The organism is Paracoccus sp. (in: a-proteobacteria), assembly GCF_035556475.1.
Lineage (GTDB): Bacteria > Pseudomonadota > Alphaproteobacteria > Rhodobacterales > Rhodobacteraceae > Paracoccus.
This window is the reverse complement of record NZ_DATMFA010000147.1, coordinates 1-54,660: the sequence shown is the minus strand read 5'-3', so window position 1 is coordinate 54,660 and position 54,660 is coordinate 1. Positions and strand designations below refer to the sequence as shown.

At 67.6% G+C, this 54,660-nt stretch carries 56 protein-coding genes (1 of these 56 only partly in view); 31 read left to right on the top strand and 25 right to left on the bottom strand.

The window, feature by feature from the left end; translation table 11 throughout:
* Window positions 1-1,098 carry the 5' portion of a MalY/PatB family protein gene (locus VNQ78_RS21465; protein ID WP_325694160.1) on the bottom strand. It extends 87 nt beyond the left edge of the window, so 1,098 of the gene's 1,185 nt are visible here — the first part of the coding sequence; the start codon lies at window positions 1,096-1,098; its stop codon lies beyond the left edge, outside the window.
* 78 nt (window positions 1,099-1,176) lie between these two features.
* On the opposite strand from VNQ78_RS21465, the gene def (VNQ78_RS21460) reads away from it, so the two are divergent.
* The 6 genes from def (VNQ78_RS21460) to VNQ78_RS21435 all read left to right on the top strand — a co-directional run bounded on the left by def (VNQ78_RS21460) (window position 1,177) and on the right by VNQ78_RS21435 (window position 6,410).
* Complete coding sequence (gene def, locus VNQ78_RS21460) at window positions 1,177-1,698, top strand: peptide deformylase (RefSeq protein ID WP_325694158.1); 522 nt, start codon at window positions 1,177-1,179, stop codon at window positions 1,696-1,698.
* Window positions 1,699-1,718: 20 nt separating this feature from the next.
* Window positions 1,719-2,219 carry a peptide deformylase gene (def, locus tag VNQ78_RS21455; protein ID WP_325694156.1) on the top strand — a complete coding sequence of 167 codons (501 nt, stop codon included), beginning with the start codon at window positions 1,719-1,721 and terminating at the stop codon, window positions 2,217-2,219.
* A 96-nt stretch (window positions 2,220-2,315) separates the two neighbouring features.
* Entirely contained in the window at window positions 2,316-3,953 is a 1,638-nt protein-coding gene (locus tag VNQ78_RS21450) for an alpha/beta hydrolase (RefSeq protein ID WP_325694152.1), read from the top strand.
* On the top strand, window positions 3,938-4,819 hold the full coding sequence (locus VNQ78_RS21445) for a dienelactone hydrolase family protein (RefSeq protein ID WP_325694149.1): 882 nt from the start codon (window positions 3,938-3,940) through the stop codon (window positions 4,817-4,819). Before VNQ78_RS21450 ends, VNQ78_RS21445 begins: the two co-directional genes overlap by 16 nt.
* Before the next feature lie 28 nt (window positions 4,820-4,847).
* Window positions 4,848-5,741, top strand: coding sequence for a methionyl-tRNA formyltransferase (gene fmt / locus VNQ78_RS21440; RefSeq protein WP_325694146.1), 894 nt, complete (start codon window positions 4,848-4,850; stop codon window positions 5,739-5,741).
* 117 nt (window positions 5,742-5,858) lie between these two features.
* Window positions 5,859-6,410, top strand: a complete 552-nt coding sequence (locus tag VNQ78_RS21435) for an HdeD family acid-resistance protein (protein WP_325694143.1) — start codon at window positions 5,859-5,861, stop codon at window positions 6,408-6,410.
* On the opposite strand, the gene hrpB is transcribed toward VNQ78_RS21435, so the two are convergent.
* Entirely contained in the window at window positions 6,407-8,815 is a 2,409-nt protein-coding gene (gene hrpB / locus VNQ78_RS21430) for an ATP-dependent helicase HrpB (RefSeq protein WP_325694141.1), read from the bottom strand. The genes VNQ78_RS21435 and hrpB overlap by 4 nt on opposite strands.
* A gap of 210 nt (window positions 8,816-9,025) precedes the next feature.
* Between hrpB and VNQ78_RS21425 the strand changes: the two genes are divergently transcribed.
* The 8 genes from VNQ78_RS21425 to VNQ78_RS21390 all read left to right on the top strand — a co-directional run bounded on the left by VNQ78_RS21425 (window position 9,026) and on the right by VNQ78_RS21390 (window position 18,939).
* Window positions 9,026-10,393, top strand: coding sequence for a YcjX family protein (locus tag VNQ78_RS21425; RefSeq protein ID WP_325694138.1), 1,368 nt, complete (start codon window positions 9,026-9,028; stop codon window positions 10,391-10,393).
* Window positions 10,394-10,405: 12 nt separating this feature from the next.
* On the top strand, window positions 10,406-11,557 hold the full coding sequence (locus tag VNQ78_RS21420) for a TIGR01620 family protein (RefSeq protein ID WP_325694136.1): 1,152 nt from the start codon (window positions 10,406-10,408) through the stop codon (window positions 11,555-11,557).
* Between the two features lie 89 nt (window positions 11,558-11,646).
* A complete protein-coding gene (gene pbpC, locus VNQ78_RS21415) occupies window positions 11,647-13,719 on the top strand; it encodes a penicillin-binding protein 1C (RefSeq protein ID WP_325694133.1) in 2,073 nt (690 codons plus the stop codon).
* Window positions 13,720-13,766: 47 nt separating this feature from the next.
* Window positions 13,767-14,198 carry an alternative ribosome rescue aminoacyl-tRNA hydrolase ArfB gene (gene arfB, locus VNQ78_RS21410; RefSeq protein ID WP_325694130.1) on the top strand — a complete coding sequence of 144 codons (432 nt, stop codon included), beginning with the start codon at window positions 13,767-13,769 and terminating at the stop codon, window positions 14,196-14,198.
* Complete coding sequence (locus tag VNQ78_RS21405) at window positions 14,195-14,659, top strand: NUDIX hydrolase (protein ID WP_325694127.1); 465 nt, start codon at window positions 14,195-14,197, stop codon at window positions 14,657-14,659. Before arfB ends, VNQ78_RS21405 begins: the two co-directional genes overlap by 4 nt.
* Before the next feature lies 1 nt (window position 14,660).
* Window positions 14,661-16,085, top strand: coding sequence for an inorganic phosphate transporter (locus tag VNQ78_RS21400; protein WP_325694124.1), 1,425 nt, complete (start codon window positions 14,661-14,663; stop codon window positions 16,083-16,085).
* A 75-nt stretch (window positions 16,086-16,160) separates the two neighbouring features.
* Complete coding sequence (pheT, locus tag VNQ78_RS21395; RefSeq protein ID WP_325694121.1) at window positions 16,161-18,548, top strand: phenylalanine--tRNA ligase subunit beta; 2,388 nt, start codon at window positions 16,161-16,163, stop codon at window positions 18,546-18,548.
* Window positions 18,549-18,636: 88 nt separating this feature from the next.
* Window positions 18,637-18,939: a hypothetical protein gene (locus VNQ78_RS21390; RefSeq protein WP_325694119.1), complete on the top strand. Its 303-nt coding sequence runs from the start codon at window positions 18,637-18,639 to the stop codon at window positions 18,937-18,939.
* Here VNQ78_RS21390 and VNQ78_RS21385 read toward each other — a convergent pair.
* Together VNQ78_RS21385 and VNQ78_RS21380 are read right to left on the bottom strand one after the other, a co-directional pair.
* Window positions 18,911-19,363 carry a hypothetical protein gene (locus tag VNQ78_RS21385; RefSeq protein WP_325694116.1) on the bottom strand — a complete coding sequence of 151 codons (453 nt, stop codon included), beginning with the start codon at window positions 19,361-19,363 and terminating at the stop codon, window positions 18,911-18,913. The genes VNQ78_RS21390 and VNQ78_RS21385 overlap by 29 nt on opposite strands.
* 107 nt (window positions 19,364-19,470) lie before the next feature.
* Window positions 19,471-20,172, bottom strand: a complete 702-nt coding sequence (locus VNQ78_RS21380; protein WP_325694114.1) for a glutathione S-transferase C-terminal domain-containing protein — start codon at window positions 20,170-20,172, stop codon at window positions 19,471-19,473.
* Between the two features lie 94 nt (window positions 20,173-20,266).
* On the opposite strand from VNQ78_RS21380, the gene mscL reads away from it, so the two are divergent.
* On the top strand, window positions 20,267-20,701 hold the full coding sequence (gene mscL, locus VNQ78_RS21375) for a large conductance mechanosensitive channel protein MscL (protein ID WP_325694112.1): 435 nt from the start codon (window positions 20,267-20,269) through the stop codon (window positions 20,699-20,701).
* A gap of 121 nt (window positions 20,702-20,822) precedes the next feature.
* Window positions 20,823-21,284 carry an Lrp/AsnC family transcriptional regulator gene (locus VNQ78_RS21370; RefSeq protein ID WP_325694109.1) on the top strand — a complete coding sequence of 154 codons (462 nt, stop codon included), beginning with the start codon at window positions 20,823-20,825 and terminating at the stop codon, window positions 21,282-21,284.
* 62 nt (window positions 21,285-21,346) lie between these two features.
* Here the strand turns inward: VNQ78_RS21370 and rpsU are convergent, their stop codons facing one another.
* Window positions 21,347-21,553, bottom strand: a complete 207-nt coding sequence (rpsU, locus tag VNQ78_RS21365) for a 30S ribosomal protein S21 (protein ID WP_011748553.1) — start codon at window positions 21,551-21,553, stop codon at window positions 21,347-21,349.
* Window positions 21,554-21,668: 115 nt separating this feature from the next.
* Between rpsU and VNQ78_RS21360 the strand changes: the two genes are divergently transcribed.
* Together VNQ78_RS21360 and VNQ78_RS21355 are read left to right on the top strand one after the other, a co-directional pair.
* Window positions 21,669-22,355: a COQ9 family protein gene (locus tag VNQ78_RS21360; RefSeq protein WP_325694106.1), complete on the top strand. Its 687-nt coding sequence runs from the start codon at window positions 21,669-21,671 to the stop codon at window positions 22,353-22,355.
* Window positions 22,352-23,344 carry an NAD(P)H-quinone oxidoreductase gene (locus VNQ78_RS21355; protein WP_325694103.1) on the top strand — a complete coding sequence of 331 codons (993 nt, stop codon included), beginning with the start codon at window positions 22,352-22,354 and terminating at the stop codon, window positions 23,342-23,344. Before VNQ78_RS21360 ends, VNQ78_RS21355 begins: the two co-directional genes overlap by 4 nt.
* 57 nt (window positions 23,345-23,401) lie before the next feature.
* Here VNQ78_RS21355 and VNQ78_RS21350 read toward each other — a convergent pair whose 3' ends face one another.
* A complete protein-coding gene (locus VNQ78_RS21350) occupies window positions 23,402-24,046 on the bottom strand; it encodes a ribonuclease T2 (RefSeq protein ID WP_325694100.1) in 645 nt (214 codons plus the stop codon).
* Between the two features lie 160 nt (window positions 24,047-24,206).
* On the opposite strand from VNQ78_RS21350, the gene VNQ78_RS21345 reads away from it, so the two are divergent.
* Window positions 24,207-24,962 (top strand): DUF1013 domain-containing protein, encoded by a 756-nt coding sequence (locus VNQ78_RS21345; RefSeq protein WP_325694097.1) that lies wholly within the window; start codon window positions 24,207-24,209, stop codon window positions 24,960-24,962.
* A 55-nt stretch (window positions 24,963-25,017) separates the two neighbouring features.
* Here the strand turns inward: VNQ78_RS21345 and VNQ78_RS21340 are convergent, their stop codons facing one another.
* Together VNQ78_RS21340 and VNQ78_RS21335 are read right to left on the bottom strand one after the other, a co-directional pair.
* Window positions 25,018-26,490, bottom strand: a complete 1,473-nt coding sequence (locus tag VNQ78_RS21340) for an NAD-dependent succinate-semialdehyde dehydrogenase (RefSeq protein WP_325694095.1) — start codon at window positions 26,488-26,490, stop codon at window positions 25,018-25,020.
* Window positions 26,491-26,689: 199 nt separating this feature from the next.
* Window positions 26,690-27,673 (bottom strand): P1 family peptidase, encoded by a 984-nt coding sequence (locus VNQ78_RS21335; protein ID WP_325694092.1) that lies wholly within the window; start codon window positions 27,671-27,673, stop codon window positions 26,690-26,692.
* A gap of 115 nt (window positions 27,674-27,788) precedes the next feature.
* On the opposite strand from VNQ78_RS21335, the gene msrA reads away from it, so the two are divergent.
* Both msrA and VNQ78_RS21325 read left to right on the top strand, forming a co-directional pair.
* On the top strand, window positions 27,789-28,373 hold the full coding sequence (gene msrA / locus VNQ78_RS21330) for a peptide-methionine (S)-S-oxide reductase MsrA (protein WP_325694089.1): 585 nt from the start codon (window positions 27,789-27,791) through the stop codon (window positions 28,371-28,373).
* Window positions 28,373-29,242 (top strand): 50S ribosomal protein L11 methyltransferase, encoded by an 870-nt coding sequence (locus VNQ78_RS21325; protein ID WP_325694086.1) that lies wholly within the window; start codon window positions 28,373-28,375, stop codon window positions 29,240-29,242. The genes msrA and VNQ78_RS21325 overlap by 1 nt, the downstream gene beginning before the upstream one ends.
* A 111-nt stretch (window positions 29,243-29,353) precedes the next feature.
* On the opposite strand, the gene VNQ78_RS21320 is transcribed toward VNQ78_RS21325, so the two are convergent.
* Entirely contained in the window at window positions 29,354-29,551 is a 198-nt protein-coding gene (locus VNQ78_RS21320; RefSeq protein WP_325694083.1) for a DUF1127 domain-containing protein, read from the bottom strand.
* Between the two features lie 237 nt (window positions 29,552-29,788).
* Complete coding sequence (locus VNQ78_RS21315) at window positions 29,789-30,508, bottom strand: 16S rRNA (uracil(1498)-N(3))-methyltransferase (protein WP_325694080.1); 720 nt, start codon at window positions 30,506-30,508, stop codon at window positions 29,789-29,791.
* Window positions 30,509-30,524: 16 nt separating this feature from the next.
* Between VNQ78_RS21315 and ubiA the strand changes: the two genes are divergently transcribed.
* From ubiA to VNQ78_RS21300, 3 genes are all read left to right on the top strand, one after another.
* Window positions 30,525-31,481 (top strand): 4-hydroxybenzoate octaprenyltransferase, encoded by a 957-nt coding sequence (gene ubiA, locus VNQ78_RS21310; protein WP_325694077.1) that lies wholly within the window; start codon window positions 30,525-30,527, stop codon window positions 31,479-31,481.
* A 62-nt stretch (window positions 31,482-31,543) separates the two neighbouring features.
* Window positions 31,544-33,805, top strand: coding sequence for an OmpA family protein (locus VNQ78_RS21305; RefSeq protein WP_325694074.1), 2,262 nt, complete (start codon window positions 31,544-31,546; stop codon window positions 33,803-33,805).
* 49 nt (window positions 33,806-33,854) lie between these two features.
* Window positions 33,855-34,187: a hypothetical protein gene (locus VNQ78_RS21300; protein WP_325694071.1), complete on the top strand. Its 333-nt coding sequence runs from the start codon at window positions 33,855-33,857 to the stop codon at window positions 34,185-34,187.
* A 58-nt stretch (window positions 34,188-34,245) separates the two neighbouring features.
* Here VNQ78_RS21300 and VNQ78_RS21295 read toward each other — a convergent pair whose 3' ends face one another.
* From VNQ78_RS21295 to VNQ78_RS21280, 4 genes are all read right to left on the bottom strand, one after another.
* Window positions 34,246-35,430, bottom strand: a complete 1,185-nt coding sequence (locus VNQ78_RS21295) for an amino acid aminotransferase (RefSeq protein ID WP_325694069.1) — start codon at window positions 35,428-35,430, stop codon at window positions 34,246-34,248.
* A complete protein-coding gene (sseA, locus tag VNQ78_RS21290; RefSeq protein WP_325694066.1) occupies window positions 35,430-36,290 on the bottom strand; it encodes a 3-mercaptopyruvate sulfurtransferase in 861 nt (286 codons plus the stop codon). Before sseA ends, VNQ78_RS21295 begins: the two co-directional genes overlap by 1 nt.
* A 102-nt stretch (window positions 36,291-36,392) precedes the next feature.
* A complete protein-coding gene (smpB, locus tag VNQ78_RS21285) occupies window positions 36,393-36,863 on the bottom strand; it encodes an SsrA-binding protein SmpB (RefSeq protein WP_325694063.1) in 471 nt (156 codons plus the stop codon).
* The gene (locus VNQ78_RS21280; protein WP_325694060.1) at window positions 36,847-37,380 is read right to left on the bottom strand and encodes a low molecular weight protein-tyrosine-phosphatase; all 534 of its coding nucleotides are present in this window, start codon (window positions 37,378-37,380) and stop codon (window positions 36,847-36,849) included. Before VNQ78_RS21280 ends, smpB begins: the two co-directional genes overlap by 17 nt.
* Window positions 37,381-37,463: 83 nt before the next feature.
* Between VNQ78_RS21280 and VNQ78_RS21275 the strand changes: the two genes are divergently transcribed.
* Entirely contained in the window at window positions 37,464-39,125 is a 1,662-nt protein-coding gene (locus VNQ78_RS21275) for a thiamine pyrophosphate-binding protein (RefSeq protein WP_325694057.1), read from the top strand.
* A gap of 621 nt (window positions 39,126-39,746) precedes the next feature.
* Window positions 39,747-40,259 carry an AmiS/UreI family transporter gene (locus tag VNQ78_RS21270; RefSeq protein WP_325694055.1) on the top strand — a complete coding sequence of 171 codons (513 nt, stop codon included), beginning with the start codon at window positions 39,747-39,749 and terminating at the stop codon, window positions 40,257-40,259.
* A 4-nt stretch (window positions 40,260-40,263) separates the two neighbouring features.
* On the opposite strand, the gene pheS is transcribed toward VNQ78_RS21270, so the two are convergent.
* The 8 genes from pheS to pyk form a co-directional block, all read right to left on the bottom strand.
* Entirely contained in the window at window positions 40,264-41,346 is a 1,083-nt protein-coding gene (gene pheS, locus VNQ78_RS21265) for a phenylalanine--tRNA ligase subunit alpha (protein ID WP_325694052.1), read from the bottom strand.
* 61 nt (window positions 41,347-41,407) lie between these two features.
* On the bottom strand, window positions 41,408-41,749 hold the full coding sequence (locus VNQ78_RS21260; protein WP_325694049.1) for an arsenate reductase family protein: 342 nt from the start codon (window positions 41,747-41,749) through the stop codon (window positions 41,408-41,410).
* A 3-nt stretch (window positions 41,750-41,752) separates the two neighbouring features.
* On the bottom strand, window positions 41,753-43,162 hold the full coding sequence (locus VNQ78_RS21255; protein ID WP_325694047.1) for an alanine/glycine:cation symporter family protein: 1,410 nt from the start codon (window positions 43,160-43,162) through the stop codon (window positions 41,753-41,755).
* A gap of 56 nt (window positions 43,163-43,218) precedes the next feature.
* Window positions 43,219-44,595, bottom strand: a complete 1,377-nt coding sequence (locus VNQ78_RS21250) for a cytochrome P450 (protein ID WP_325694193.1) — start codon at window positions 44,593-44,595, stop codon at window positions 43,219-43,221.
* A 65-nt stretch (window positions 44,596-44,660) separates the two neighbouring features.
* A complete protein-coding gene (gene rplT / locus VNQ78_RS21245; protein ID WP_325694045.1) occupies window positions 44,661-45,020 on the bottom strand; it encodes a 50S ribosomal protein L20 in 360 nt (119 codons plus the stop codon).
* Between the two features lie 12 nt (window positions 45,021-45,032).
* Window positions 45,033-45,233, bottom strand: coding sequence for a 50S ribosomal protein L35 (rpmI, locus tag VNQ78_RS21240; protein WP_024843601.1), 201 nt, complete (start codon window positions 45,231-45,233; stop codon window positions 45,033-45,035).
* A 108-nt stretch (window positions 45,234-45,341) separates the two neighbouring features.
* Complete coding sequence (locus VNQ78_RS21235; protein WP_325694039.1) at window positions 45,342-45,662, bottom strand: hypothetical protein; 321 nt, start codon at window positions 45,660-45,662, stop codon at window positions 45,342-45,344.
* A 43-nt stretch (window positions 45,663-45,705) separates the two neighbouring features.
* Window positions 45,706-47,151 carry a pyruvate kinase gene (gene pyk / locus VNQ78_RS21230; RefSeq protein ID WP_325694036.1) on the bottom strand — a complete coding sequence of 482 codons (1,446 nt, stop codon included), beginning with the start codon at window positions 47,149-47,151 and terminating at the stop codon, window positions 45,706-45,708.
* A gap of 120 nt (window positions 47,152-47,271) precedes the next feature.
* Here pyk and VNQ78_RS21225 point away from each other — a divergent pair, with 120 nt between their 5' ends.
* Window positions 47,272-48,012, top strand: a complete 741-nt coding sequence (locus VNQ78_RS21225; protein ID WP_325694033.1) for an N-formylglutamate amidohydrolase — start codon at window positions 47,272-47,274, stop codon at window positions 48,010-48,012.
* A gap of 5 nt (window positions 48,013-48,017) precedes the next feature.
* Here the strand turns inward: VNQ78_RS21225 and VNQ78_RS21220 are convergent, their stop codons facing one another.
* On the bottom strand, window positions 48,018-48,446 hold the full coding sequence (locus VNQ78_RS21220; RefSeq protein ID WP_325694030.1) for a DUF1801 domain-containing protein: 429 nt from the start codon (window positions 48,444-48,446) through the stop codon (window positions 48,018-48,020).
* A gap of 87 nt (window positions 48,447-48,533) precedes the next feature.
* Complete coding sequence (locus VNQ78_RS21215; protein ID WP_325694027.1) at window positions 48,534-50,735, bottom strand: primosomal protein N'; 2,202 nt, start codon at window positions 50,733-50,735, stop codon at window positions 48,534-48,536.
* Window positions 50,736-50,896: 161 nt separating this feature from the next.
* On the opposite strand from VNQ78_RS21215, the gene fsa reads away from it, so the two are divergent.
* From fsa to VNQ78_RS21195, 4 genes are all read left to right on the top strand, one after another.
* Window positions 50,897-51,550 (top strand): fructose-6-phosphate aldolase, encoded by a 654-nt coding sequence (fsa, locus tag VNQ78_RS21210; RefSeq protein ID WP_325694024.1) that lies wholly within the window; start codon window positions 50,897-50,899, stop codon window positions 51,548-51,550.
* Window positions 51,550-52,260, top strand: coding sequence for a DUF484 family protein (locus tag VNQ78_RS21205; protein ID WP_325694021.1), 711 nt, complete (start codon window positions 51,550-51,552; stop codon window positions 52,258-52,260). Before fsa ends, VNQ78_RS21205 begins: the two co-directional genes overlap by 1 nt.
* Window positions 52,257-53,198, top strand: a complete 942-nt coding sequence (locus VNQ78_RS21200) for a tyrosine recombinase XerC (RefSeq protein ID WP_325694018.1) — start codon at window positions 52,257-52,259, stop codon at window positions 53,196-53,198. The genes VNQ78_RS21205 and VNQ78_RS21200 overlap by 4 nt, the downstream gene beginning before the upstream one ends.
* Window positions 53,199-53,306: 108 nt before the next feature.
* Window positions 53,307-54,065, top strand: coding sequence for a TSUP family transporter (locus VNQ78_RS21195; protein WP_325694015.1), 759 nt, complete (start codon window positions 53,307-53,309; stop codon window positions 54,063-54,065).
* Window positions 54,066-54,072: 7 nt separating this feature from the next.
* On the opposite strand, the gene VNQ78_RS21190 is transcribed toward VNQ78_RS21195, so the two are convergent.
* The coding region (locus VNQ78_RS21190; RefSeq protein ID WP_325694012.1) for a calcium-binding protein at window positions 54,073-54,660 on the bottom strand (588 nt) is incomplete at its 5' end.

Sequence of the window (54,660 nt, the reverse complement as noted above, 5' to 3'; positions counted from 1 at the left end):
AGGCTCGCCCCCGGTGCCGAAAGTGCCGCCGTGGTTCACCGCGATCCGGGCGCCCCTCTCGACCCGGCGGGTGAACTCCTCGACCGTCATGCCGGTGCCCGAGAAATCGACCCATGCAAGATAGGTCGCCTCCAGCGGCATCGAGCGCAGGCCTGGAATGGCGTTCACCCCATCGTCGAAGATGCGCCGGTTGCCGTCGAGATAGGCGATCAGCTGGTCGACCCATTCCGCCCCTTCGGGGGAATAGGCGGCGGCGACCATCTCCGGCCCGAACATGCCGGGCGAGAGGCCGAGCGCCATCAGCTTCTGCTGCAGCGCCTTGCGCAGGCCCTCGTCGGCCACGATCATGTTGCCCAGATGCACGCCCGCAATGTTGAAGGTCTTGGTCGCCGCCGTCAGCATGATGAGCCGCGGCGCGATCTCGGGGACCGCATTCGCCATCACCACATGGCGCGGCGCGCCGGGCATCACCAGATCGTGGTGCACCTCGTCCGAGATCAGGATCAGGTCATGCGCCTCGCAGAAGGCGGCGACCTCGCGCAGTTCCTGCCGGGACCAGACGCGGCCGCCGGGATTGTGGGGCGAGCAGAGGATCATCAGCCTCTCGCGGCCGGTCATCCGCGCGCCCCAGCTCTCCCAGTCCATCCGGTACTGGCCGTCCTCGACGGCAAGGGGAAACTCGACCACCTCGCGGCCCGAGGCGCGGATGACGCGGGCAAAGCCGTGATAAACCGGCGTCATCAGAATCACCCCATCCCCCGGCTGGGTGAAGGTGTCGACGCAAACGCTGGTCGCATTGACGAGGCCATGCGCGTTCAGGATCCATTCCGGCTGGACCTCCCAATCGTGCCGGGTGCGCATCCACCAGCAGATCGCGTCGAGATAGGGACGGTTCATGCCCGGATAGCCGTAGATGCCATGCGCCGCCATCCGCTCGACCGCGCGTTGGACCGGGGCGGGCGGGCGGAAATCCATGTCCGCGACCCACATCGCGATCCCGTCCTCGGCGGAAATCCCGTAAACCGCCTGCATGTCGTCCCATTTCGAGCAGGTGGTGCCGGTGCGGTCGATGATCTCGTCGAAATCGGGTCTGGTCATGGTTTCACTCGCTATCTATTCGCCGGGCCACAATAGCGCCTTGTTGCGGAACGCCAAGCCATCCCCTAGATCACGCTCATGACATTGCGCAGCATCCTCATCCACCCCGATCCGCGGCTGAAAAAGCCTTGCGAACCCGTGGCCCGCATCACCCCCGAGATCGAGACTCTGGCCGCCGACATGCTGGCCACCATGTATGACGCGCCCGGCGTCGGCCTTGCCGCGCCGCAGGTGGGCGTGCTGTCGCGCCTCTACGTCATGGACTGCAACAAGGATCCCGAAGCCGAGCCGCAGCCCATGGTCATGGTCAATCCCGAGATCACCTGGACCTCGGAGGGGCTGAACACCTATGAGGAAGGCTGCCTCTCGATCCCCGACCAATATGCCGAGGTGACCCGCCCGGCCGAGGTCCGGGTCCAATGGCTCGGCCTCGACGGCAAGACCCATGAGCGCGAGTTCGACGGGCTCTGGGCGACCTGCGCCCAGCACGAGATCGACCACCTCGACGGCCGGCTGTTCATCGACTACCTGAGCCCGATGAAGCGCCAGATGATCACCCGCAAGATGGTCAAGCTGAAGCGCGACCGCGCCCGCGCCTGACCGATCCCGAAGGCGCCCCAATGACCGTCCGACCCTTCCTACCCTATACCGACCGCCGGTTGCACATGCCGGCCGAACCCGTGTCCGAGATCACCGAGACCGTCAGGATGATCTGGGACGACATGGTCGAGACGATGGACGCGATGCCCGGCGTCGGGCTGGCCGCGCCGCAAATCGGGATCATGCAGCGCCTTGCCGTGGTCGATGCCTCGGACAAGCGCGGTCAGGCCGTGCGCATGGCCAATCCCGAGATCCTGCACGCCTCGGTCCAGCTTCGCGCCCATGACGAGGCAAGCCCGAACCTGCCCGGCGTCTTTGCCCGGATCGAGCGACCGCGCGCCGTCACCATCCGCTTCCTCAATGAAAGCGGCGAGATCGAGGACCGGGACTTCGTCGGCCTCTGGGCCACCTCGGTCCAGCACCAGATCGACCATCTGAACGGCCGGATGTATGTCGACCACCTCTCGCCCCTGAGGCGCAAGATGATGGTCGCAAAGTCCGCGAAGTTGCAACGCGGCTGATCTCGCCGGACTTTCCTTTGTGATGGACGGGGGTTAACCTTCGCGGACGAACCGCCTCACGCGGGTCCGATCCTGAACGAAGGGGCCCAGTTCCGCATGGTTGCCGTATTTCCCCTGCTGGTGGGACTGCTGCTTGCAGCCGCCTCGCTTACCCCTTCGCTGATACCGCGCGACTGGATCCTGCAAGGGCTGCTTGCCGGGGTCTGCGCGGCTGCCGGCTATGTCATCACGGTGTTCCTGCTGGCGATCTGGCGCAGCCTGCAGATCCCCATGCTGCCGCGCCGCTGGGCGACGATCTGCCACGCCATCCTCAGCCTGCCGGTCCTTGCGCTGCTGGTCCGCTGCGTCGCCCTCTCGGACGACTGGCAGAACAGCATTCGCGAGCGGATGGAGATGGCGCCGCTGGAAGCGGCCAACACCATCAAGATGATGTTGCTCGCCTCGCTCATCTTCTTCGTGTTCTATGCGCTCGGCTGGGCGTTTCAGGGATTGTTCAACGTCCTGCGCGGCAGGCTTGCGCGCTATATCCCGGTGGCCAGTGCGAATGTGCTGGGTCTGATCATCGCCGCGCTGATCGTCTTCATCGTCACGCGCGACGGCGTGGTGAACTGGGCGCTGCGGGTCGCCGACCAATCCTATGCCGCGGCCCAGCACCTGACCGATCCCTCGATCCCGCCGCCGACCGAAAGCTGGCGCTCGGGCGGGCCGAACTCGCTCTCGGACTGGGATCTGATGGGCAAACCCGGCCGCGATTTCGTGCTGGGCGGCCCCCGCGCCGCCGCAATCGAGGCCTTCACCGGACGCCCCGCGCGCGAGCCGCTGCGGATCTATGTCGGCCTCGCGCAGGACCGCAGCGCCGAGACCCGCGCCCGGATCGCTTTGGACGAGATGCTGCGCACCGGCGCCTTCGATCGCAAGGTGCTGATCGTCAGCAGCCCGACCGGCACCGGCTGGATGGATCCGGCAAGCTATGATGCGCTCGAATACATGCATGACGGCGATGTCGCGACGGTGGCGGTGCAATATTCCTATCTGCAAAGCCCGCTCGCCCTGATCTTCGAGACAGATGCCGGGCTTGAGCAGGCGACCGCGACCATGCGCGCGGTCTATGACCATTGGCGCCACCTGCCGGCGGACAAGCGGCCCCGGCTTTACCTGCACGGCATTTCGCTCGGCGCATGGTCGTCCATGTATTCGCTGAACCTCTTCCAGATGATGAACGAGCCGGTCTCGGGCGCGTTCTGGGCCGGACCGCCCTTCCCCTCCGAATTGTGGCGGCAGGCCAATAACGCGCGCCGTCCCGGCAGTCCCTTCATCCTGCCCGAGGTGGATGACGGAGAGGTAATCCGCTATGCCAGCCAGTTCGACCCGCCCGACCGTTCCGGCCAGCCCTGGGGACGCATGCGCATCCTGTTCCTCCAGCATGCAAGCGACGCGATCGTCTTCTACAATCCCGCCTCGCTCTGGCGGGCGCCGGAATGGATGCGCGAGCCGACGGCGCCGGATGTCTCGCCCCTCCTCAGCTTCACCCCCATCGTGACCCAGTTCCAGCTTGCCGTGGACATGCTGGTCTCGACCACGACCCCGCCGGGCTTCGGCCATATCTACGATGCCGAGGAATATATCGACGGCTGGGTCTCGGTCAGCGCGCCCGAGGGCTGGACGGCCGAGGACACCGCCCGCCTCAAGGCGAAATGCGGCAAGGATGGCCTCCTCGGATGCGACAACCGCTGATCCTGCTGGCCCTTGCGGTATTCGTGGTGGCGGGGCTGCTGGCAGCCAATACCGCGCGGAACGCCGTCGGCTGGCAGCCGATCCTGCATAGCCCCATCGAGAGGGAGCGGATGCTGGCCGGAAGCTGGCGGGTGCTGCGCCCCTCGACCCCCGGTCCGCATCGGGCGGCGATCCTGCTTTCGGGCTGCGACGGGGTCCATGACAACATGGAATACTGGGCGCAGGTCATGCGCGCGCAAGGCCGCGCCGCGATCATCGTCGACAGCCACGCCCCGCGCCGGCTGAGCCGGGCGCAGGCATGGCGCGCGGTCTGCGCCGGCCAGATCCTGCCCGGAGCCGAACGGGCGGGCGATCTTGCCGTCGCGCTCTGGGCGCTGCGATACATGCCGGGCATCGACCCGAGCGAGGTCGTGGTGCTGGGCGCGTCCCATGGCGGCTGGTCCGCGATGGAGCTGATGGCGCGGCTGCCGAACGACGCGCCGCCGCCGGGACTGACCGAATGGCCCGCCCCGCCCGAGACGCTGGCCGCGCAGATCGGGCCGGTGATCCTGCTTTATCCCTATTGCGGCCTGATCAGCGGCGCGGGCGCGGGTCCATGGCCCAAGGGACCGCGCGGGCTGATGATCCTGGCCGAGCATGACCGCATCATCGACACCCCCGCCTGCCGCGACATGGCGGAGAGCCTGCGCGGGATGGGCGTGCCGCTGAAAACGGTCGTGCTCCCGGGCACCGATCACGGCTTCGACCAGCGCCAGCGCTCGGCGCTCTCGCCGCTGGAGTTCAACCTGCGCGCCCGCAACCGCGCGACCATGCTGGTCGAGGATTTCCTGCAAGATTTTGCATCTCCCCGTCCGGCCGGGATATGAAGCCCGCGTAACAGCAAGGATCAGGCCGATGCGCGTCGTCTTCATGGGAACCCCGGAATTTTCAGTCCCCGCGCTTCGCGCCATCGCCGCCCGGCATGAGGTGGCCGCGGTCTATTCCCAGCCGCCGCGCGCCGCCGGGCGCGGGCAGAAGCCCCGCCCCTCGCCCGTCCAGCGCGCCGCCGAGGAGCTGGGCCTGCCCGTCCTGACGCCCGCCCGGCTGAAATCGCCCGAGGATCAGGCCGGGTTCGCGGCGCTTGGCGCGGATGTCGCGGTGGTCGTGGCCTATGGCCTGATCCTGCCGCAGCCGATCCTCGATGCGCCGCGGCTGGGTTGCCTCAATATCCATGCCTCGCTGCTGCCACGCTGGCGCGGGGCCGCGCCGATCCATCGCGCGATCATGGCGGGGGATGCCGAAACCGGCGTCGCCATCATGCAGATGGAGGCGGGGCTGGATACCGGCCCGGTCGTCGCCGAGACGCGCATCGCGATCGGGCCCGAGGACACCACCGCCGACCTGCATGACCGCCTGTCGGCGCTGGGGGCAGAGCTGATCGTGGAGACTCTCGACCGCCTGCCCTTGCCCGCGGTTCCCCAACCGGCCGAGGGCGTGACCTATGCCCAGAAGATCGACAAGGCCGAGGCCCGCATCGATTGGACCCGCCCGGCAGCTGAGGTCGACCGCCAGATCCGCGGCCTCTCGCCCTTTCCGGGCGCATGGTGCCTGATTGGCGAGGAACGGGTGAAGCTCCTGCGCTCGCGGCTGGTCCAAGGATCGGGCGCGCCGGGCCGGGTGCTTTCATCCTTCACCATCGCCTGCGGCACGGGCGCCGTCGAGGTGCTGGAGGCGCAGCGCGAAGGCAAGCGCCCGATGCCCGCGGCCGAGATCCTGCGCGGCCTGACCCTGCCCGAGATCATCGGCTAACCCGTCAGGATTGCAGCATTTTCGTCACAACGCCCTGACAATCGCACAACCCCTGCGCGGAGGGTGGCCCAAGCCGTGATAGCTTGACGCGACTGCAATCGCCAAGGAGGTTTCCTGATGGACGAGTTGGTGCGCGTCATGTCCGCGAACTGGTGGGTGCTTCTGCTGCGCGGGATAGCGGCAATCCTGTTCGGGATCGTCGCCCTGTTGTTGCCGGGCCTCACGGTCTTTGTCCTGCTGTGGGTTTTCGGTGTCTATGCAATCTTTGACGGCCTGATGGCGGTGATCACCGCCGTCCAGCGCCGGAAATCCGATGATCGCTGGTGGGCCTGGGCGCTCGACGGCGTGCTTTCGATCGCGATCGGCCTGATGGCGCTGTTCTGGACCGGGGCGACGGCGCTCGCCTTCATCATCTGGATGGCGATCTGGGGCGTCATTGCCGGCATCTTCCGCATCGTCGCCGCAATCCGCCTGCGCAACGAGTTCAAGGGCGAATGGGAGCTGATCCTCAGCGGCGTCCTGCTGGTCGTCTGGGGCGTCTTGATGGCGATGCTGCCGGCGGCGGGGCTGCTCAGCATCGCCTGGCTGCTCGGGGTCTTCGCGATCCTGATCGGGATCACGCTGATCGCGCTGTCGCTGCGGCTGCGCAAGATGAAGCCGGCGATCTAGGTTCCGCGCGGCTTCGCCCGCATCGTCGGATCCGCCTCCAGCGGGTTTTCCGGCCAGGGATGGCGCGGATAACGGCCGCGCATGTCCTTGCGCACATCGGCATAGCCCCCGGCCCAGAAACCCGGCAGGTCGGTCGTCACCGCGATCGGCTTGCCCCCGGGCGAGAGCATCTGGATGCGCAGCGCCCGCCCGCCGATGACGGGATGGCGGGCAAGGCCGAAAAGCTCCTGCAGCTTCAGCTCGACCGAGGGCGTCTCGTGGTCATAGTCGATCGGCACCTTGCGGCCGAGCGGGGTGACGAAATGCGCGGGTGTGGCCTCGTCCAGCTGCCGCTGCCCGTCCCAGCCAAGCCGGGCGCGCAGCGGCTCCAGCAGGTCGAGGTTGCGCAGGTCCGATGCGGTCCGCGCCTTTCCCAGCCAGGGCAGCAGCCAGTCGGGATCGGCCAGCAGGCTCTCGTCATCGACCGGACCCAGTTCGGGAACCAGCGCGATGCGGGCGCGCAGCCGTGCGGCAGCCGGGCTCCAGTTCAGGCCGATGCCCCGCAACCCCTCCAGCGCGGCGGCGGCCAGCGCCTGCGGGTCGGGATCGTCCAGCGCCCGGTCGCCCAGCACCAGCGCGCCCAGCCGCTCCTGCCGCCTGGCGATGACGCGGCCCTCGCGGCGCGACCATTCGACGGATGCGACCGTCTCGATCCGATCGGCATAGAGCGCGCGAATGTCCTCCTCGTCGACGCTGACGGCCATGCGGATGCGGGCCTCGCGCGCATTGCCGTCCAGATCGGTCGCGACGATGAAGCGTGACGCCCCCAGCGCGTCCCCATCTGGCAGCACCGCCCCCTTGCCGCCCGACAGCACATAGCGCGGCTGATCGCCCTTGCGGCGCTGCCCGATCCGGTCGGGATAGGCCAGCGCCGCCATCGCGCCGGGGCTTGCCCCACGACCCTCGGGGGCAAGGCGGCGCAAGCGCGCGGCCTCGTCGCGGATGCGGTGCAGGCTGGCATGGTTCAGCGGCCAGGGGTGGCGGGACTCATAGGCGCGCGCGTCGCGGATCGCCTCCAGCCGCAGGCTCAGGTCGACGGGCGCGCCCTTCAGCGGGTCGCGATCGGCCATCAGCGCGGCCAACGGCGCAGCCCCCTTCCCCGACTGGACCAGCATATGCGCAAGCCGAGGATGCAGCGGCAGGGCCGCCAGCGCGCGGCCATGCGGAGTGATCCGCCCCGCCGCGTCGAGCGCGCCAAGATCGCGCAGCAAGGCCCGCGCCTCAGCCAAAGCCGCCTCGGGCGGCGGCGTCAGGAACGCCAATCCCTGCCCGTCCGATCCCCAATTCGCCAGCTCCAGCGCCAGCCCGGTCAGGTCAGCGACCGCGATCTCGGGCGGGGCGAAGGCGGGCAGCCCGCCCTCCTCGGCCCGCGACCACATCCGATAGCAGATGCCCGGAGCCACGCGACCGGCGCGACCACGCCGCTGCTCGACCTCGGCGCGGCTCACGCGCTCGGTCACGAGGCGGGACATGCCCGAGCCGGGATCGAAACGCGCCCGGCGCGCCCGCCCGGCATCGACCACCACCCGCACATCGGGAATGGTCAGCGAGGTCTCGGCGATCGAGGTCGCAAGAACGATCCGCCGCCGCCCCTGCCCCGGCTGCATCGCCGCGCGCTGCGCCTTGAAATCCATGGCGCCGAACAGCGGCACCACCTCGGGACGGGGGCCGATCAGCGCGGCGACCCGGCGGATCTCACCCTCGCCGGGCAGAAAGGCCAGGATGGTCCCGCCGGTGTCCCGCGTCGCCGCCTCGGCCTCGGCCACCAGTCGCGCGGCCTCGGCGACAAGGGGGATGCCCGCGGGCAGCGGACGTTCCAGCCAGCGGGTCTCGACCGGAAAGGCGCGACCTTCAGAGGTGATCACCGGCGCATCGTCCAGCAGCGCCGCGACCGGCCGGGCATCCAGCGTCGCGGACATCACCAGCAGCGCCAGATCGGGCCGCAGCGCCTGCCGCGCCTCCCACGCCAGAGCAAGGCCCAGATCGGCGTTCAGGCTGCGCTCGTGAAACTCGTCGAAGATGACGCAACCCACGCCCGAGAGTTCGGGATCGGACTGGAGCATCCGGGTCAGGATGCCTTCGGTCACGACCTCGATCCGGCGACCGGGCACGGCCTCGCCCCGGATGCGATAGCCGACGGTCTGGCCCAGCGCCTCGCCCAGCGTCTCGGCCATGCGCTCGGCCGCGGCGCGCGCGGCAAGGCGGCGCGGTTCCAGCATGACGATGCGGCCCGCGACCACGGGCAGCAGGGCCAGCGGCACGCGGGTCGTCTTGCCGGCGCCAGGCGGCGCCACCAGCACGGCGCGGCCATGCGCGGCAATCGCGGCGGTCAGTTCGGGAAGGGCGGCGTCGATCGGCAGGTCCATCCCCGCCTTATGGCAAAGCCCGCCCGCCGCGAAAAGGCCGGGGAAGCCAGCACCGGCAGGCCGCGACCGACTCGCCCAAGGGAAACGGGCATTATCGGAGCGGTCTGGCACTGAAGCCCGGTCACCCCTTCCACAGCTGACAGGCTTCCCCCTACAAATACATGACGGGTCTGCATATCTTGGGACACGCGGAACAGCACCGGGGACAGAATGGGTATCGGCGACGATCTGATGCAGGGGCTGGGGATCTCGGACCCGGTCATCCGTTTGGGCGTGACGGGATTGTCGCGGGCGGGCAAGACGGTGTTCATCACCTCGCTGGTCGCGAACCTTCTGGATCGCGGACGGATGACGGCGCTGCGGGCTGCGGCGGACGGGTCGCTGAAATCGGCATGGCTGCAACCCCAGCCCGACGATACCGTCCCTCGCTTCGACTATGAGCGCCACCTTGCCGCCATGACCGGCCCCGACCCGCATTGGCCCGAGGGGACGCGCCATGTCAGCCAGTTGCGCCTGTCCCTGCGCATCCAGCCGCGCGGGCTGCTTTCCGGCTGGCGTGGCCAGCAGGTGCTGCATCTGGATATCGTCGACTATCCGGGCGAATGGCTGCTGGACCTGCGGCTGATGGACAAGGATTTCGCCGAATGGTCGGCCGAGGTGCTGGACCGCATGCAGGGCCGTCCGGGCCGGGCCGAGTTTCAGGCCGCGCTGGACGGCTTCGACCGCACGCGGTTCGACGAGGCGGCGGCGCAATCCCTCGCCTCGGCCTATACGGCGCATCTGCACCTTGCCCGCGACGCCGGCTGGTCCGACTGCACGCCCGGCCGCTTCCTGATGCCGGGAGAACTTGAGGGCTCGCCCGCGCTGACCTTTGCCCCCCTGCCGGAGGAGTTCCGCGACAGCCCCGTCTGGCGCGAATTCGCGCGCCGCTTCGGGGCCTACAAGTCGCGCGTGGTGAAGCCATTTTTCCGCGAGCATTTCGCCCGGATCGACCGGCAGGTCGTCCTGATGGACGTCCTTGGCGCGATCCATGCCGGGCCGCAGGCGGTCGAGGACATGCGCCGCGCCATGGCCGATATCCTGACCGCCTTCCGCCCCGGCCGCGCGGGATGGCTGGCGCAGCTGCTGGGTTCGCGCCGGGTCGGGCGCATCCTTTTCGCCGCGACCAAGGCCGATCATCTGCACCACCTCCAGCATCCGCGCCTGACCGCGATCACCGGCGCCATGCTGCGCGAGGCCCGCGACCGCGCGGATTTCTCGGGCGCGCGGACCGAGGCCATGTCCATCGCCTCGCTCAGGACCACGACCGAGGAGATGATCCATCAGGATGGCGAGGATCTGCCTGCGGTGCGCGGCACGCTGATGGACGGGCGGCAGGCGGCCTTCTATCCGGGCGAGTTGCCCGCGAACCCGACCGAGCTGCTGGTCCATGCCCGGCAAGGAGCCGAGCGCTGGCTGGACGGCGATTACGCGATCATGGATTTCGCCCCCGCCCCCGGAACCTTGCGGCCGGGTGACGGCCCGCCGCATATCCGGCTGGACCGGGCGGCCGAGTTCCTGATCGGCGACCAGATCTGAGGATGAGGCGCAATGTCCGAACCACCTAAAAGACGCGGCCCGGTCCTGATCGAAATGGGCGACAGCCCCCGGCCTTCCGAGGGTGAAGCGCCGGCAGCGGCACCCAGCGGCCCGGATCCCGTGACGCGGCTTCAACCCGCGCCCGCCGCGGCGGACAGGCGCAGCCGCCGCGCCCCCCGCAGCGAGCCGCGCGAGGGCGAGGCTGCCCCCTCGCCCGCCGACGCCCCGATGATCGACGACGTGCCGCTGACCCTGCCGCAGCCGCGCACCATGCAGCTTGTCGCCCGGCTGGCTGGCGCGGGGCCGTCGAAGCTGACGCGGTTCTTCCTGAATACCGGGGTGGCGCTGTTCACCTTCCTGCTGTCGGTCGCGGCGCTGCGCTATCTGAGCGACCTGCTGAAAACCTATCCGCTGCTTGGCTGGATCGGTCTGGTCCTGATGGTGCTGTTCTGCCTTGCGGCGCTGGCGATGGCGTGGCGGGAATACCGGGCCTGGTCGCGCTTTGCCGCGATCGACGGCATCAACCGCGCCGCCGGGGCCGCGATGGCCTCGGGCGATGTGAAGGCAGCGCAGGAGGTGGTCGGCAGGCTCGAGCATCTCTATCGCGGACGGCCGGAGCTTGACTGGGGAAGGAAGCGGCTGGCCGAGCGCAAGGGCGAGGCCTATGAGGCGGCGACCCTGATCGCCATGGCCGAGACCGAGCTTCTGGCGCCGCTGGACCAGCAGGCGCGGCGCGAGATCGAGGCCGCCGCGCGCACCGTCGCCGCCGCGACGGCGCTGATCCCGCTGGCGCTGGCCGATGTCATCGCAGCACTCGCCGCCAATCTGCGCATGATCCGCCGCATGGCCGAGATCTATGGCGGGCGCGCCGGCGCTGTCGGCGGCTGGCGGCTGGCCCGCACAGTGATGACCCATCTGGTCGCCACCGGCGCCGTCGCCGCGGGCGACGACCTGATCCACACCGTCGCCGGGGGCGGGATCCTCGCCCGCGTCTCGAAGCGCTTTGGCGAGGGGGTGGTGAATGGCGCCCTGACGGCCCGCGTCGGCATCGCCGCGATGGAGGTCTGCCGCCCCCTGCCCTTCATCCAGCAGCCGCGTCCGAAGGTCGGAAACCTGATCGCGCGAGGCCTGAAGGGGCTTTTCGGGGAAGACGAGGCGAAGTGAGCGCCCGGTCGGGGCGTCGCATGAGTATTTGGGGAACAGAGAAGCGCGGGACGGTTCATTCGTCCACGTCCTTGCGGTAACCTCGGGCCATGACATCGCGCCGCCCTGATCTGATCCTTTTCGTGCTGGTCCTTGGCCTCGGGCTGCTGGCCTGGGGGCGGGACCGGCTGGACGACTGGGTTGCGGCGACCGAGATGCCGGCGCTGAATGTTCCGGTGGGCGTCGAGGTGCTGGCGCGGGATGGCAGCCTGCTTCGCGCCTTTCAGGTCGCGGATGGCCGCTGGCGGCTGGATGCGGGCAATGTCGATCCGCTGTTCCTCGACATGCTGGTGCTGTGGGAGGACCGGCGCTTTCAACGCCATCACGGCGTCGATCCGATTGCGGGGCTGCGGGCGGGCGGGCAGGCGATCCGGCATGGGCGCGTCGTCTCGGGCGGGTCGACCCTGACCATGCAGGTCGCGCGGCTGGTCGAGGAGGGTCCGACCGGCGAATGGGCCGGCAAGCTGCGGCAGGTCCGGCTGGCGCTGGCGCTGGAGCGGCGGCTGTCGAAGCGCGAGATCCTGGACCTCTACCTGCGGCTTGCGCCCTATGGCGCGAATGTCGAAGGCATCCGCGCCGCGAGCCTGCAATGGTTCGGCAAGGAGCCGCGTCGCCTGAGCCCGGCCGAGGCCGCCTTGCTGGTCGCCCTGCCGCAATCGCCCGAGACGCGCCGGCCGGATCGTTTCCCGCAGGCCGCGCTGGCGGCGCGGAACCGGGTGCTGGAGCGCGCGGGCCGGGCGGGCCTGCTGTCGGCGCGCGATACCCAGGCGGCGATGGCCGAGCCGGTGCCGCGGGCGCGGCGTGCCTTTCCCGCCCGCGCGCCGCTGCTTTCGGCGCGGCTTTTGCGCGAGAATCCGGGCGCCGGGCGGATCGAGACCACGATCGACCCGGCCTTGCAGCGCCGGGCCGAGGATCTGGCGCGTCGCGCCGTTCGCGGCAGTGGCCACGGTCTTTCCGCCGCGATCCTGCTGGCCGACCACCGGAGCGGCGAGATCCTTGCCGATGTGGGCGCCGCCGAATGGTCCGACACCGGCTCGGCGGGTTACGTCGACATGACCCGCGCCTGGCGCTCGCCCGGATCGACGCTGAAGCCCTTCGTCTATGGCCTTGCCTTTGACGAGGGGCTGGCCCATCCCGAGACGCTGATCGAGGACCGGCCCACCGCCTTCGGCCGCTGGCAGCCGCAGAATTTCGACCATCTGTTCCGCGGCACCGTGAGCCTGCGGCAAGCCCTGATCTGGTCCCTGAACATTCCCGTGGTGAAACTGGCCGAGGCGCTGGGACCGAACCGGATCGCCCAGAGCCTGCGACGGGGCGGGGTCGCGCTCAGCCTGCCGGGCGAGGCGCCGGGTCTTGCCTTGGTGCTGGGCGGGGGCGGCGTCACGCTGGAGGGGCTGGCCACCGGCTATGCGGCGCTGGCGCGGGGCGGGCGCGGCATCGGGCTTTCGACGCTGCCGGGCGGGGCGGGGGAGCTGCCCTCGGCCATGTTCGGGCCGGTCGCGGCCTGGCAGGTCGGCAATGTCCTGGCGGCGAACCCGGCGCCGCATGGCGCGCGGCTGCGGCCGATGGCCTACAAGACCGGCACCTCCTATGGTCATCGGGATGCGCTGGCCGTGGGGTTCGACGGCGCGCATGTCGGCGCGGTCTGGCTGGGGCGGCCCGACGGCACCCCGGTTCCCGGCGCCTTCGGCGGCGATCTTGCCGCGCCGGTGCTGTTCGACCTTTTCGACGCCTTGCCGGGGGTGCCGCTGCCACCCCCGCCGCCACAGGCGCTGACCGTTCCGAACAGCGCCCTGCCCCTGCCGCTGCGCCGCTTCGCCCCGGCGGGCGAGGCGAGCCGGCGGGCCACCGATCCTGCCGGTCCCGATGCCCTCGCCCTGGTCTTTCCCCCGGACGGCGCGACGATCGAGGCCGGGAACAGCCTGCCCGTCCGGGCACGGGGCGGGCGTGGCCCCTGGACCTTCCTGCTGAACGGCGCCCCGGCGGGGCTTGCGCTGCCACGACCCGAGGGCCTGCTGCCCTCGCCCGGTCCGGGCTTTGTTCAATTGTCGGTCATCGACGCCGCCGGCGCCTCGGCGAATGCAACCATCTGGCTGCATTCGCCGGATTTGACACCGCGCTGAGGCGTGCTGCCCTTTTTCCCGACGCCGGCTTGCGACATATCTGCTTCATGCTACGCGTAGATGATCATGTAACGATTCAGGAATGGGAACTGTCCGAGCAGTTCAGCCGTTCTCAGGGGCCTGGCGGACAGAACGTGAACAAGGTCGAAACCGCGGTCGAGCTGCGTTTCGAGGCCGAGCGTTCCCCGAATCTGTCCCCGGCGGTCAAATCCCGCCTGCGCAAGCTTGCGGGGCGGCGCTGGACGCAGGATGGCGCTATCCTGATCCGGGCCGAGGAGACCCGGAGCCAGCTTCGCAACCGGGAAATCGCCCGCGAGCGGCTGGTCGAACTGGTGCGCCAGGCCCTGGTCGCGCCGCGCAAGCGGATCGCGACCAAGCCGACGCTTGGCAGCCAGAAACGGCGTCTTGCGGCAAAAACACAAAGAGGGACGGTCAAGTCCCTGCGCGGAAGGCTTCGTGGGGCTGAGGAGGACGAGTGAAGGGGAGTTTCCGAGACAGGCTGGAACGGCTTCTGGGGCGCAAGCCGCCGGACATGCAGGTCGCGGCGCTGTGCCGCGACAGCCGGACGGGCAAGGTCCTGCTGGTGACCAGCCGTGGCACCGGCCGCTGGATCGTGCCCAAGGGCTGGCCGATGCCCGGCCGCAGCCTCGCCGATGCCGCCATGCAGGAGGCATGGGAGGAAGCCGGCGTGCAAGGCGAGGTCGATCAGGTCGCGATCGGCAGCTATCACTATGACAAGCTGCAGGACCGGGGCTTCGCGGTTCCGGTCGACGTGCATGTCTTTGCCGTGAACGTGCACTCCCTCGCCGACGACTTCCCCGAGGCGGCCGAGCGCACGCGCGGCTGGTATGATCCCGCCCGCGCGGCCGAGCTTGTCGCCGAGGCCGGGTTGAAGAAGCTGCTGGCCGCCCTGCCCGCCCCGTCCGGTCAGCAGGGCTGACATGGACCGGGACGAGCGCGAATACCGCATCCTCGACAAGGATCTGAGCCGGATGACCAATGCCGAGCGCGCCGCCATGGCCGCCGCGCGCCCGCGGGTCCGGTTCGGAATCGCGGTGGTCTTCGTCGCCGCCATGGCCGAGCTGGTCGCGGCGGCGGTAGCGGGCCAGCCTGCCTTGGGGATCATGGCCGCCGCCGTCGCGATCGCGATCTATCTGGCGCTGTCGATCGGGGCCAATGACGTCGCGAACGCGCTTGGTCCCGCCGTCGGCGCGGGCGCTATCGGGCTGGCCAAGGGCCTGATCCTCGTCGCGCTGATGGATGTGCTGGGCGCCGTTCTGGCCGGAGAGGCCGTCACCCTTACCCTGACCGAGGGGCTGGTCGGCGAAACCATCGGACAGGGCCAGCCGACGGCGATGATGATGCTGGCCGCGCTGATCGGCGCGGCAAGCTGGATCAGCCTCGCGACATGGATGAACGCGCCGGTCAGCACCACCCATTCAGTCGTCGGCGCGATCGCCGGCGCGGGTATCGCGGCCTTTGGTCCCGGCGCGGTCAACTGGGAGGCGATGGCGGTGATCGCGCTTGGCTGGGTCATCTCTCCGATCATATCGGGGCTTCTGGCTGCGCTGATCCTGTCGAGCCTTTACAGCCACGTTCTGGAAAAGGCCGACCCGATCCCCTCGGGGCGGAACTGGCTGACGATGCTGGTCGCGGTGACGATCGGACTGCTGATCGCGCTGGCCGCGACCTCGTTCCAGTCGCTGTCCTGGGTCGCCGTGCTGCTGCTCTCGCTCGTCGGGGCGGGATTGGGGGCGGCTTATGCCCATATCACGCTTGGCAGGCAGATCGCGGCGCATGCCGGGCAGAAACTGGCGTTGAAGAACCTGCTTGGCCTGCCGCTGGTCGCGACGGCGCTGGTCATGGGCTTTGCCCATGGCGCCAACGACACCTCGAACGTCGCGGCCCCGCTGACCATCGTGCTGCAGCACATTCCGGGGACGGATGGAAAACCTCTGGGCATGCAGACGGTGCTGCTGCTCTCGGGCATGGGGATCGCGGTCGGGATCGTCCTGTTCGGCGGCCAGCTCGTCAACATGGTCGGCAGCCGGATCACCCGGCTGAACCCCTCGCGCGCGCTTTGCATCTCGCTTGCGACGGCGCTGACGGTTCTGGGCTTCTCGATCCTCGGCCTGCCGGTCTCGACCACCCATGTCGCGATCGGGGGCGTCTTTGGCGTCGGCTTCTATCGCGAATGGCGCGACCGGCGGATCGCCAAGAAGCGCGCGCCGATGCCGGACGAGGAAGTGCGCCGCCGCCATCTGGTCCGGCGCTCATATGTGCGGACCATCCTTGGCGCATGGCTGATCACCGTGCCGGTGAACGCCTCGCTTGCCGCCGTGCTGGTCCTGCTGCTGCAGGTCTAGGCCCGCGAGGCGCACGACCCTACCAATCCCCCGCGCCATGGGGTAAGGGACGCGCAAACCCGACGGAGCCGCGACATGAAATTCACCCTCTCCTGGCTCAAGGAGCATCTCGACACCACCGCCTCGCTCGACGAGATCACCGAGGCGCTGACCGATCTCGGCCTCGAGGTCGAGGGCGTCGCCGACCCGGCTTCGAAACTGAAGTCATTTACCCTCGCCAAGGTGCTGGAGGCCGTCCAGCATCCCGACGCCGACCGCCTGCGGGTCTGCAAGGTGATGACCGACGAGGGCGAGAAGCAGATCGTCTGCGGCGCACCGAATGCGCGGGCCGGAATCACCGTCGTTCTGGCGAAGCCGGGCGATTATGTTCCGGGCATCGACGTGACCCTTGGCGTCGGGAAGATCCGCGGCGTCGAGAGCCACGGCATGATGGCCTCGGAACGCGAGCTTGAGCTGTCCGAAGAGCATGACGGCATCATCGAACTGCCCTCGGGCGAGGTGGGCGAGAAATTCGTCGACTGGCTTTCGGCGAACCGCCCCGAGGCGGTCGATCCGGTCATCGAGATCAAGATCACCCCGAACCGTCCCGACGCATTGGGCGTGCGCGGCGTGGCTCGCGACCTTGCGGCGCGCGGCCTTGGCACGCTGAAACCCGAAAAGACCGCCACGGTCGCGGGCAGCTTCGCCTCGCCCATCAAGGTGGTGATCGCGCCGGAAGTGGCCGCGAAGGCCCCCTTCTTCTCGGGTCGCGTGATCCGTGGCGTCAGGAACGGCCCCTCGCCCGAATGGCTGCAAAAGCGCCTGACGGCGATCGGTCTGCGCCCGATCAACACGCTCGTGGACATCACCAACCTCTTCACCTTCGACCTGAACCGCCCGCTGCATGTCTTCGACGCGGACAAGGTCAAGGGCGACCTGCATGTCCGCCCCTCGACCGAGGGCGAGGAACTGCTGGCGCTGGACGGCAAGACCTATGCCTTCGCCCCCGGCACCATGATCATCGCGGATGAGAACGGCCCCGAAAGCATCGCCGGCATCATGGGCGGCGAGCATTCCGGCTGCTCGGACGAGACGGTCAACGTCTTCCTCGAAAGCGCCTATTGGGATCCGATCGCCATTGCGACGGTGGGCCGGGCGCTGAAGATCAGTTCCGACGCCCGCTATCGGTTCGAGCGCGGCGCCGACCCCGCCTTCACCCGGCCGGGGCTGGAGCTTGCAACGCAGCTGATCCTCGACCTCTGCGGCGGCGAGGCGTCGGAGGTGGTGACGGCGGGCAGCGTTCCCGACACCACCCGCAGCTATACGCTGGAGCCGGCCCGCGTCGTCAGCCTTGTCGGCATGGAGATCCCCGAGGCCGAGCAGCGCCGCACGCTGGAGGCCCTTGGCTTCCGCCTTGAAGGCAATGAGGCTTTCGTCCCCTCCTGGCGCCCGGATGTGCAGGGCAGCGCCGATCTGGTCGAGGAGGTTGCCCGCATCGCCTCGCTGACGAAGCTTCAGGGCCAACCCCTGCCCCGTCCGCAAGCAGGCGTGCCGAAGCCGGTCCTGACGCCCCTGCAAGCGCGCGAAAAGGCGGCGCGGCGCATGGCCGCGAGCCTTGGCTACAATGAATGCGTCACCTACAGCTTCATCGACCGCGAGGCGGCAGAGCTTTTCGGCGGCGGGCAGGACGCCCTTCGGATCGAGAACCCGATCAGCAGCGAGATGACGCATATGCGTCCTGACCTGCTGCCCGGCCTGCTGGCCGCAGCCGCCCGCAATCAGGCGCGCGGCTTCATGGACCTCGCCCTCTTCGAATGCGGGCCGGTCTTTTCGGGCGGTGAACCGGGAGAGCAGGATCTGCACCTTTCCGGCATCCTCGTGGGTGCGACGGCACCGCGCGATCCCTTCGCCTCGCGCCGCAAGGCCGACATCTATGACGCCAAGGCCGATGCCGAGGCGATCCTGCAGATCATCGGCGCGCCCGCCAAGGCCCAGATCAACCGCAAGCTGGACGGCTGGTGGCATCCCGGCCGCGCCGGCAATATCGCGCTCGGTCCGAACGCGCTTGCGACCTTTGGCGAGGTTCACCCGAAGATCCTGCGCCATTTCGGCATCAAGGGCGCGGTGGTGGGCTTCACGATCCGCATCGCCGCGGTGCCGCTGCCCAAGGTCAGGACGCCCTCGCGTCCCGCGCTGGTCCTGTCGGACCTGCAGGCGGTCGAGCGCGACTTCGCCTTTGTCGTCGATGCGGGCGTCGAGGCGCTGACGCTGGTGAATGCCGCAGCCGGCGCCGACAAGGCGCTGATCGAGAAGGTTTCGGTCTTCGACCAGTTCACCGGCCTCGAAGGCGGCAAGAAATCCATCGCCATCACCGCCCGCCTGCAACCGAAGGACAAGACCCTGACCGATGCCGAGATCGAAGCGGTTTCGGCCAAGATCGTCGAGAAGGTCACCAAGGCGACCGGCGGCACGCTGCGGGGGTAATGGGCCCCACTCCCCCTGGGTTGCGCTTGGGCGCATCCGGGGGGTGCCCGGCGTAAGCGCGCGGGGCTTACGCTGGCAAGGAGGAGCTATGGATCAACCAGAGCGAGAAGTGATGCTGGCGAGCATTTCGGCCGCTTTGGCAGAGCTTGAAGCGTCAGGGGATATCGTCATCTGCACGGCCACACCCCGGATCCCCGCGACAAGGCTTTATGAAGCAATCAGGGCGGAGATGATGGAAACGCCCCTTACTGGACAAGAGCTTCGGGGCTTGGGAGAGCTCATCCGCGAGGTGCTTTATGGCGGCGCTCTCTCGGCAGAGGAATTGGCGACCCGGACGGGTTTGTCTGCGGAAGAGTTCGAAGCTATTCGCAAGAAGCTCCCCCGGGAATGATTGCTCCGTCCCGCATCGGTGGATCGAGCCCATAGCCGCCGATCAGTTTACGTATCTCCCTTAACAGGATCTGCGCCTCATCACGCTGGCGCTCGGTTCTATCGGCTTCCATCAGGACAGGACGAAGATGATACTCGAGCAGAAAGAGCCGATCTTGTGGTATCGAAGGCAGAAGTTTGGAGATGTGCTTTATCATCTGAGACAGCGAAGTCGCCTTCTCCAGCCATTGATATCCACTAGCAGAAGCAAATGGAATTTTTCCGGTTAGGTAGTAGCTAAGCAAAGCTTCTTGCTCCGCTACAGCCCATGAGCGATGAGCAACAGAGCGAGGCAGGCTCGGACGGTTTTGCACAAGCCACTCGAACGCTTCTGGTGAACTCAGACCGCGCAGTTGGTAGATTTCATCTCGGAGAGCCTGATCCACGGATTTATTACCTCACATCGCTATGCTGACTGTCCGCATCGTCCGCGCAGCCGACGCGCCCCCTCACCCAAAAAACGCCCCGGCCCTCCAGCCGGGGCATTGGCCATTCACTCAGCCCCGACCACCAGCCCGCGCTGGACGGCGGGGCGGGCAAGGAAGCGATCCAGATAGGCCTGGACATTGGCAAAGCCGTCCATCCCGGTTTCCGTCTCGGCCTCGTAGTTCACGCGCACGGTGCGCAGCCAGGGGGCGACGGCCATGTCGGCGATGGAATATTCGCCGGTGATCCAGTCCCTGCCCTCAAGCTGGCGGTCAAGGACGCCCAGCAGCCGCCGCGCCTCGTTGTAATAGCGGGTGCGCGGGCGCGGATCCTCGATCTCCTTGCCCTTGTAGCGGTGGAAGAAGCCGACCTGACCGAACATCGGCCCGACGCCGCCCATCTGCCACATCAGCCACTGGATGGTGTGATAGCGCGCCGCCCCCTTGCGCGGCAGGAACTTGCCGGTCTTGTCGCCCAGATAGATCAGCATCGCCCCGGTCTCGAACAGCCCGATCGGCTCTCCGTCCGGCCCGTTCGGGTCGATCATCGCGGGGATCTTGTTGTTGGGGTTCAGCGACAGGAATTCGGGCGTGAACTGGTCCTCGGGATCGCCGATGCTGATATGGTGCGCGTCATAGTCGAGGCCGCATTCCTCAAGCATGACCGAGGTCTTGATCCCGTTCGGCGTGTTCAGCGTGTAAAGCTGGATGACCTCGGGGCGCACAGGCGGCCAGCGACGGGTGATCGGAAAGTCGGAAAGAGTAGACATTCGTGAGAGATCCTGAACAATCTTTGAGAGATGGCTGCCAAGGAGGTCGCAGTTCGGCCCCATCGGCGCGGCAGGTCTGAGGAAAGGTAAGCATATGATCAAGGAGTTCAAGGAGTTCATCGCCCGTGGCAATGTCATCGACCTTGCCGTCGGCATCATCATCGGCGCGGCCTTTACCGCGATCGTGAACTCGCTCGTCACCGACCTTATCAACCCGATCATCGGTCTGCTGACCGGGGGAACCGATTTCAGTGGCCATTATTTCGTGCTGAAGGGCGATGTCCCCGCCGGCGCCAGCCTCAAGGCGGCCCGCGATTCGGGCGCGTCGGTCTTTGCCTGGGGGTCATTCATCTCGGCCATCATCAACTTCCTGATCATCGCCTGGGCCGTCTTCCTGCTCGTCAAGGGGGTGAACAAGGTCCAGTCCAGCGTGGTCAAACAGAAAGCCGCCGAAGAGGCTGCCGCCGGCCCGACGCAGGAAGAATTGCTGATCCAGATCCGGGACGAGTTGCGCGCCACCCGCGCGTGACGCCGGCTCCCGGCCACAGGGGCGCCCGCGCCTTGGGCGCGGCGTTCCCTTTTGCCGCAACCGCGCCTAACCTGCGAAGAAACCACCGGCAGCGGTGGAAAAGCGCGCAGGGAATTTCGACATGACCGACATCGACGCAACAGATCGCCGCATCCTGACCGTGCTTCAGCGCGATGGCCGCATCACCAATGCCGAACTCGCGGCCGAGGTCAGCCTCTCGGCCAGCGCCTGCCACCGCCGCGTCCAGCGGCTGGAGGAGGCGGGCATGATCCGCGGCTATGTGGCGCTTCTCGATGCCCGCAAGCTGGAGCGCCCGACCACGGTTTTCGTCGAGATCACGCTTTCAGGACAGGCGGACGAGCTTCTCGCCGCCTTCGAGCGCGAGGTGCGCAAGATCCCCGATGTGCTGGAATGCCACCTGATGGCCGGGTCGGCCGACTATCTCCTGAAGGTCGTGGCGCAGGACACCGACGATTTCGCCCGCATCCACCGCCAAAGGCTGGCCAAGCTGCCCGGAGTCGCGCAGATGCATTCCTCCTTCTCGCTGAAGACCGTGGCCTTCACCACGGCATTGCCGGTCTAGGCCCCTGAAATAGAAAACCCCCGCGAAAGCGGGGGTTTCCTGAACCGATGTGGTCGCACGTCTTAGAGCGCGCCTTCGCGTTGTGCCTTTTTACGGGCCAGCTTGCGGGCGCGGCGGACGGCCTCGGCCTTTTCACGGGCCTTTTTGACCGAAGGTTTCTCGAAATGCTGCTTAAGCTTCATTTCGCGGAACACCCCCTCGCGCTGAAGTTTCTTCTTCAGGGCGCGAAGCGCTTGTTCGACGTTGTTGTCGCGAACACTTACCTGCATGTGGTTGTCACCACCTTCCTAGGTTAAAGTTGAGCTGAATTGCAGGTCGCGGCCTTCTAGCAGGGCGAATCACTTTTGTCCAGAATTTCGCGGGACCATTCGCAGGGAGGGTGGCATGACCAATGAACGGGACCATTTGATAGACGCAGCGCTTCAGCATGTGGTCTTCGACGGGATGAGCGACAAGGCCGTCGCCGCCGGCGCCCGCGACATCGGCATGAGCCCGCAGCTTGCCCGCGTGCACCTGCCCCGCGGCGGCGTCGATCTGGCCGCCGCCTATCACCGCCGGGGCGATGCCGCGCTGCGCGAATGGCTTGCGCAAGGCCTGCTGCAAGGACGCTTCCGCGACCGCATCACCGATGCCGTCATGCACCGCATCGACCTCAGCAACCGCGAGATGGCCCGCGCCGGAGCCGTGGTCTTTGCCCTGCCACAAAACGCCGCCCTTGGCGCAAGGCTGGTCTGGGAGACGGCGGATGCGATCTGGGAAGGCCTCGGCGACACCTCGAACGACGTCAACTGGTATTCGAAACGCGCCACCCTCTCGACCGTCTACGGCGCCACGGTGCTCTACTGGCTTGGCGACGAATCACCGGACCTCCATGACACGCGTGCGTTTCTCGGCCGCCGGATCGAGGGCGTGATGCGCTTCGAAAAGATCAAGGAACAGCTCGGCGCCCTGCCGGGGATGGGCCGGCTGACCGCGCTCGCCACCGGTTGGATCCGCCCGCCGCGCCGCCATCCCGCGCCCGGATATGCCCGCCCCGTGACCACCCCCACGCATGGGCAGGCCGACGCATGATCCCCGACGTGATGCAGGCGGTCGAGATCACCGCCCCCGGCGCCGCCGAAGTCCTGCGCCCCGCCACCCGTCCCGTGCCGGTCGCGGGCCACGGCCAGATCCTCATCCGCATCATCTGGGCCGGGGTGAACCGGCCCGACGTGCTGCAACGGGCTGGCGCCTATGCCCCCCCGCCCGGCGCATCGGAACTACCCGGCCTCGAATGCGCGGGCATCGTGGCCGGAACCGGCCCCGGCGTAACCCGCTGGAAGACCGGCGACCGGGTCTGCGCGCTGCTTCCGGGCGGCGGCTATGCCGAATACGCGACCTGCCCCGCCGATCACGCCCTTCCCATCCCCGCGGGCCTCACCCTGCGCGAGGCTGCCGCGCTGCCAGAAACAGCCTTCACGGTCTGGTCGAATGTGGTCATGCGCGGCGCGCTCACGGGGGGCGAACGCTTTCTGGTCCATGGCGGCTCCTCCGGCATCGGCACCATGGCGATCCAGGTCGCCCGCGCGCTCGGGGCAAGGGTCTGGACCACGGCCGGCTCGGACGAGAAATGCCGCGCCTGCGCCGCGCTCGGCGCCCATGCGATCAACTACCGCGAGGAAGACTTCGTCGCCGCCCTGCAAGCGGCAGGCGGCGCGGATCTGATCCTCGACATGGTCGGCGGCAGCTATATCGCCCGCAACCTCAAGGCCTTGGCAAACGAAGGACGCCTCGTCCAGATCGCCTTCCTCTCGGGTCCGAAGGCCGAGATCAACTTCGCCCAGATCATGATGCGCCGGCTGACCGTCACCGGCTCGACGCTCCGCCCGCAATCGGACGCCGCCAAGGCCCGCATCGCGTCGGAACTCTGCCGCAACCTCTGGCCACTGGTCGAAACCGGAGCCGTCCGCCCCCTCATCGACAGCAGCTTCCCCCTCGCCCGCGCGTCCGAGGCGCATCGCCGCATGGAGGCGGGCGACCATATCGGCAAGATCGTCCTCGAAGTCGCGCCCGAACCCTGACCGACCCGAGTTCTTCGTTCCCCAAATACTCCCGCCGGAGGCGGCGCGGCGCTGCCCTCAGCGCGGCGCCGGCATGGAAAAGCTGCCCCGGCAATCCGCCCGGTTGTCGGGCGCACAGGCGCGCGGGCTCAGCTCGCGGGTCAGGCAGATCCGAACCTCCTGCAGGGCGCGGGCGCGGCAGGTCACGGTGATTCCGTCGCGGGTCATGCCGGGATTGGCTTCCAGAAACGCCTCCTCGACCACCTTCGCCGGCAGCGAGACATCGCGGGACAGCTTCTGCAGCACCTCCGGTAGGTGGACGCTCTTCGCCGCCTCCCGCGTCACGGCGAAATAATCCGCCGCCGACAGGCCCGAGCAGCGGCCATGCTTCTTCCATTGATACCAGGCGAGCCCACCCGACCCCATCAGGTCCGCCATCTGCCGCGTCTCGCGCCGCGAGGGGTCGCGCGCATCGGTCCGGCAATCCGAAGGCCAGCCGCGCTCATATTGCGGCCAAAGCCCGTGGACGGTGAAACCCAGCCGGCGGCCGGGATTGCATTGTTCGGCGCCGTCCTCCGCACCTACCTGCGCGCACCAGCTGGGCGACCAGCTGAGCGACAGGACGTAATAATCGAACTCCCCCGCCTGATGCCGCACAGGCTCCTGCGCGGAGGCAGCGGCGGTCGAGAGCAGGAGGATGGCAAGCGCGATCAGTCTTTTCATGGCGCGAAACTATCCGCCTGCCCCGGTGGGCGCCATGAAATTCAGACTTTATTCCTGACCTCCAAAGCCCTATATAGCCCTTCAATCCCCCCTGAAAATGGAATGGCGCCCGCCAGAAGCCGTTTTCCCGGCCGAAGAAGATATTGTTAAGGAGAACGTCATGAACAAGCCGCTGATGGCCAAGGCCACCGCCGTCTGGCTGGTCGACAACACGACGCTAAGCTTCAAGCAGATCGGCGATTTCTGCGGCATGCACGAACTCGAGGTGCAGGGCATTGCGGATGGCGACGTGGCGGTCGGCGTGAAGGGTTTCGATCCGATCGCCTCGAACCAGCTCGACCAGGCCGAGATCGACAAGGGCCAGAAAGACCCGCGCTACCGGCTGAGGCTGAAGCACAACCCCGCCGCCGAGGGCGAGGAAAAGCGTCGCGGCCCGCGCTACACCCCCCTTTCCAAGCGTCAGGACCGTCCGAACGCGATCCTGTGGCTGGTCAAGTTCCACCCGGAACTGGCCGATGCCCAGATCGCCAAGCTGGTCGGGACGACCAAGCCGACCATCGCCTCGATCCGCGAGCGGACGCATTGGAACATCCAGAACATGCAGCCGATCGACCCGGTCGCGCTTGGCCTCTGCCGCCAGTCCGAACTTGACGCGGCCGTCCAGAAGGCCGCCAAGCGCAAGGCCGCCGAGGGTGGCGCGATGACCGATGACGAGCGGCGCAAGCTGCTCTCGACCGAAACCTCGCTTGCCGCCTCGGACGAGCCGCGGATGCCCTCCTCGATCGGCGGTCTGGGCAGTTTCAGCCTCGCCGATTCCGAAAAGGAAGAGCGCAAGGAAAACCTCGACGCGGAAAGCTTCTTCAACCTCCCGGCCTCGGACGAGGACGACGACGAAGCGGAAGACGACAAGCGCTGATCACGAAAAACCCCGGAGCATCGCTCCGGGGTTTTTGCTTCCGGCCGGCCGGTCGTCAGACCGACAGGCAGATATATTTCATCTCAAGGTAATCCTCGATCCCGTGGCGCGAGCCTTCGCGGCCAAGCCCGGATTGCTTGACCCCGCCGAAGGGCGCCACCTCGGTCGAGATGATGCCGGTATTGACGCCGACGATGCCGTATTCCAGCGCCTCCTGCACCCGCGTGATCCGCCCGATGTCGCGGGCATAGAAATAGGCGGCAAGACCGAAGATGGTGTCATTGGCATAGGCCACCGCCTCGGCCTCGGTCTCGAAGCGGAACAGCGGGGCCAGCGGGCCGAAGGTCTCCTCGTTCGCGACCTTCATCGACTGGGTGATGCCGGTCACGACGGTCGGTTCAAAGAACAGCCCCTCCAGCCGCTTGCCGCCGGTCAGGATCTGCGCGCCGCCATCCAGCGCGTCCCTGATATGGTCCTCGACCTTCTCGACCGCCTTTTCGTTGATCAGCGGCCCCGTGGTCACGTTTTCGGAAAGGCCGTCCCCGACCGTCAGTCTGTCCGCCGCCTGCGCCAGCTTCTCGGCGAAGGCGTCATAGACGCCGGCCTGCACATAGATGCGGTTCGCGCAAACGCAGGTCTGGCCGTTATTGCGGAATTTCGACGCCATCGCCCCCTCGACCGCCGCATCGAGATCCGCGTCGTCAAAGACGATGAAGGGCGCATTGCCGCCCAGCTCCATCGAGCATTTCAGCACCTGATCCGCCGCCTGCCGCAAGAGGATGCGCCCGGTATTGGTCGAGCCGGTGAAGGTCAGCTTGCGGATCAGCGGGTTCTCGCAGAACTCCTTGCCGATCTCCGAGGCGCGGCTCGAGGGCACTATGCTGAAGAGGCCCTTGGGCAGCCCGGCCCGTTCCGCCAGCACCGCCATGGCCAGCGCCGAAAGCGGCGTTTCCGAGGCGGGACGCCCGACAAAGCCGCAGCCCGCGGCAATGGCCGGCGCGCATTTCCGCGCGATCATGGCGTTCGGAAAGTTCCATGGCGTGATCGAGCCGACGACGCCGATCGGCTGGCGGATCACGGTCAGGCGCTTGTCGGCCATATGGCCGGGGATGGTCTCGCCATAGATGCGCTTCGCCTCCTCGCCGAACCATTCGATGAAGCTTGCGCCATAGGCGATCTCGCCCTTGGCCTCGGCCAGCGGCTTGCCCATCTCGGCGGTCAGGATCTTGCCGAGATCCTCCTGGTTTTCCATCATCAGGTCGAACCATTTGCGCATGATCTGCGCCCGTTCCTTGGCGGCGCGGGCGGCCCAGCCCTTCATCGCCTCGGCGGCGGCGGCGATGGCGCGGGCAACCTCTGCCCGGCCGAGATCCGCGACTTTCGCGATGACATCGCCCCGCGCGGGATTGGTCACGTCGAAGGTCGCGCCGCTCTCCGCGTCGATCCATTCCCCCGCGACATAGGCGCGCGTCTCCAGCAGGGACGGATCCTTCAACTGCATCCTGAGGTCGGTCGCATGGGTGTTCATCGTCAGGCTCCTCTGCGCAAAGCTTTGTGCAGAGGCTTGCGCTTTTGCGGACCCGGCGCAAGCGGATCGGATAGGGGAACCCGCTCTCCGAAACGTGACGGATCCGAAATGCCCTCGGCGCGTTTCCCGTCCATCGTCAGGTTTTTCCCTCTTGGCGTGTTAGACTTGGGGCGGCGGATCTCTCTCCCGTCGCCCCTTTTCATTGCCCCCGCCAGCAGGGCTGCAAGTCACCGGCCCGCGGCGTGGCGGAATGGACGGCGCGGGCAATCGCGCGGGCCAGCGTCACGGCGGCGGCATGGCCAAGCTGAAAGGGCGTCAGCACCGGATCGGGCAAGGGCCGCGCGCCGGTCGAGGCCGCAAAGACCAGATCCCCGTCATAGGGCGTATGGCTGGGCACGATCGCCCGCGCCATGCCGTCCTGCGCGGCGGTGGCAAGCCGCGTCAGCGCCGCCTTGTCGAGGTCGGCATCCGTCGCCACGATGGCGATGGTCGTCGCCTCGCCCAGCCGCTTCGCCATCGGCGGCTCGCGCAGCGGATCATATGGGCCAGAGAGGCCGAGACCGCCGAACTCGTCCCCCACCTCCCATGGCGCGGCCCAGAACTGCCGCCCCTCGCCCGCCGTGACCGAGCCGAGCGCGTTGACCACGACCAGCGCCCCCACGGTGATCCCGCAATCGAGGACCGCTGAGGCCGAGCCGAGGCCCCCTTTCCAGCGATGCGTCAGCGCCCCGGTTCCGGCACCAAAGCTGCCCAGCGAAAACTGGCGCGCCGCGGCATCCAGCGCGATGCGGCCAAGGGCAGGATAGGGGTTCGCCTCCCACGCCTTGTCGCCGCCGTTCAGCAGGTCAAAGACGATTGCGCCGGGCACGATCGGCACCCGGACCGGCCCGATCTGAAAGCCGCGCCCTTGCCGGCGCAGCCCCTCGGACACGCCGTCGCAGGCGGCAAGGCCAAAGGCCGAGCCGCCGGACAGCACCAGCGCATCGACGGCCTGCACCGTCTTGTCGGGCGCCAGCAATTCCGTCTCGCGCGAGCCGGGGGCGCCGCCCATGACGCTGACCCCGCAGGCAAGGGGCCGGTCGCCCACAAGGACAGTGGTTCCCGAACGCAACGCGTCATCCTGCGCATTCCCGACCCGCAGGCCCTCGACATCGGTGATCAGGTTCAAATGACCGGCGCGCATGGGTTTCCTTTTCGCTCAACTTTCCCGCATCGGCGAACCGGCAGGTGGCCTCTGGCGTTGCACGAAGGTATGGCCGCACTTAAATTCACGGCAAGAGTTTTGAAAGGATGCGCCAATGACCGCTCCCCTCCATCGGATCTTCGGCCGGCCGCTGGACGCGCCGGTTCCCAAGGGCTTCGACCAGGCCATTTTCGGCATGGGATGCTATTGGGGTGTCGAGCGCCTGTTCTGGGAACTCGACGGCGTCTGGCTCACCGAGGTCGGCTTTGCCGGCGGCTCGGTCGAGAATCCGACCTACAAGCAGGTCTGCGCTGGAAATACCGGCCATGCCGAGGTCGTCCGGGTCGTCTATGACAGCTCGCGCATCAGCTATGAGCGGCTGTTGCAGGTCTTCTGGGAAAACCACAACCCGACCCAGGGCAACCGTCAGGGCAATGACGTCGGCTCGCAATATCGCTCGATGATCATGTATTTCACCGACAGCCAGAAGGCGGCGGCGGAACTCAGCAAGGCCGATTACAGCAACCGCCTTGCCGTCGCGGGTTTCCCCGAGATCACGACGCAGATCCTGCCCGCCGCGCCGTTCTATCCGGCGCATGAGGATCACCAGCAATATCTGGACCGCTATCCCGATGGCTATTGCGGGCTGCGCGGCACCGGCGTAGAGGCGCCTCTGACGGATATTCCCGAGGAGATCTGATGCCGACCTGGACCGCGCTGACCCAGACCGCCGGACGCGACGCCGCCGAGGCGCTTGCCGAGATGGGCGACGAGCTGACGCCCGAGCCCGTCGGCAGCGGCGTGTTCGAGATCGAGGACGGCCGGGGCCGCTGGGAAGTCGGCCTCTATTTCACCGAGGCCCCGGACGAGGTCGCGCTGGCGCTGATGGCGGCGGCCTTCGGGGCCGACCCCTTCGTCATCTCGGAACTGCCCGAGGTCGATTGGGTCGCCCATGTGAAGCGCGAACTGTCCCCGGTCGAGGCCGGACGCTTCTTCGTCCATGGCAGCCATGACGCGGACAAGGTGCCCGAGGGCGCGGAGGCGCTGCTGATCGAGGCCGCGATGGCCTTTGGCACCGGCCATCACGCGACGACCAAGGGTTGCCTTCTGGCGCTGGACCGCATGATCGAGGCCGGCGCCGCGCCCCAGCGCATCGTCGATGTCGGTTGCGGCACCGCGGTTCTGGCCATGGCGGCGGCCCGCGCCTTTCCGGTGATGGTCCTTGCCGGCGACATCGACCCGGTGGCGGTCGATGTGGCGCGCGCGAATGTCATCGCAAACGGGCTCGACGGGCGGGTGGAATGCGTCGAGGCGGTCGGCTTCGACCATCCGCTGATCGAAAATGCCGCACCCTTCGATCTGGTCTTTGCCAATATCCTGAAACAGCCGCTGATCGACCTCGTTCCCGACATGGCGAAGAACCTCGCGCCCGGCGGCAAGGCGATCCTGTCGGGGATCCTGACCACGCAGGCCAAGGAAGTGATTGCCGCCTATGCGGCGGGCGGGATGCCGCTCGAACGCCGCGACGATCATGGCGAATGGTCCACGCTGGTCGTCACCCGGATCTGAACGCATCGCCGGACATGAAAAAGCCCGCCTTTCCGGCGGGCTTTTTGCAATAGGGAATTGAAAAAGGCCCCTGCAAGACAGAGGCCCGTTTCGCTTCGCTCTTCGCCGGTATCAGCGGGCGGCGCGTGCAACCCGCTCGATGTCGCCGCGGCAGAGACCGATATCGTCCAGCTCGCGGTCGGACAGGCGGCCCAGCGCGTTACGAGTCACGCGCGCATCGTTCCATGCAGCCACTGCCGCAAAGAGTTTCGAGCCAATACCGAAAGAGCGCGTCCCGCCATGGACGCGGTTCGTGTCAATCGCCGACATGATGTCACCTGTTCTGAAAATGCCCTGAATTCGGGCGGTTATCTGATGACAGGCATATAGGCCGGGCAGTCTGGGAAAACTACGGGTTGCGGGGGCATTGCCGCTATGCAGCATGTGCATAAGGGCCGGTTTTGATTACGCTTTTATGAAACAGCGGCGAAATGATGCCTTTTGTGCAATTAACATATCGCCGCCGCCGCAACGGCGCATCAAAGTTGCAATGACAACGCCCGCGGGCTAGCGCCAGTCGCCCAGTTCGGATTGCCAGAGCGCCAGTGACGCCACGGCAGCCGTATCCGCGCGCAGGATGCGGGGGCCAAGCGAGATGCGGGTGACACATTCCATCGCCGAAAGCCGCGCACGCTCCGATTCGCTCCAGCCGCCTTCGGGGCCGATCAGGATCGCCCATGGCCCTCGCGTGAGGCCCGACAGCGTCTCGGCCGGGCCGACCAGCGCCTCATCCGCCCAGAGGATGCGGCGCGCGGGATCCCAGCCGTCCAGCAGGCGCGAGAGCGGGACCAGATCCGCGACCTCGGGGACGAAGGTGCCGCCGCATTGCTCGGCCGCCTCGACCGCATGGGCCTGCAGGCGGTCCTGGCGGATACGCTCGGAATTGGTGTGGTCGGTGTGGACGGGCAGGATGCGCGCGGCGCCCATCTCGGCCGCCTTCTCGACGATGAAATCGGTGCGCGTCTTCTTGATCGGGGCAAAGACCAGCCACAGGTCGGGCGGGTCCATCTGGGGCGCGGTCTGGCGCAGCGGGGCCAGCACCCCCTCGCGCTTGCCCAGCCGCTCGATGCGGGCCAGCCATTCGCCGTCCCTGCCGTTGAACAGCAGGATTTCAGCACCCGGACCCTGCCGCATGACCGAGGAAAGATAGTGGGCCTGATCCGCGCCGATCACAACGGCTTGTCCCTGGGCCAGCGAGTGATCTATGAAAAGCCTGATTTTCGCCATGATGGGGCGCAGGATAATGCAGACCAGCCGCCAGACGCCAGAGGGCCAGCGCAGCGTCGCGGACGCGCCGCCCGACAATTGGGTGGACCGCCATGCCCCGAAAAGCTGGCGTCCGTGGCTGCGGCTTTCCCGCGCGGACCGACCGATCGGAACCTGGCTGCTGCTTCTGCCCTGCTGGTGGGGGATCGGGCTGGCCATGATCGCCGACAACCCAAGCTGGCGCGACCTCTGGATCGCGATTGCCTGCGGGCTTGGCGCGGTCCTGATGCGCGGGGCGGGCTGCACCTGGAACGACATCACCGACCGCGACATCGACGACAAGGTGGCACGCACCCGTTCGCGCCCGATCCCGTCGGGACAGGTCACGGTGCGGGGCGCGTTCGGCTGGCTGGTGGCCCAGTCGCTGCTGGGCTTCGTGATCCTGCTGACGCTGGGCGGGCCGGCGATCCTCTTGGGCGTCGCGTCGCTGGCGCTGGTCGCGATCTATCCCTTCGCCAAGCGCTTTACCTGGTGGCCGCAGGTGTTTCTGGGACTGGCCTTCAACTGGGGCGTTCTCCTGGCCTGGGCCGCGCATATGGGCAATATCGCCCCGGCGCCGGTCCTCGCCTATCTGGCAGGCATCTGCTGGACCGTCTTCTACGACACGATCTACGCCCATCAGGATGCCGAGGATGACGCGCTGATCGGGGTGAAATCGACCGCGCGCCTCTTTGGACGTGATTCGGCGCGCTGGCTGACATGGTTCGGGATCGGCGCGGTGCTGCTGCTGGCGCTTTCGGTGTTTGCGACGCGGCCGCAGGGCCTCGCCCTGACGCTGGCCTTGCTGGGCGTCGTCGGTTTCGCCGGGCATCTTGCATGGCAACTCAAGCGGTTCGACATGAACGACAGCGCGGGATGCCTCCGGCTCTTCCGCGCGAATCGCGATGCGGGCCTGATCGTTGCGCTGTTTCTCGCCTTGGCGGGGCTGGTCTGATTGCGATTTTCCGGTCCGCGCATTAAATGCGGCGGATTGGAAACTGCCGAAGGCCCCTCTTGATGGCCAATCGAAGAACGCGCCGCGGCCCCGCCGTGGTCGCCACGCTGATCGCATTGTCCGCTGCCGGGGGCCTTGCCTATTTCGCCGCGCGCCAAGCGGCGGACATGATCGAAACGCAGAGCCGCGCCGAGGTCCGTGAGGCCCTGCGCTCGGGTGGCTATGACTGGGCCGAAGTCGCGATCGACGGATTGCAGGTGCGCCTGACCGGAACCGCCCCGGACGAGATCCAGCGCTTCCGCGCCAAGACGCGGGCCGAAACCGTGGTCGAGCCTGACCGCGTCATCGACGAGATGCAGGTCGCGGCCCGCGAAAAGCTCGGCTCGCCGAATTTCGAGGTGGAACTGCTGCGCAACGATCTCGGTGTCTCGATCGTGGGCCTTGTGCCTGCGGGGCTGGACCGCTCGGCGATGGTCGCGGAACTGCGCCGGAAGATCGGCTCGGGCGAGATCTCGGATCTTGTCGAGACCGCCGATTACAAGGCCCCGGACGGATGGAACGACGCTTTCGCCTTCGGGCTGGAGGCCGCGCAGCTCGCCCGCCGGGCCAAGGTCTCGATCTCGGCCGAAGGGGTCGAGGTGCGCGCGATCACCGACAGCGCCCGCGAAAAGGCCGATCTGGAGGCCGCGCTTGGCCGCGCAAGGCCGCTGAGCGTCCCCCTGACGCTGGATGTGACCGCGCCCCGCCCCGTCATCACCCCCTTCACCCTGCGCTTCGTCAAGGACGCCGAGGGCGCGCGTTTCGACGCCTGCGCCGCGGATAACGAGGCCAGCCGGGACCGCATCATCGCCGCAGGCGTCAAGGCGGGCATTGCAGGCGAGCCGCGCTGCACGCTGGGCCTTGGTGTCCCGACCTCGCGTTGGGCGGATGCCGCGGTTCCCGCAATCGCGGCGATCGGGACGCTCGGGTCCGGCTCGGTGACGATCTCGGATACCGACATCACGCTTTTCGTCCCCGCCACCGTCGCCCCCGCCGCCTTTGACGAGGCGGTCGGACGGCTCGAATCCGCGCTGCCCTCGCTTTTCACCCTGAAGGCCGAGCATGAGGAGAAGGCCGACCCCGATCCCGGCCCGGCCGAGTTCACCGCCATGGTGAAGGGCAGCGGGGTCGAATTGCGGGGCCGCATCACCGATGCGCGGATGCGCGACGCGGTCGAAAGCCTCGCCCGCTCGCGCTTTGGCGAGGTCGACAATGCGCTGCGCGTCGATGATGCCATGCCCGAGGGCTGGACCCTGCGCACCATCGCCGCCATCGACGCGCTGGCGACGCTGGATCAGGGCACGGTCAGCGTGACGCCGGAACTGATCCGGCTTTCCGGCATTTCCGGCAACCAGACCGCGTCGGACATGGCCGCGGCGCGGCTGTCGCAGCGGCTTGGGGCCGGTGCGCGCTATGAATTGTCAATCCGCTATGACCGCCGCCTCGACCCGCTTCTGGCGCTGCCTTCGGGCGTCGAATGTGTCGATCAGCTGAACGCGGCGATGAACGAATCCGAGATCGGCTTCGAGCCGGGCAAGACCGTCATCGCGGGCGATCCCGAGGCGACCTTGACCCGTATCGCCGCGATCATGGAGAATTGCACCGATTACCGGATCGAGCTGGGCGGCCATACCGACAGCCAAGGACGGGACGACACGAATGCCGAACTGTCCCGTGGCCGCGCGCAGGCGACGCTGGATGCGATCCGCGACCACGGCGTCGATGTCTCGCATATGTCGGCCAAGGGTTACGGCGAATCCCAACCCATCGCCGATAACGAGACCGAGGCCGGCCGCGAGGCCAATCGCCGGATCGAGTTCACCCTGCTGTCCGAGGAACCCGCCGTCGCGCCCGAGATCTCTCCGGCGCAGAAGGTCAGCGGCGTCACCGACAGCCCCGAGGTCATGGCCGCCAAGGCCGCGCAGGCGGCCGCGCGCGCCGCGTCCGGGGTGCTTGTCATAGCCCTTGAAGGCCCCGACGCGTCGGAGACCGAGGGGGCTGAGGCGCAGGCGGTGATCGCGGCTGCGACCGAACCCGCCAATGCCGCCGCCAATGTGGATGTCGCGATTCAGGTGATCGATGCCCTGACCCTGCCCGCGCTGGAAATCGCCTTCCCCGACGATCACGAAGGCATGTCCGAGGGAGAGGCGCATGGCGTCGGGATCCCGCCCGAGGATCTGCCCGAACTGATCCCGCTGGGGCCGCCGGACGTCAAGGCCGCGGTCGAAGCCGAGGCCGAGGCGGCGGGGACCGAGACAGGGACCGAGGCGGAGGCCGGGGAATGATGCCGGCCGCTTTGCCACCTCTCAGCCACCGAACCGGAAAGGACTGCGCATGAATCGCAATGAATTCATCATCGCCACCGCGATCATCCTGTTCGCAGCCTTTCTTCTGGGCTGGTTCGCAAGCTGGCTGATCCACCGCCTGAGCCGCGTGACGCGGGCCGAGATGGGCGAGCTGGAGAACATGGCCCAGCAATTGCACGAGGCCGAGGAAGGCCGCGACAAGGCGGTGCGCGAGCTGGAAGAGCGCGAGGGGGATCTGGTCGGGCGCCTTGGCAAGGCCGAGGCGGAACTGGTGGCCGCCCAGGACGAGCTAAAGGAAACCCATATCGAGATCGAGGAGCTTCGCGACTATATCGCGCGAAAACTCGGCAAGCACGGTTGATGCGAAAAGGCCCGGTCATCTGACCGGGCCTTCTGCTTTTTCCGGGGATCGGCTGGCGTCAGACGCCGGCCTCGATGATCGCGCGGGCAAGGACCGGCACGGTCTCGTCGTTCAGGCCCGCGATGTTCAGGCGGGAATCGCCGACCATGTAGATCCCGAACTCGTCTTTCATGCGGGCGACCTGCTCGGGCGTGGCGCCAAGGCGCGAGAACATGCCGCGATGCTCGGCCAGGAAACCGAAGCGGTCCGAGCCGGAGAGGTCGCGCAATTCGCGGGCCAGTTGCTCGCGCAGGCGCAGCATGCCGCTGCGAACCTCCTCAAGCTCGGCCTGCCAGTCGGCGCGCAGCGTCGCGTCGTTCAGGATGGTCGAGACGATCTTCGCGCCGTGGAAGGGCGGGAAGGAATAGGTCTGGCGGTTCAGGAAGGCCATCGCGCCCTGCGCCAGATCCTTGGTCGCCTTGTCGGTGCAAAGCGCCAGCAGGCAGCCCGTCCGCTCGCGGTAGATGCCGAAGTTCTTGCTGCAGGAGGCCGCGATCAGCACCTCGGGAATGCGCGAGGCGATCAGGCGCGTGCCCGCCGCATCTTCCTCCAGCCCGTCGCCGAAGCCTTGATAGGCCAGGTCGATCAGCGGCGTCGCGCCGGTCTTTTCGAGGATCGAGGCGACTTCGGCCCATTGCTCGATATTCAGGTTCGCGCCGGTCGGGTTGTGGCAGCAGCCATGCAGCAGCACCACGTCGCCCTTTTTCGCGGCCGAGATATCCTCGACCATCGCCTCGAAATTCACCGCGCGGGTGTCATTGTCGAAATAGCGATAGGTGACGACCGGAATACCGATGAAGTTCATCATCGAGACGTGGTTCGGCCAGGTCGGGTCGGAGACGAAGACCCGCAGGTCGGGGTTCGCCATGCGCGCCAGTTCCAGCGCCTGACGGATCGCGCCGGTGCCGCCGACGGTGGCCAGCGCGGCGGTCGTCTCGGGCTTGTAGCCATCGGCGAGGATCAGTTCGGCCATCGCCTTCTGGAAATCGGGCTCACCGGACAGACCTGCATAGGTCTTGGTCGTCTCGGCCTCCAGCATCCGCTTTTCGGCTTCCAGCACGGCACGCATGATCGGAGTGTGCCCGGTCGCGTCCTTGTAGACCCCCACGCCCAGGTCGATCTTGCCCTGGCGGGGATCGGCCTTGAATTCGCCCATCAGGGCCAGGATCTTGTCAGGGGCCTGCGGTTTCAGATTGCCCAGCATCACGCGTCTCCGGTTGCGATTTTAAGGTCCGGGAAGCTGCCCCATTCGGCCCAGCTTCCGTCGTAAAGGGAATTGTCCCGGTGTCCGATCCGTTCGAGCGCGAGAAACAGCACCGCGGCGGTCACGCCCGAACCGCAGGTGGTGATCGCGGGCTTCGTCAGGTCGACGCCCGCCGCCTCGAATTCGGAGCGGATCAGGTCGGGGGATTTCATCGTGCCGTCAGGGTTGAAGAGGCGGCCGAAGGGCAGGTTCTTCGATCCCGGCACATGGCCACGGCGCAGCCCGGCGCGGGGCTCGGGCACTTCGCCGCGGAAACGCTCGGCCGCGCGGGCATCGATGATCTCATGCGAGCCAAGCTTGCTCGCGGCGGCAACCTGGGTCACGTCGCGCACCAGATCGGGCTGGCGCTGGACCGTGAAGTGACGGTCGCGCAAGGTGGGCGGCGCGTCGTCGGTCGGACGCCCCTCGGCCAGCCATTTGCCAAGCCCGCCATCCAGCACCGCCACATCGGGCTTGCCCATCAGCCGGAAGGTCCACCAGACCCGCGCGGCCGAGCGGACGGGCGAATTGTCATAGACCACGACCTTCTGCCCGTCGCCGATCCCCAGCGCGCGCATCCGGCTTGCGAACAATTCGGGCTGGGGGGCGGTATGGGGCAGGCTGCTGCGCGGGTCCACGATCGCGTCGAGGTCGAAGAAGCGTGCGCCCGGGATATGCGCCGCCTCGTATTCGGCCCGCGCGTCGCGCCCCGGCTCCAGAAACCATGTCGCGTCGAGAATGCGCAGGTCGGGATCGGAAAGATGCGCGGCCAGCCAGCTGGTCGAGACAAGCAACCTGGGATCGTCGGGATCTGTGGTCATTCTGTTCCCCGCGGGTAGCCCCGAAAACGCCCCGTATCTAACCGGAGGCACCGGCCCCTGCAATGGCAGAAGCCGCAGCATCCGACTGCCGTGGCAGACAGGTCAGCCCTGCTTGAGAAGCCGCTGCTTCTGGCGGTTCCAGTCCCGTTTCGCGTCGGTTTCGCGCTTGTCGTGGTTCTTCTTGCCCTTGGCGATGCCGATCTTCAGCTTCACCATGCCGCGATCGTTGAAATACATCACCAGCGGAATCAGCGTCATGCCCTCGCGCCCGATGGCCTGCCAGAGCCGCGCAAGCTCTTTGCGCGAGACCAGCAGCTTGCGGCGGCGACGCTCCTCATGGCCAAAGACGCCGGCCTGCTTGTAGGCGGCGATATAGCCGTTGATCAGCCACAGCTCGCCATTCTCGACCGAGGCATAGCTCTCGGCGATATTCGACTGGCCGGTGCGCAGGCTCTTCACCTCGGACCCGGTCAGGACGATGCCCACCTCCAGATCGCTCTCGATGAAATAATCGAAGCGGGCGCGCCGGTTCTCGGCGATGATCTTGTAATTGGGGTCAGTCTTGGCGGCCATGATCGGGCAGAGATAGGTCCGAAGCCGCGTAAAGTAAAGCTGCGCCCTGCCCCCGCGCCGACAGCTTTTCGAGCAACGCGCGGGCGCCGAGGGTCACGTCCCGCCATGTCGCCTCGAACCCGGCGCTGTCGCCGAAATAGGGATCGGCCACCGCCTGCCCCTCGCGGCCCGGAACGTGATCCAGCATCAGGGACAGGCGCGCCGTCGCCTCGGCTGGCGCGATGGCGTGCAGGTTCGCGAGGTTTTCGCCATCCATCGCGACGATATGGTCGAAGCGGGTGAAATCCTCGGGGCGGACCTGCCGTGCCTGCTGGCGCGAGATGCCGACCCCGTTCCGGGCCGCGACGGCCTGGGCGCGGCGGTCCGGCTCGGACCCGATATGCCAGTCGCTGGTTCCGGCCGAGTCGACGAAAAGATCGACCCCGCGCTCATCGGCGGCGGCGCGCAGCGCGCCCTCGGCCAGAGGAGAGCGGCAGATATTTCCAAGGCAGACGAAAAGAACTGAAGGGACTCGCATCTCATTCCTCATCACGGGCGTTGCCTTGCCCGCCACCGGCAGGCTACCCCCGGTATCGAGGAAAGGCAAAGGAGTGCAGGGGAATGCGACACGGCGGGCAGATTCTGGTCGATGCCTTGGCAAGCAACGGGGTGAAGCGCGTATTTTCCGTGCCGGGCGAGAGTTTCCTTGCCGCGCTGGACGGGCTTTACGCCTCGGGCATCCAGAATATCGTCTGCCGGCAGGAGGGGGGCGCGGCAATGATGGCCGAAGCCCACGGGAAAGTGACCGGACGCCCCGGCATCGCCTTCGTCACCCGTGGTCCCGGCGCCACGAATGGAAGCGCGGGCGTCCATGTCGCGCGGCAGGATTCGACGCCGATGATCCTTTTCGTCGGCCAGATCTCCAGCGCCGACCGCGACCGCGAGGCCTTTCAGGAGGTCGATTACCGCGCGATGTTCGGCCCGCTGGCGAAATGGGTGGCCGAGATCGACCGGACCGAGCGGATCCCCGAATATGTCGCCCGCGCCTTCCACCTTGCCATGTCGGGGCGTCCGGGGCCGGTGGTGCTGGCCCTGCCCGAGGACGTGCTGTCCGCCCGCGCCGAGACGCCCGACCTTGCCCCCTTCAGCCCGCCGCTGGCCGCCGTGGCCGGGGAATCGGTCCGCGCCATCGCCGATGCGCTGGCCGGGGCCGAGCGGCCGCTGGTCGTGCCGGGCGGCACGCTCTGGTCCCAGCAGGCCGCCGAGGATCTTGCCCGCTTCGCCGCCAATTGGGGCCTGCCGGTCGCCGTGCCCTTCCGCCGTCAGGGGCATATGGATAACGCCCATCCCAATTATGTCGGCGATCTGGGTGTCGGGATGAACCCCGCCCTCGGCAAGGCGCTGCAGGAGGCGGATTGCATCCTCTCGCTCGGCTCCCGCCTCGGCGACACGCTGACCCGTGGATACGAGTTGATGTCGCCCGAGCGGCCCCATGCGCGGGTGATCCATGTCCACCCCTCGCCCGACGAGCTTGGCCACCTGTGGCGCCCGGCGCCGGGGCTGGTGGCCGACCCGCGCGAGGTCGTGGCCCGCCTTGCCGAACTGCCCGCACCCCGGAACTGGAGCGAGCGGACCGCCGCCCTGCGCGCGGGTTATGAGAACTGGCGCAAGCCCCGCCCCACCCCCGGACAGGTCAGGATGGAGGAGGTCGTGGCCTGGCTTTCGCAAAACCTGCCGCCGGATGCGGTCATCACCAACGGGGCGGGAAACTACGCCGCCTTCGTCCATCGCTATTACGGCTTCCGCCGCTGGGGCAGTCAGGTCGCGCCGACCTCCGGCTCGATGGGCTACGGCCTTCCCGCCGCCATTGCCGCGAAGCTTGAGCATCCCGAACGCACCGTCGTCTGCATGGCGGGGGACGGCTGCATCCAGATGACGCTGAACGAGCTTTCGACCGCCGCCCAACATGGCGCGGCGGTGATCGTGATCGTCGCCAATAACGGGCGCTACGGCACCATCCGCATGCATCAGGAAAAGACCTATCCCGGCCGCGTCTCGGGCACCGACCTTGCCAGCCCGGATTTCCCGGCGCTGGCGCGGGCCTATGGCGGGCATGGCGAACTTGTGACCCGGCAGGAGGAGTTCGGCCCGGCCTTCCAGCGCGCGCATGAGGCGGGGGGGCTTGCGGTGATCGAGCTTCGCCTCGACCCCGAGGCGCTCTCGACCGGGGCCACGCTGGCCGAGACGCGGGCCGCAGGCGAGGCGCTGCGGCAGCGGGCCTAGAAAGCCGAGGAGACAGCCTGCCATCAGCCGGCCGCGGATGCGGAGGGAGCCTTGCCGGTTCAATTCGGCAGTTCCGCCGCATTGTCGGCATGGCCCTGCGCGAGGCGGCGGCCCCGACGACCGCTGACCCAGCCTGCGGGCCGGGGCGCGTCCACCGTCAAATCCCGCAAGCTCGGGGAACAGGGCAAGGATCTCGTCGATCGCCGCCTTGCCGACCGACTTCATCGCCTCGGCTCCGTTGGCGATGACGACCTCGTCCCGGTCGAAGAGCATGTGGAAAGACTCCACCTCGCCCAGATCCTTCGAGCAAGCCGGCGGCAATGGCCCAGCGGGTATCGTCGGGCCAATGCCACCCAGCCGTTTAGACCCCATCCGGCGGATCGGCTGAACGCCATGATCGCGGCGGGGCTGTCGGAGGGTTCTGCGCGCAAGTCAGATGCCGGTGAGGGTGTTCCCCTGCATCTCCAGCAGGCCGGACTAGCTGCCCTCACAGGGCATCGCGGCACTCGAAGGGGGATCGGCCCATTCCCTCCATTTCCGACATGGTGCTTTGCCTGACCGGATCGTAGTCGCGCAGCCCGGCCCGGATTATCCCATGCGAGGCATGAAAAAGGGGGCAACATGCTGACCGGGTTCGTTCTGTTCTATGTCGGCGCCGTTCTGGTCATCAACGGCCTCTGGCTGCTCGACCGCATCGACGGGCGTGAGATCGTGGTGATCAATCTGGTCACGGCGCTGGTCTCGGGCGCGGTGGTCCTGCACGACGCCTTCGGGGCCGGGGCGGATGCCGCCTCGATCCGCAATGCCACGCTGTCGCTCTTGTTCTGCACCACCTATCTGTGGGTGGCGTGGAACCGGATCTCGGGCGCGGACGGGCGCGGCCTTGGCTGGTTCAGCCTGTTCGTCGCCCTGACCGCCCTGCCGGTTTCCGCAAGCACATTCGCCGCGGCGATGACGCGCGGCGATCTGTGGATGGCGGCGAACTGGCTGGCCTGGGCCGCCCTGTGGTTCGTCTATTTCCTGACGCTGGTGCTGCGCTGGCCCGCCGGGCGGCAAGCCGGCTGGGCCACGCTTCTGGCCGGGATATTCACCGGCTGGCTGCCGGGTTTCCTGATGATCGAGGGCGCCCTCTGACGGATTAGCGCGACAGGCCGCCCGAGACGCTGGGAATATCCCCCGCCGCAAAGCCGTAGTGGCGAAGCCAGCGCAGGTCGCTTTCAAAGAAGGCGCGCAGGTCGGGGATGCCGTATTTCAGCATCGCGATGCGGTCGATGCCCATGCCGAAGGCGAAGCCCTGCCATTGGTCGGGATCGACGCCCGCAGCGGCCAGAACCTTGGGATGGACCATGCCCGAGCCGAGGATCTCCAGCCACGAATTCCCCTGCCCCAGCGTCAGCTTGCCGCCTTCCCATGAGCAGCGGATATCGACCTCGGCCGAAGGCTCGGTGAAGGGGAAATGGCTGGCGCGGAAGCGCAGCTCGACCTCGTCCAGCTCGAAGAAGGCGCGGCAGAATTCCTCCAGCGTCCATTTCAGGTTCGCCATCGAGATGTCGCGGCCAAGGGCCAGCCCCTCGACCTGATGGAACATCGGCGCGTGGGTCTGGTCCATGTCCATACGGTAAACGCGACCCGGCGCGATCACGCGGATCGGCGCGCCGGTCGCCTGCATGGCGCGGATCTGGACCGGAGAGGTATGGGTGCGCAGGACATGGGGCGGGCGGGCATCGCCCTCGGCCCGGGCCATGAAGAAGGTGTCATGCTCCTGCCGGGCGGGATGCTCGGGCGGGATGTTCAGCGCGTCGAAGTTGAACCAGTCGGATTCGATCTGCGGGCCCTCGGCGACGCGGAAGCCCATATCGGCGAAGATCGCGGTGACTTCCTCGGTCACCTGACTGACGGGGTGGATGGTGCCTTGCGGACGCGGGCGGCCCGGCAGGGTCACGTCCAGCCACTCCTCCTTCAGGCGGGCGTCCAGCGCCGCATCCTCAAGCCCCTGCTTGCGGGCGCGGAGTGCTGCGTCAACCTCGTCCTTCAGGCGGTTCAGCTCGGCGCCGCGGGTCTGACGCTCTTCCGGCGTCATGCGGCCCAGTTCCTTCATCATGCCGCTGATCTCGCCCTTCTTGCCGAGCGCGCCGAGGCGCACCTGCTCCAGCGCGTCCGTGTCGGCAGCGCCCGAGATACGGTCGAGATAGGCTTGGCGAAGGGTGGTCAGATCGGACATGGCGGCTTTCCTTGCGGTTCCCGCGCGGATTAACACGCGCGGGCGCAGGGGAAAAGACCAGCTAGGCGAAGGTTTCCGTGACCAGCTCCGCCGGACGGCAAAGCCGGGTGCCGCCCGGACCCTGAACGATCGGGCGTTCGACGAGGATCGGGTTCTGGACCATGTGGTCGAGGATCGTCGCGTCATCGGCGCCGACCAGCCCGCGTTCGGCCGCGTCGGTCCCCTTGACGCGCAGCGCCTGCGCGGGCGTCAGGCCCGCCGCCGCAAGCAGCGCGGCCAGTTCCTCGCGGTCCCAGCCCTGCTGGATATAGTCGATGACGCGAGGCTCATACCCGGCGTCGCGGATCATCTGCAAAACCTTGCGCGAGGTCGAGCAGTTCGGCTTGTGATAGATCGTGATCAACAGCTATTTCCAGATATCGTGGCTGACGCCCGGCGCGATTTCAGGGTGATCGGCGATATGAAAGACCGGATCCCGCCCCGCCTTGCGCTGGGTGACGAAGTCGCGGGTGACATAGGCGATGGTTTTCGAAAGCGCAACGATGGCGATCAGGTTGATCGTCGCCATCACCCCCATCGAGGCGTCGGCGAAATCAAAGACCTTCTGCACCGTCTCGAGCGAACCCCAGACCACCATCCCCAGAACCGCGACGCGCAGCAGCGTCACGACAGACTGGCGGCCGTGGCCAAGATAGACGATCGCGTTCTCGGCATAGGCATAATTGCCGATGATCGAGGTGAAGGCGAAGAAGAAGATCGCGATGGCGACGAAATATTGCCCGGCCATGCCGAATTGCTCGGTCAGCGCGGCCTGCGTCAGGTTCACCCCGGTCAGTTCGGCGCTGGGGACGACCTCGGACAGCAGGATCATCGTCGCCGTGGCCGAGCAGACCAGAATCGTGTCGATAAAGACGCCAAGCGCCTGCACGAAGCCCTGGCTTGAGGGGTGGTGCGGGTTCGGGACCGCGACCGCCGCGATGTTCGGGGCCGAACCCATGCCCGCCTCGTTCGAGAAGAGGCCGCGCTTGACCCCGTTCAGCATTGCCGCGGCAATCCCGCCCGCGGCACCGCCCGCCGCCTGCTCGAACCCGAAGGCCGAGGCGATGATATGGCCGAATACGCCCGGAATCTCGGTGATGTTGGTGATCGAGATCCAGGCCGCCGCCAGCAGATAGGCCCCGGCCATGAAGGGGACCGCGAATTCCGCCACGCGGGCGATTTGCGGGATGCCGCCAAAGATGATCATTGCGGTCAGGGCCGCGATGACGATCCCGACGGTGCCATGCCCGATCCCGAAGGCCGTGGCCGCCGCCCCCGCGATCGAGTTCGACTGCACCGCGTTGAAGATCAGCCCGAAGGTGATGATCAGCGACACCGCAAAGACCGCGCCCAGCCAGCCCTGCCCCAGCCCCTTTCGGATGTAATAGGCCGGACCACCACGATACATGCCGCCCGGCCCGCGCTCCTTGTAAAGCTGGGCCAGCGTCGATTCCGCATAGGCCGTCGCCATGCCGACCAGCGCCACCATCCACATCCAGAAGATCGCGCCCGGCCCGCCCAGCGTGATCGCCACCGCGACCCCGGCGATGTTCCCGGTCCCCACGCGCGAGGCGAGGCTGACGCTCAGCGCCTGAAAAGGCGAAATCCCGTCCTTGTCCCCCGTGCGCGAGCCGATGGCGCAACGCAGCATCTCTCCGAAATGCAGGAACTGGATGAAACCGAGGCGAATGGTGAAAAAGATCCCGACGGCCAGAAGGCCGTAAATCAGGACATATCCCCAGAAAATCGTATTCAGGAAGTCGATGATCGCTGTCATGGCCTGCCCCTGCTACATGCCGCAACTGTGGGGCGACGACCTCGGCCGCGCAAGAATCACCTTGCCGAGACGCGCAGCCAGACCCCTCCATGTGGCCGAAGTGTCAGGATCATGCGCGGCTCCGGCTCGCGCGGGGTCAGTTCGAACCGCAGGCCGGCGACCAGGGTGGCAAGGATGATCACCGCCTCTTGCAGGGCGAAACTCGCGCCGATGCAGATGCGCGGCCCCGCGCCGAAGGGCAGGAAGGCAAAGCGGTCGCGCTGCACCCCCGGCGCGAAGCGGTCGGGATCGAAGCGGTCGGGATCGTCCCACAGCAGGTGGTGGCGATGCAGCGCATAGACCGGCATCATCACGGTATCGCCCGGCCTCACCTCGCGCCCGCCAAGCCAGTCGTGGATGCGCGAGGTGCGCGACAGGAAGGCGGCGGGCGGGTAAAGGCGCAGCGTCTCCTCGACGATCTGGCGGATATAGGTCAGGCGCGGAACATCGGCCGCGGTGGCGGCGCGCGCGCCCAGGACCGTGCGGGCCTCGATGGCCGCGCGGTCCTGCACCTCGGGATCGAAGGCCAGCAGGTAAAGCGCCCATGCCAGCGTCAGGGCCGTCGTCTCGTGTCCCGCGACGATGAAGGTCAAGAGGTTGTCGCGCAACTCGCCCGGTGACATGGCGCGATGCGTCTCGGGATCCTCGCCGGCCCTGAGCAGATCGAGGAGGTCCGGGACCGGGCGCGGCCCGGCCAGCGCCCGCGCCCGGATCGCGTCATCGGCCACCTTCTTCATCCGCCGCAGATCGCGCCCCGAGCCAAGGCGACCCGGCCGCGGGATCCAGCCCGGAAGGCCAAGGATGTCCAGAACCGACAGGCGCGCCGTGCTGGAGATATAGGCGTCGATCGCGTGATGGACCGCGTCGCGGTCGAACCCCTCGTCGCCCGAGAAGGTCACGTCCGAGATTACCTCGAAGGTCGCGGCCACGGTCTCGGAAAAGACATCGACGGCGCGGGTCGCGGCGGCAAGGCGGCGGCGGCTCGCCTCGGCGGCGGCGGTCATCACCGGGGCCAGCGCCTCGACATTGCGTTGCGCGAAGGCCGGGGCGGCGGCGCGGCGCTGCCAGCGCCAATGCGCGCCCTCGGCCACGAACAAAGACTGCCCGATCGCAGGCTCAAGAATAAGCTGCGTGACCAGCGACTTCGGATAATCGTCGACCTTGTCTTTCAGGACGATCCGCAGCGCGTCGGGGTCCATGACCATGTGCCAGCGCTTGCCGGTATGGCCCGAGACCATGGGCTGGCGCACCGCGATCTCGGGGATCAGTTCCAGCACATTGCGCCGCGCAACCAGTGCCGAGCCGACCACGCCAAGCGGCCTGCGCCCCAGAGGGACGCGGACCGGATAGCGGGATCTCTGGCTGTTCTGGTGGGGTGCGGCGAGATCGTCCATGAACGGGAAAACCCGCGCCGGGGGCGCGGGTTTCATTATTTCGCATCTTTTTCAGACGAGAGGGATCAGGCGGCGGCCTTGGCCTGCTCGACGACCGCGGCAAACGCCTCGGGCTCGTGCACGGCCAGGTCGGCCAGAACCTTGCGGTCCACCTCGATGCCGGCCTTCGCCAGCGCCGCGATGAAGCGCGAATAGGTCATTTCCGCATCGACGGCGCGGACGGCGGCGTTGATCCGCTGGATCCACAGCGCGCGGAAGTTGCGCTTGCGGTTCTTGCGGTCGCGGGTCGCGTACTGGTTGGCCTTGTCGACAGCCTGGGTCGCGGTGCGGAAGTTGCGCGAACGGTTGCCGTAATAGCCTTTCGCCGCGTCAAGAACCTTCTTGTGGCGGGCGTGGGTGACTTTACCCGATTTGACTCGTGCCATGTCCGGTTCTCCTTAGCGGTTGTAGGGCATGTATTTCTTGACGATCTTCGCGTCCGCGTCGGACAGGATCATGGTCCCGGTCACATCGCGGATGAATTTCGTCGAGCGCTTGATCATGCCGTGGCGCTTGCCAGCCGGGCCAGCCTTGACTTTGCCCGAGGCCGTCATCGAGAACCGCTTTTTCGCGGCCGATTTGGTCTTCATCTTCGGCATTTTACTCTCCTTGCGGTCAGAGTGAACGCGCGACTCGGCAATGCCATGTCGGCCGGCCGCGCGGGTGGAAGCGCGCCCTATACGGGGGCGCTGGCGAAAAGGCAAGCCCTATTGGCCGGATTGGCCTTCGGGCGCAGGTTCGGTGGTCGCCTCGGGCGCGGTGGCGGGCGCCGTCTCCTCGGGCTTCGGGGCGGTGACGGTGTTCGTGCCCAGCGACTCGCCGCTGGTCAGGCGCGACCAGGACTGGGCCAGCGTGTTCAGGCCCAGCGGCCGGTCGTCCAGCGCCGTGCCTCCGAACATCAGCACCAGCCCCACCACCAGCGCGATCGCGGCGGAGCGCGGCGGTTCGGTCCGTATCACGGCAAGGATGGCAAGCACGACCGACACGGCGCAAAGCGCCACGCCCGCAAGCAGAAGAATATCAATCATCGCGCCATCCCCTCGCCTTCGCAGATCCGTCCGATTGTCGGAACTATTCTGGATCGGTGCGATAGATCAAGCGCTCGTCGCAGGGGGCGATGCGCAAGATGTTGGTGGTGCCCGCCTTGTTGAACGGCACGCCCGCCATGACGACGATCTGGTTCGTCTCGTCGGCAAAGCCGAATTCGCGCGCCGCCTTGGCCGCATTGACCACCGCCTGCTTGAACCGCTCGAGCGAGGGGGTCAGCACGCAATGCGTCCCCCAGGTCAGGCACAGCCTGCGCAGGGTCTCGGTTTCCGAGGACATGGCGATGATCGGCACGCGCGGGCGTTCGCGCGCGATCAGGCTGCCCGTGGTGCCGGATTGGGTGAATGCGCAGATGCACGAGATGTCGGTCGTCTCGGCAATCTCGCGCGCGGCGGCAACGATGGCATCGGCGACCGTCTGGCGCTTGGCCACGCGCGAGCTTTCGATGATCTCGCGATAGGTCGGGTCCGATTCGACCGAGCGGGCGACCGCATCCATGGTGCTGACCGCCTCGACCGGATAGGCACCGGCGGCGCTTTCGGCGGACAGCATGATCGCGTCCGTGCCCTCATAGATCGCCGTCGCCACGTCCGAGACTTCGGCCCGCGTCGGCATCGGGCTTTCGATCATCGATTCCAGCATCTGGGTCGCGACGATCACCGGCTTTGCCGCGGCGCGGCAGGCGCGGGTCAGGCGCTTCTGGATCGGCGGCACCGAATGGACCGGCAGTTCGACGCCAAGATCGCCGCGCGCCACCATGATCCCGTCCGAAACCTTCAGGATCTCGGAGAAGGCGCGGACGGCGGCGGGCTTCTCGATCTTCGAGAGGATCGCGGCGCGTCCATCGGCAAGCTTGCGCGCCTCGATCACGTCCTCGGGGCGCTGCACGAAGCTCAGCGCCAGCCAGTCGACGCCGAGCTGGCAGGCGAATTCCAGATCATCCTTGTCCTTGTCGGACAGCGCGGCCAGCGGCAGGACCACATCGGGCACGTTCACACCCTTGCGGTTCGAGATCGGCCCGCCGGCGGTCACGTTGCAATTGGCGAAATCAGCGCCACAAGCCTCGACCTTCAGGCGGATCTTGCCGTCATTGACCAGAAGCTCCGCTCCGGGCTGAAGGGCCGCGAAAATCTCGGGATGGGGCAGTTGCACCCGCGTCGCGTCGCCCGGCGTGGGGTCGAGGTCGAAGCGGAAGGTCTGGCCGTCGGCCAGATCATGCGGTCCCTGCGCGAAGGTTCCGACCCGCAGCTTCGGACCCTGAAGGTCGGCCAGCACCGCGATCGGGCGGCCCGATTCGGCCTCGATCCGGCGGATGATGTCATAGCGCGCCTTCTGCTCGGCATGGGTGCCGTGGCTCATGTTCAGGCGAAACACGTCCGCGCCGGCCTCGAACAGGGCGCGAATGGTGGTGAAATCGCTGGAGGATGGCCCGAGGGTTGCCACGATCTTGACCTTGCGATGCCGTCTCATCCAATTCCCCTGTCGATGTTTGCGCTAGCACGCGCTGTATAGACCCATGATCCGTGCGGCGGCAACTGTGCCCGGATCAGGGCTTGCACTAAAGCTTGCCGCATGCAAGGCGAAGGAACCATGACCGCAGCAGCTTATACGACCTTTGGCGCCAGCCGAAACTCGCGCTGGCTCATCACCTGCGACCACGCGACGAACCACGTCCCGGACTGGATCAACGGCGGCGATCTGGGCATCGCGCCCGAGGATATGGCCCGCCACATCGCCTATGACGTCGGCGCGGCCGGGCTGGCGCGCCAGCTTGCCGAGCGGCTGGAGGCGCCCGCGATCCAGTCGAATTTCTCGCGGCTGGTGATCGACCCGAACCGGGGCGAGGATGATCCGACGTTGCTGATGCGGATCTATGACGGCACGGTGATCCCCGCCAACCGCCGGATGGACGAGGCCGAGCGCGAGCGGCGGCTGAACCTGCTCTACCGGCCCTATCACGACGCCTATGCAGCCCTGGCCGCGACCCATCCCCGCCGCGCGATCTGCGCGATCCACAGTTTCACCCGCCAGCTTCGCGGGCGGCCGCGCCGGCCCTGGGCGGTCGGCATCCTCTATTCCCACCGCGACGAGCGGCTGGGTCCGGCGCTGATCCGCGAATGCCGGGACAAGGGCTGGGTCACCGGCGATAACGAGCCTTATTCCGGCCATCTCGACGGCGATTCCATCGACCGGCACGCGCTGGCCCATGGCCGCCCGAATGTCCTGATCGAGCTTTGCAACGACCTGATCGAGGATGAGGCGGGACAGGCGCTCTGGGCCGAACGTCTGGCCGGCGTGCTGCGCGACATCCTCGAACGCCACGACCTTTAGCCGCGCTACATCTTCTCGCCCGGCAGCCGGCTGGCCTGCCTGACCCAATCGGCGAATTGCGCCTCGTCCGGCTCGTCGCCCTCATGGATATGGAAGTAGCGCACCAAGGGCTGTTTCGAGCTGACCGGCGGCACCGGCTCAAGCTCGGCCCCGCGGAAGAAGGCGACCTTCACGTATTTCGTCATGCAATGCAGACTCAGGAACCACGATTTGTCGTCCGTGCCGTAGAGGGGTGAGTTCCATTTCACCGCCTTCCGCACGTCCGGCACGGTTCTGACCACCACACCGTCGATCCACGCCCCGACCCCGGATTTCCAGCCGGGCATCGCGGCAATATAATCCTGAACCGGGCCGTCGCCATATCCCTTGGGGATCTGCGGATTGCCGCCCGAAAGCAGGACGGGCTGCGGCTTGTCGGACTTGTCGCTGGTCATGGCATTTCCTCCAACCGACTCGGGCAAGCCTAGCACGCCCGGACCCGCACGCCGCAACCTGGGAAGGGTCCCACACACGTTGCGCCCTCAGAGGAAGCTTTGCGGGTCGATATCCACCGAGAGGCGCAGGTTCGTGGGCGGCTTTGGCGCCTGTGCCAACCATTCGGCTATGGCATTCTGAATCGGGGCCTGACGGGCGGCGCGGATCAGCATTCGCACGCGAAAGCGCGCCCGGATGCGGGCAATGGGCGCGACGGCCGGACCCCAAAGCTCGGCCCCGATGGCCTGCAGCGGCGCGGCGCGGCGCGCCATCTCGCGCGCATGGCCCTCGACGACGGACTGGTCAGGATGGGAGAGGATGATCCCCGCCAGCCGGCCATAGGGCGGCATTCCGACCGCCTGCCGCTGCGCGGCCTCGGCATCCCAGAAATCCTCGTCCTCGCCCGAAAGGATGGCGCGGATGACCGGATGCTCGGGCTGGTGGGTCTGGAGAAGCGCGAGGCCCCTCGCCTCGCCCCCCTCGCGCCCCGCCCGCCCGGCGACCTGCCGCATCAGCTGAAAGCTGCGCTCGGCCGCGCGCATGTCGGCGCCCTGCAACCCCAGATCGGCGTCGATCACGCCCACCAGCGTCAGGCGCGGGAAATTGTGACCCTTGGCGACGATCTGGGTGCCGATGATGATGTCGGTCTCGCCCGCGCTGATCGTGGCGATCGCCTCCTTCAGCGCGCGGGAGGAATGGAACAGGTCGGAACTGAGAACGCTGGCCCGCGCCTCGGGGAAACGCTCGGCCACTTCCTCGGCCAGCCGCTCGACCCCCGGCCCGATCGCGGTCATCCGCCCCTCCACGCCGCAGCTTGGACATGCGGTGGGGATCGGCTTCGTCTCGCCGCATTGGTGGCAGACCAGCCGGTTCTGGAAGCGATGCTCGACCATGCGGGCGTCGCAATGGTCGCAGCCGATCTGCTGGCCGCAAGCGCGGCAGGCGGTAATGGGCGCATAGCCGCGACGGTTCAGGAACAGCAGCGACTGCTCGCCCCGCGCCTTCCGCGCCCGGATCTCGGCCGCGAGGCGGGGCGAGATCCAGCGCCCCTTCTCCATCTCCTCGGCGCGCAGGTCGATCGCCCCCATCTCGGGCAATTCCGCCGTGCCATAGCGCGACCGCAGGTCGATCCGGCCATATTTCCCCGCCCCGGCATTCACCCAGCTTTCCAAGGACGGCGTGGCCGAGGCCAGCACGACCTGCGCCTTGCAGATGCTGGCACGCAGGACGGCCATGTCGCGGGCGCTGTAGAAAACCACGTCCTCCTGCTTATAGCTGGAATCGTGCTCCTCATCGACGACGATCAGGCCCAGATCGGCAAAGGGCAGGAACAGGGCCGAGCGCGCGCCGACCACCATGCCGACCTGGTTCGTTGCGGCCATGGTCCAGAGCCGCCGCCGTTCGGTCCGGGTGATGCCCGAATGCCATTCGCCCGGACGCGCGCCGAACCGCGCCTCGACCCGGTCGAGGAATTCCGAGGAGAGCGCGATTTCCGGCAACAGGACCAATGCCTGACGCCCCTGCCGCAGGCATTCCGCCACGGCCTCCAGATAAACCTCGGTCTTGCCCGAGCCGGTGACGCCGCGCAGCAGCGTCGTGCCATAGCCGCGCTGACCCAGCGCGCCGCGCAGCTTCGCCGCAGCCTCGGCCTGATCGGCGGCAAGCGGCTTCCCCGGCAGGTCGGGGTCAAGATGCGGATAGGGCGTATCGCGCGGGGCCAGCGTCTCGGCCAGCGTGCCGGCCTTGACCAGACCCTGCACCACGCCCGAGCTGACCCCCGCAAGCTGCGCAAGCTCGCCCGGCGCAAAGCCCGCGCCGCCATGTTCCTCGATGACCCTGAGGACGGCGGCACGCGGATCGGTCATCCGCTCCGGCTCCGGGCCCGCGCGATGGATGATCCGCCGTGCCGAGGGCGGCTGGTCCAGATCCGGCGCCCGCGTCGCCATCCGCAGCATCGAAGGCAGCGGCGTCAGGGTATATTCGCCCATCCGGGTCAGGAACTCGATCATCTCGGGCGCAAGCGGCGGGGCGTCGATCAGCCGCGCGACCGGGCGCAGCTTCGCCATGTCGAAATCGCCCATCCCCGGCCCCCAGACCGCGCCCATCACCCGGCGCGGCCCCAAGGGCACCACGACAAGCTGGCCCAGCCGCACCCCGCCCTCGGGGGCGAGGTAGTCGAGGACACCCACCACCTCCTGCGTCAGCACGGCAATGCGCGCGCCATGGGGATAGAACAGCGGCCGGGTCATGCGAAAAGGCGGATCTCGGTCTGGACGGTCAAGGCATTCTCCGGCGGGGCGTGGCGGGATTGTGGCACGGGGGCTGCTTTCCCGGCAACCCGCCCGCCCGGACTTCACCCTGAGCCCGATATGGGCTAAACCCGGGCCAACGCCAAGAGAAGGGCCCAGCCATGAAATTCTTCGTCGACACCGCCGACACCGCCGCCATCCGTGAGCTCAACGACCTCGGCATGGTCGATGGCGTCACCACCAACCCCTCGCTGATCCTGAAATCGGGCCGCGACATCGTCGAGGTCACGAAAGAGATCTGCGACATCGTCGAGGGTCCGGTCAGCGCCGAAGTCGTCGCCAAGGACGCCGCCGACATGATCCGCGAGGGCAAGCACCTCGCCAAGATCGCCTCGAACATCGCGGTCAAGGTGCCGCTGACCTGGGACGGCCTCAAGGCCTGCAAGGCGCTCTCCTCCGAAGGCCATATGGTCAACGTCACGCTCTGCTTCAGCGCGGCGCAGGCGATCCTCGCCGCCAAGGCCGGCGCGACCTTCATCAGCCCCTTCATCGGCCGGCTCGACGACATCAACCTCGACGGGATGCAGCTGATCGAGGACATCCGCACGATCTACGACAATTACGACTTCCGTACCGAAATCCTCGCCGCCTCGATCCGCTCGGTGAACCACATCACCGACGCCGCCCGGGTCGGCGCCGATGTGATCACGGCTCCGCCCGCGGTCATCAAGTCGATGGCGAATCACGTCCTGACCGACAAGGGCCTCGCCCAGTTCGACGCCGACTGGGCCAAGACCGGCCAGAAGATCGGCTGATGGGCGGAGATCAGGCCGCCGACCTGCCCGAGGAGATGCGCGCCCGGCTGCTGGCCCGGCCCGAACTGATCCTCTCGGACCGCGACCTGATGCGCGCGCTGATCGGCGCGCGCGAGGCCGATCTGGGCGAGAATGTCATCGACATCCGCGGCCGGGCCATGCAGGCGCTCGAAACCCGGCTCGACCGGCTCGAAACGGCGCATGAGACGGTGATCTCGGCCGCGTATGAGAACCAGTCGGGCATGAACACCGTCCATCGCGCGGTTCTCTCGCTGCTCGAGCCGATGGATTTCGCGGCCTTTCTCGAGAACCTCGAATCCGCCGTCGCCCCGATCCTTAGGGTCGAGACGCTCAGCCTGATCATGGAATCAGGCTCGGCCGGGCCGTCGCAGGACATGGCGGGACCGCTCACCATCGTTCCTGCGGGAACGGTCGCCGCGCTGATCTCGGGCGGCAGGCGGGCGCCGCGCGCCGATGACATCATCCTGCGCCGTGTCGCGGACCAGTCGCTGCCCTATCACGGCGATGCCCGCGCCCCCATCCGGTCCGAGGCGCTGTTGCCGATCGACCTCGGCCCCGGCCGTTTCCCGGCGCTCCTGCTGATCGGCTCGGCCGAGGTGGGGCGCTTCACCCCGGCGCAGGGCACCGACCTCTTGCGCTTCTTCGGGCAGGCCTTCCGCCTCGTCCTGATCTCCTGGCTGCGCGAATGACCGAAGGGGCGGAGCCGCAATTCGCCCTCGCCCCGCTGATGGCCGATCAGCTCCAGCGCTGGCTCGACAACGAACGCGCGACCCGCGACCGCTCGGACCACACGATCCGGGCCTATCAATCCGACCTCCTGGCCTTCCTCTCCTTCATCGGCGGCTACCGGGGCGAACCGGCCCTGCCCGCGACGCTGGGCAGCCTGACCCAGTCCGACATGCGCGCCTTCGCCGCGGCCGAGCGCGCGCGGGGCTTCTCGGCCCGCTCGCTCGCCCGCAGGCTCTCGGCCACGCGCAGCTTCATCCGCTGGATGTCGGACCGCCACGGCTTCGACGCCTCGCGTGCGTTGGCCTCGCGCGGCCCGAAATTCACCCGCTCGCTGCCGCGACCGCTCAGCCAGGATCAGGCGCGCGACCTCCTCGACAGCGCCGCCGAAAGCCACCCCGAGGCCTGGATCGCCGCGCGGGACACGGCGGTCCTGACCATGCTCTATGGCTGCGGGCTGCGCATCTCCGAGGCGCTGCAGCTCAACGGCTCCGACTGGCCATTGCGCGAGGTGCTGACCATCCGCGGCAAGGGCCAGAAGGAACGCCAGGTTCCCGTCCTTCCGGTGGCACGCACGGCGGTGGCGGAATATCTTGGCCTCTGCCCCTATCCCATGGCCACGAACGAGCCCCTCTTCCGCGGCGCGCGCGGCGGCAGGCTCAACCCGGCGGTGCTGGGCGGCGCCATGCGGCAGATGCGGCAATCCCTCGGCCTGCCGCCAACCGCGACCCCACATGCGCTGCGCCATTCCTTCGCAACGCATCTCCTCGCCGCCGGAGGCGACCTGCGCACGATTCAGGAACTCCTCGGCCATGCCAGCCTCTCGACAACGCAGGTCTATACCGGTGTCGATGACGCGCGGCTGCTCGCCGTCTACCGCGCCGCCCATCCCCGCGGCTGAGGGTCCGGGCGCGACCCCGCATCTTCACCGTTTTCCAAATACCCACCGCGACAGCGCAACCGTCGCGGCCTTTACAATTTCCCACCATCGGATCAAAGACGCTGCGCCATGCTCGATCTTTCCCTCGACCTCGTCCTGATGCTTGTCGGCGCGGCCTTCGCGGCCGGCTTCGTCGATGCGATTGCCGGCGGCGGCGGCCTGATCACGGTGCCCGCCCTGATGCTTGCCGGGTTGCCCCCGGCGCAGGCGCTGGCCACGAACAAGGTCCAGGGCGTGTTCGGCGCCGCGACCGCCGCCATCACCTATGCCCGGCGCGGGCTCGTCAACCCGCGCGAGCAGATCGGCGCGGCGGCGGTGGCCTTCGCGGCCGGGCTCGCCGGGGCGGTTTTCGTGACCTCGATCCCGACCGACGCGCTGCGCTACGGCCTGCCGGTCATCCTGATCGCCATTGCTGTCTTCTTCGCGCTGAAACCGGGCCTCGACGATCGCGACCGCCACCGGCGCATCTCGCCCGCGCTTTTCACCGCAAGCTTCGTGCCGGTCGTGGCCTTCTATGACGGGCTGGTCGGCCCCGGCACGGGGGCTTTCCTCATGCTCGGTTTCGTCATGCTCGCGGGCTACGGTATCCTCAAGGCGACCGCGCATACGAAGCTCCTGAACTTCGCCTCGAATCTCGGCGGCCTCGTCGCCTTCGCCGCAGTGGGCAAGCCCCTCTGGCTCCTCGGTGCCGCGATGGCACTGGCCCAGATCGCCGGGGCGACACTGGGCGCAAGGCTCGCCGTGCGGATCGGCGCCCGCGTGATCAAGCCGCTGCTGGTCGTCACCTCGACCCTTCTGGCGCTGCGGCTGATCTGGCAGTTGCTCTGAGGCCCGCTCAGACGAAATCGAACATCGACGCCTGAAGCTGGCCGATCGGCACGCCTTCCAGCGTCAGCACGTCGCCATCGCCAAAATCGAACACGACGTTCTTGCCGACCTTCGCGGCGACATCCATCAGCTCGCCATAATTGTCGATCCCGTCCACATCTATGGTGATGCTTTCCGCCGGCGCGCCGGTCTCGGTCCCGTCCTTGCGCAAGCCGGTCTCGAAATCGCGGATGACGTCCTTGCCGCCGTCAAAGACGAAGGCGTCATGGCCCCAGCCGCCTAGCATGACGTCATTGCCCGCGCCGCCGCTCAGCGTATCGTCGCCGAAATCGCCATGCAGCGTGTCATTGCCAGCGTCCCCGGCGACGAAATCATTGCCATAGCCGCCGTGGATGGAATCGTTTCCGGCCTCGCCGCGCAGGCGGTCATTGCCACCCTCGCCGAACAGGCTGTCGCGACCGACCCCGCCAAAGACGGTGTCATTGCCCGACCCTCCGGCGATGAAGTCGTTCCCGGCCTCGCCCCAGATCCGGTCATTGCCCGGATCGCCGAACAGGAAATCCCCGCCGTCACCGCCCCAGATGCTGTCGTCGCC

Bases quoted from the DNA above. Each gene is read 5' to 3' on its own strand.
- def (WP_325694158.1), top strand. From the start codon at position 1,177: ATGACATTGCGCAGCATCCTCATCCACCCCGATCCGCGGCTGAAAAAG.
- def (WP_325694156.1), top strand. From the start codon at position 1,719: ATGACCGTCCGACCCTTCCTACCCTATACCGACCGCCGGTTGCACATG.
- VNQ78_RS21450 (WP_325694152.1), top strand. From the start codon at position 2,316: ATGGTTGCCGTATTTCCCCTGCTGGTGGGACTGCTGCTTGCAGCCGCC.
- VNQ78_RS21445 (WP_325694149.1), top strand. From the start codon at position 3,938: ATGCGACAACCGCTGATCCTGCTGGCCCTTGCGGTATTCGTGGTGGCG.
- fmt (WP_325694146.1), top strand. From the start codon at position 4,848: ATGCGCGTCGTCTTCATGGGAACCCCGGAATTTTCAGTCCCCGCGCTT.
- VNQ78_RS21435 (WP_325694143.1), top strand. From the start codon at position 5,859: ATGGACGAGTTGGTGCGCGTCATGTCCGCGAACTGGTGGGTGCTTCTG.
- hrpB (WP_325694141.1), bottom strand. From the start codon at position 8,815: ATGGACCTGCCGATCGACGCCGCCCTTCCCGAACTGACCGCCGCGATT.
- VNQ78_RS21425 (WP_325694138.1), top strand. From the start codon at position 9,026: ATGGGTATCGGCGACGATCTGATGCAGGGGCTGGGGATCTCGGACCCG.
- VNQ78_RS21420 (WP_325694136.1), top strand. From the start codon at position 10,406: ATGTCCGAACCACCTAAAAGACGCGGCCCGGTCCTGATCGAAATGGGC.
- pbpC (WP_325694133.1), top strand. From the start codon at position 11,647: ATGACATCGCGCCGCCCTGATCTGATCCTTTTCGTGCTGGTCCTTGGC.
- arfB (WP_325694130.1), top strand. From the start codon at position 13,767: ATGCTACGCGTAGATGATCATGTAACGATTCAGGAATGGGAACTGTCC.
- VNQ78_RS21400 (WP_325694124.1), top strand. From the start codon at position 14,661: ATGGACCGGGACGAGCGCGAATACCGCATCCTCGACAAGGATCTGAGC.
- pheT (WP_325694121.1), top strand. From the start codon at position 16,161: ATGAAATTCACCCTCTCCTGGCTCAAGGAGCATCTCGACACCACCGCC.
- VNQ78_RS21390 (WP_325694119.1), top strand. From the start codon at position 18,637: ATGGATCAACCAGAGCGAGAAGTGATGCTGGCGAGCATTTCGGCCGCT.
- VNQ78_RS21380 (WP_325694114.1), bottom strand. From the start codon at position 20,172: ATGTCTACTCTTTCCGACTTTCCGATCACCCGTCGCTGGCCGCCTGTG.
- mscL (WP_325694112.1), top strand. From the start codon at position 20,267: ATGATCAAGGAGTTCAAGGAGTTCATCGCCCGTGGCAATGTCATCGAC.
- VNQ78_RS21370 (WP_325694109.1), top strand. From the start codon at position 20,823: ATGACCGACATCGACGCAACAGATCGCCGCATCCTGACCGTGCTTCAG.
- rpsU (WP_011748553.1), bottom strand. From the start codon at position 21,553: ATGCAGGTAAGTGTTCGCGACAACAACGTCGAACAAGCGCTTCGCGCC.
- VNQ78_RS21360 (WP_325694106.1), top strand. From the start codon at position 21,669: ATGACCAATGAACGGGACCATTTGATAGACGCAGCGCTTCAGCATGTG.
- VNQ78_RS21355 (WP_325694103.1), top strand. From the start codon at position 22,352: ATGATCCCCGACGTGATGCAGGCGGTCGAGATCACCGCCCCCGGCGCC.
- VNQ78_RS21350 (WP_325694100.1), bottom strand. From the start codon at position 24,046: ATGAAAAGACTGATCGCGCTTGCCATCCTCCTGCTCTCGACCGCCGCT.
- VNQ78_RS21345 (WP_325694097.1), top strand. From the start codon at position 24,207: ATGAACAAGCCGCTGATGGCCAAGGCCACCGCCGTCTGGCTGGTCGAC.
- VNQ78_RS21340 (WP_325694095.1), bottom strand. From the start codon at position 26,490: ATGAACACCCATGCGACCGACCTCAGGATGCAGTTGAAGGATCCGTCC.
- VNQ78_RS21335 (WP_325694092.1), bottom strand. From the start codon at position 27,673: ATGCGCGCCGGTCATTTGAACCTGATCACCGATGTCGAGGGCCTGCGG.
- msrA (WP_325694089.1), top strand. From the start codon at position 27,789: ATGACCGCTCCCCTCCATCGGATCTTCGGCCGGCCGCTGGACGCGCCG.
- VNQ78_RS21325 (WP_325694086.1), top strand. From the start codon at position 28,373: ATGCCGACCTGGACCGCGCTGACCCAGACCGCCGGACGCGACGCCGCC.
- VNQ78_RS21320 (WP_325694083.1), bottom strand. From the start codon at position 29,551: ATGTCGGCGATTGACACGAACCGCGTCCATGGCGGGACGCGCTCTTTC.
- VNQ78_RS21315 (WP_325694080.1), bottom strand. From the start codon at position 30,508: ATGGCGAAAATCAGGCTTTTCATAGATCACTCGCTGGCCCAGGGACAA.
- ubiA (WP_325694077.1), top strand. From the start codon at position 30,525: ATGCAGACCAGCCGCCAGACGCCAGAGGGCCAGCGCAGCGTCGCGGAC.
- VNQ78_RS21305 (WP_325694074.1), top strand. From the start codon at position 31,544: ATGGCCAATCGAAGAACGCGCCGCGGCCCCGCCGTGGTCGCCACGCTG.
- VNQ78_RS21300 (WP_325694071.1), top strand. From the start codon at position 33,855: ATGAATCGCAATGAATTCATCATCGCCACCGCGATCATCCTGTTCGCA.
- VNQ78_RS21295 (WP_325694069.1), bottom strand. From the start codon at position 35,430: ATGCTGGGCAATCTGAAACCGCAGGCCCCTGACAAGATCCTGGCCCTG.
- sseA (WP_325694066.1), bottom strand. From the start codon at position 36,290: ATGACCACAGATCCCGACGATCCCAGGTTGCTTGTCTCGACCAGCTGG.
- smpB (WP_325694063.1), bottom strand. From the start codon at position 36,863: ATGGCCGCCAAGACTGACCCCAATTACAAGATCATCGCCGAGAACCGG.
- VNQ78_RS21280 (WP_325694060.1), bottom strand. From the start codon at position 37,380: ATGCGAGTCCCTTCAGTTCTTTTCGTCTGCCTTGGAAATATCTGCCGC.
- VNQ78_RS21275 (WP_325694057.1), top strand. From the start codon at position 37,464: ATGCGACACGGCGGGCAGATTCTGGTCGATGCCTTGGCAAGCAACGGG.
- VNQ78_RS21270 (WP_325694055.1), top strand. From the start codon at position 39,747: ATGCTGACCGGGTTCGTTCTGTTCTATGTCGGCGCCGTTCTGGTCATC.
- pheS (WP_325694052.1), bottom strand. From the start codon at position 41,346: ATGTCCGATCTGACCACCCTTCGCCAAGCCTATCTCGACCGTATCTCG.
- VNQ78_RS21255 (WP_325694047.1), bottom strand. From the start codon at position 43,162: ATGACAGCGATCATCGACTTCCTGAATACGATTTTCTGGGGATATGTC.
- VNQ78_RS21250 (WP_325694193.1), bottom strand. From the start codon at position 44,595: ATGGACGATCTCGCCGCACCCCACCAGAACAGCCAGAGATCCCGCTAT.
- rplT (WP_325694045.1), bottom strand. From the start codon at position 45,020: ATGGCACGAGTCAAATCGGGTAAAGTCACCCACGCCCGCCACAAGAAG.
- rpmI (WP_024843601.1), bottom strand. From the start codon at position 45,233: ATGCCGAAGATGAAGACCAAATCGGCCGCGAAAAAGCGGTTCTCGATG.
- VNQ78_RS21235 (WP_325694039.1), bottom strand. From the start codon at position 45,662: ATGATTGATATTCTTCTGCTTGCGGGCGTGGCGCTTTGCGCCGTGTCG.
- pyk (WP_325694036.1), bottom strand. From the start codon at position 47,151: ATGAGACGGCATCGCAAGGTCAAGATCGTGGCAACCCTCGGGCCATCC.
- VNQ78_RS21225 (WP_325694033.1), top strand. From the start codon at position 47,272: ATGACCGCAGCAGCTTATACGACCTTTGGCGCCAGCCGAAACTCGCGC.
- VNQ78_RS21220 (WP_325694030.1), bottom strand. From the start codon at position 48,446: ATGACCAGCGACAAGTCCGACAAGCCGCAGCCCGTCCTGCTTTCGGGC.
- VNQ78_RS21215 (WP_325694027.1), bottom strand. From the start codon at position 50,735: ATGACCCGGCCGCTGTTCTATCCCCATGGCGCGCGCATTGCCGTGCTG.
- fsa (WP_325694024.1), top strand. From the start codon at position 50,897: ATGAAATTCTTCGTCGACACCGCCGACACCGCCGCCATCCGTGAGCTC.
- VNQ78_RS21205 (WP_325694021.1), top strand. From the start codon at position 51,550: ATGGGCGGAGATCAGGCCGCCGACCTGCCCGAGGAGATGCGCGCCCGG.
- VNQ78_RS21200 (WP_325694018.1), top strand. From the start codon at position 52,257: ATGACCGAAGGGGCGGAGCCGCAATTCGCCCTCGCCCCGCTGATGGCC.
- VNQ78_RS21195 (WP_325694015.1), top strand. From the start codon at position 53,307: ATGCTCGATCTTTCCCTCGACCTCGTCCTGATGCTTGTCGGCGCGGCC.